At 56.0% G+C, this 57671-nt stretch carries 39 protein-coding genes and 1 pseudogene (1 of these 40 running past the window's edge); 21 read left to right on the top strand and 19 right to left on the bottom strand.

Annotation, left to right across the window (positions count from 1 at the left end; genetic code table 11):
• Positions 1-57: 57 nt before the first annotated feature.
• Complete coding sequence (locus tag D2E25_RS03650) at positions 58-5055, top strand: acyl-CoA dehydratase activase-related protein (RefSeq protein ID WP_125979703.1); 4998 nt, start codon at positions 58-60, stop codon at positions 5053-5055.
• Between the two features lie 434 nt (positions 5056-5489).
• On the opposite strand, the gene D2E25_RS03645 is transcribed toward D2E25_RS03650, so the two are convergent.
• On the bottom strand, positions 5490-7034 hold the full coding sequence (locus tag D2E25_RS03645; RefSeq protein WP_125979701.1) for an RNA-binding domain-containing protein: 1545 nt from the start codon (positions 7032-7034) through the stop codon (positions 5490-5492).
• Between the two features lie 156 nt (positions 7035-7190).
• Between D2E25_RS03645 and D2E25_RS03640 the strand changes: the two genes are divergently transcribed.
• On the top strand, positions 7191-8468 hold the full coding sequence (locus D2E25_RS03640) for a glutamate-cysteine ligase family protein (RefSeq protein ID WP_125979699.1): 1278 nt from the start codon (positions 7191-7193) through the stop codon (positions 8466-8468).
• A gap of 164 nt (positions 8469-8632) precedes the next feature.
• On the opposite strand, the gene D2E25_RS03635 is transcribed toward D2E25_RS03640, so the two are convergent.
• Positions 8633-9649, bottom strand: a complete 1017-nt coding sequence (locus tag D2E25_RS03635; RefSeq protein WP_125979697.1) for an aldo/keto reductase — start codon at positions 9647-9649, stop codon at positions 8633-8635.
• A gap of 318 nt (positions 9650-9967) precedes the next feature.
• Between D2E25_RS03635 and D2E25_RS03630 the strand changes: the two genes are divergently transcribed.
• Together D2E25_RS03630 and D2E25_RS03625 are read left to right on the top strand one after the other, a co-directional pair.
• Entirely contained in the window at positions 9968-10624 is a 657-nt protein-coding gene (locus tag D2E25_RS03630; RefSeq protein ID WP_164514689.1) for a TetR/AcrR family transcriptional regulator, read from the top strand.
• 115 nt (positions 10625-10739) lie between these two features.
• Positions 10740-13088 carry a glycoside hydrolase family 3 N-terminal domain-containing protein gene (locus D2E25_RS03625; RefSeq protein WP_125979692.1) on the top strand — a complete coding sequence of 783 codons (2349 nt, stop codon included), beginning with the start codon at positions 10740-10742 and terminating at the stop codon, positions 13086-13088.
• A gap of 203 nt (positions 13089-13291) precedes the next feature.
• Here D2E25_RS03625 and D2E25_RS03620 read toward each other — a convergent pair whose 3' ends face one another.
• From D2E25_RS03620 to D2E25_RS03590, 7 genes are all read right to left on the bottom strand, one after another.
• Positions 13292-13969: an SGNH/GDSL hydrolase family protein gene (locus tag D2E25_RS03620; protein WP_125979690.1), complete on the bottom strand. Its 678-nt coding sequence runs from the start codon at positions 13967-13969 to the stop codon at positions 13292-13294.
• A gap of 76 nt (positions 13970-14045) precedes the next feature.
• Positions 14046-15368 carry an ABC transporter substrate-binding protein gene (locus D2E25_RS03615; protein ID WP_125979688.1) on the bottom strand — a complete coding sequence of 441 codons (1323 nt, stop codon included), beginning with the start codon at positions 15366-15368 and terminating at the stop codon, positions 14046-14048.
• A 186-nt stretch (positions 15369-15554) separates the two neighbouring features.
• On the bottom strand, positions 15555-16433 hold the full coding sequence (locus D2E25_RS03610; RefSeq protein ID WP_125979686.1) for an AraC family transcriptional regulator: 879 nt from the start codon (positions 16431-16433) through the stop codon (positions 15555-15557).
• Positions 16434-16598: 165 nt separating this feature from the next.
• Positions 16599-18905, bottom strand: coding sequence for a hypothetical protein (locus tag D2E25_RS03605; protein WP_125979684.1), 2307 nt, complete (start codon positions 18903-18905; stop codon positions 16599-16601).
• A 113-nt stretch (positions 18906-19018) separates the two neighbouring features.
• Entirely contained in the window at positions 19019-20542 is a 1524-nt protein-coding gene (locus D2E25_RS03600; RefSeq protein ID WP_125979681.1) for an ATP-binding protein, read from the bottom strand.
• A 2-nt stretch (positions 20543-20544) separates the two neighbouring features.
• The gene (locus tag D2E25_RS03595) at positions 20545-21249 is read right to left on the bottom strand and encodes a response regulator transcription factor (RefSeq protein WP_125979679.1); all 705 of its coding nucleotides are present in this window, start codon (positions 21247-21249) and stop codon (positions 20545-20547) included.
• Between the two features lie 34 nt (positions 21250-21283).
• Complete coding sequence (locus D2E25_RS03590; RefSeq protein ID WP_125979923.1) at positions 21284-21874, bottom strand: TetR/AcrR family transcriptional regulator; 591 nt, start codon at positions 21872-21874, stop codon at positions 21284-21286.
• A 309-nt stretch (positions 21875-22183) separates the two neighbouring features.
• On the opposite strand from D2E25_RS03590, the gene D2E25_RS03585 reads away from it, so the two are divergent.
• Complete coding sequence (locus D2E25_RS03585) at positions 22184-24448, top strand: exo-alpha-(1->6)-L-arabinopyranosidase (protein ID WP_125979676.1); 2265 nt, start codon at positions 22184-22186, stop codon at positions 24446-24448.
• A gap of 70 nt (positions 24449-24518) precedes the next feature.
• On the opposite strand, the gene D2E25_RS03580 is transcribed toward D2E25_RS03585, so the two are convergent.
• On the bottom strand, positions 24519-25349 hold the full coding sequence (locus D2E25_RS03580) for an alpha/beta hydrolase (protein ID WP_125979674.1): 831 nt from the start codon (positions 25347-25349) through the stop codon (positions 24519-24521).
• Positions 25350-25537: 188 nt separating this feature from the next.
• Positions 25538-28048, bottom strand: a complete 2511-nt coding sequence (locus tag D2E25_RS03575; protein ID WP_125979671.1) for a glycoside hydrolase family 94 protein — start codon at positions 28046-28048, stop codon at positions 25538-25540.
• Between the two features lie 254 nt (positions 28049-28302).
• Here D2E25_RS03575 and D2E25_RS03570 point away from each other — a divergent pair, with 254 nt between their 5' ends.
• From D2E25_RS03570 to D2E25_RS03535, 8 genes are all read left to right on the top strand, one after another.
• Complete coding sequence (locus D2E25_RS03570; RefSeq protein ID WP_125979669.1) at positions 28303-29331, top strand: LacI family DNA-binding transcriptional regulator; 1029 nt, start codon at positions 28303-28305, stop codon at positions 29329-29331.
• Between the two features lie 464 nt (positions 29332-29795).
• Complete coding sequence (locus tag D2E25_RS03565) at positions 29796-31103, top strand: ABC transporter substrate-binding protein (RefSeq protein WP_206430719.1); 1308 nt, start codon at positions 29796-29798, stop codon at positions 31101-31103.
• Positions 31104-31258: 155 nt separating this feature from the next.
• A complete protein-coding gene (locus D2E25_RS03560; RefSeq protein WP_125979666.1) occupies positions 31259-32389 on the top strand; it encodes a carbohydrate ABC transporter permease in 1131 nt (376 codons plus the stop codon).
• Positions 32390-32394: 5 nt separating this feature from the next.
• Entirely contained in the window at positions 32395-33342 is a 948-nt protein-coding gene (locus D2E25_RS03555; RefSeq protein WP_125979664.1) for a carbohydrate ABC transporter permease, read from the top strand.
• 161 nt (positions 33343-33503) lie between these two features.
• Positions 33504-34442, top strand: coding sequence for an FxLYD domain-containing protein (locus D2E25_RS03550; RefSeq protein WP_125979661.1), 939 nt, complete (start codon positions 33504-33506; stop codon positions 34440-34442).
• Positions 34443-34582: 140 nt separating this feature from the next.
• Positions 34583-35122, top strand: a complete 540-nt coding sequence (locus D2E25_RS03545; protein ID WP_125979659.1) for a MarR family winged helix-turn-helix transcriptional regulator — start codon at positions 34583-34585, stop codon at positions 35120-35122.
• Positions 35119-37044 (top strand): ABC transporter ATP-binding protein, encoded by a 1926-nt coding sequence (locus D2E25_RS03540; RefSeq protein WP_125979657.1) that lies wholly within the window; start codon positions 35119-35121, stop codon positions 37042-37044. The genes D2E25_RS03545 and D2E25_RS03540 overlap by 4 nt, the downstream gene beginning before the upstream one ends.
• The gene (locus tag D2E25_RS03535) at positions 37041-39059 is read left to right on the top strand and encodes an ABC transporter ATP-binding protein (RefSeq protein ID WP_125979655.1); all 2019 of its coding nucleotides are present in this window, start codon (positions 37041-37043) and stop codon (positions 39057-39059) included. Before D2E25_RS03540 ends, D2E25_RS03535 begins: the two co-directional genes overlap by 4 nt.
• Positions 39060-39126: 67 nt before the next feature.
• Here D2E25_RS03535 and D2E25_RS03530 read toward each other — a convergent pair whose 3' ends face one another.
• The 4 genes from D2E25_RS03530 to D2E25_RS03515 form a co-directional block, all read right to left on the bottom strand.
• On the bottom strand, positions 39127-39399 hold the full coding sequence (locus D2E25_RS03530; RefSeq protein ID WP_164514688.1) for a DUF4160 domain-containing protein: 273 nt from the start codon (positions 39397-39399) through the stop codon (positions 39127-39129).
• On the bottom strand, positions 39392-39625 hold the full coding sequence (locus tag D2E25_RS03525; RefSeq protein ID WP_125979651.1) for a hypothetical protein: 234 nt from the start codon (positions 39623-39625) through the stop codon (positions 39392-39394). The genes D2E25_RS03530 and D2E25_RS03525 overlap by 8 nt, the downstream gene beginning before the upstream one ends.
• Before the next feature lie 72 nt (positions 39626-39697).
• Positions 39698-41134: an aldehyde dehydrogenase family protein gene (locus tag D2E25_RS03520; protein ID WP_125979649.1), complete on the bottom strand. Its 1437-nt coding sequence runs from the start codon at positions 41132-41134 to the stop codon at positions 39698-39700.
• Positions 41135-41171: 37 nt separating this feature from the next.
• The gene (locus D2E25_RS03515) at positions 41172-42035 is read right to left on the bottom strand and encodes an SDR family oxidoreductase (protein ID WP_125979647.1); all 864 of its coding nucleotides are present in this window, start codon (positions 42033-42035) and stop codon (positions 41172-41174) included.
• Between the two features lie 373 nt (positions 42036-42408).
• On the opposite strand from D2E25_RS03515, the gene D2E25_RS03510 reads away from it, so the two are divergent.
• The 6 genes from D2E25_RS03510 to ileS all read left to right on the top strand — a co-directional run bounded on the left by D2E25_RS03510 (position 42409) and on the right by ileS (position 51750).
• Positions 42409-43434 (top strand): LacI family DNA-binding transcriptional regulator, encoded by a 1026-nt coding sequence (locus tag D2E25_RS03510; protein WP_125979645.1) that lies wholly within the window; start codon positions 42409-42411, stop codon positions 43432-43434.
• A 186-nt stretch (positions 43435-43620) separates the two neighbouring features.
• The gene (locus D2E25_RS03505; RefSeq protein WP_125979643.1) at positions 43621-44082 is read left to right on the top strand and encodes a GNAT family N-acetyltransferase; all 462 of its coding nucleotides are present in this window, start codon (positions 43621-43623) and stop codon (positions 44080-44082) included.
• 61 nt (positions 44083-44143) lie between these two features.
• Positions 44144-45064 carry a ribonucleoside hydrolase RihC gene (gene rihC, locus D2E25_RS03500; protein ID WP_125979640.1) on the top strand — a complete coding sequence of 307 codons (921 nt, stop codon included), beginning with the start codon at positions 44144-44146 and terminating at the stop codon, positions 45062-45064.
• Between the two features lie 75 nt (positions 45065-45139).
• A complete protein-coding gene (dcuC, locus tag D2E25_RS03495; RefSeq protein WP_125979637.1) occupies positions 45140-46570 on the top strand; it encodes a C4-dicarboxylate transporter DcuC in 1431 nt (476 codons plus the stop codon).
• A 228-nt stretch (positions 46571-46798) separates the two neighbouring features.
• Positions 46799-47764 carry a ribokinase gene (locus tag D2E25_RS03490; protein WP_125979635.1) on the top strand — a complete coding sequence of 322 codons (966 nt, stop codon included), beginning with the start codon at positions 46799-46801 and terminating at the stop codon, positions 47762-47764.
• 656 nt (positions 47765-48420) lie between these two features.
• Positions 48421-51750, top strand: a complete 3330-nt coding sequence (ileS, locus tag D2E25_RS03485; protein ID WP_277599946.1) for a mupirocin-resistant isoleucine--tRNA ligase — start codon at positions 48421-48423, stop codon at positions 51748-51750.
• 186 nt (positions 51751-51936) lie between these two features.
• On the opposite strand, the gene D2E25_RS03480 is transcribed toward ileS, so the two are convergent.
• Both D2E25_RS03480 and D2E25_RS03475 read right to left on the bottom strand, forming a co-directional pair.
• Positions 51937-52419, bottom strand: a complete 483-nt coding sequence (locus D2E25_RS03480; RefSeq protein ID WP_241216994.1) for a peroxiredoxin — start codon at positions 52417-52419, stop codon at positions 51937-51939.
• 189 nt (positions 52420-52608) lie between these two features.
• Positions 52609-53109 (bottom strand): annotated as a pseudogene (locus D2E25_RS03475) (3'-5' exonuclease); the annotation flags it as partial.
• Positions 53110-53369: 260 nt separating this feature from the next.
• Here D2E25_RS03475 and D2E25_RS03470 point away from each other — a divergent pair.
• The gene (locus tag D2E25_RS03470; RefSeq protein WP_125979630.1) at positions 53370-55547 is read left to right on the top strand and encodes an elongation factor G; all 2178 of its coding nucleotides are present in this window, start codon (positions 53370-53372) and stop codon (positions 55545-55547) included.
• 277 nt (positions 55548-55824) lie between these two features.
• Here the strand turns inward: D2E25_RS03470 and D2E25_RS03465 are convergent, their stop codons facing one another.
• Complete coding sequence (locus D2E25_RS03465; RefSeq protein WP_125979917.1) at positions 55825-56832, bottom strand: aldo/keto reductase; 1008 nt, start codon at positions 56830-56832, stop codon at positions 55825-55827.
• A 183-nt stretch (positions 56833-57015) separates the two neighbouring features.
• Between D2E25_RS03465 and D2E25_RS03460 the strand changes: the two genes are divergently transcribed.
• Positions 57016-57489, top strand: a complete 474-nt coding sequence (locus D2E25_RS03460) for a MerR family transcriptional regulator (RefSeq protein WP_125979627.1) — start codon at positions 57016-57018, stop codon at positions 57487-57489.
• Between the two features lie 37 nt (positions 57490-57526).
• Here D2E25_RS03460 and D2E25_RS03455 read toward each other — a convergent pair whose 3' ends face one another.
• Positions 57527-57671: the 3' portion of a DHA2 family efflux MFS transporter permease subunit gene (locus D2E25_RS03455; RefSeq protein WP_125979625.1), read on the bottom strand. It continues 1274 nt past the right edge of the window; the window shows 145 of its 1419 coding nt (coding positions 1275-1419); the start codon falls outside the window, past its right edge; the stop codon is at positions 57527-57529.

Below are 57671 nucleotides of genomic sequence, written 5' to 3'. Positions count from 1 at the left end.
ACGCGATTTTCTTGCGACTCGCAAGACACGTCCCGGAAATCGGTTAAAGAGGTTTACATGGTGAACGAAGCGAATACCGCAGCGACAAGCCGCGATACGAAGCCGTTGCGCGTGGGGCTCGATATTGGCTCCACCACGGTTAAAGCCGTGGTGCTCGATCAGTCCGACTCCTTAAACGACACCATTTTCTCCGATTACCGACGCCATCATGCGAACGTGCGCGCTACCGTTGCTGGTCTTCTTGTTGACATTCATAAAGAACTCGAAAAGCTTGGCCGCGGCGACGAGCCAATTCGTCTTGCAATCACCGGTTCGGGCGGTCTGGCACTTGCGGACTCCATGCACGTGCCGTTTATTCAGGAAGTTATCGCAGAAACCGAGGCAATCGACAAAGAATATCCAGCCGCAGACGTCATTATTGAACTCGGTGGCGAAGACGCGAAAATCACGTATTTGAAGCCAACGCCCGAACAGCGCATGAACGGTTCCTGCGCGGGCGGTACCGGTGCGTTCATTGATCAGATGGCAACATTGCTTGACACCGACGCTTCCGGTTTGAACGATTTGGCGAAGGATTATCAGACGCTGTACCCGATCGCTTCGCGTTGCGGCGTGTTTGCTAAGACTGATTTGCAGCCGCTGATCAACGATGGTGCTGCTAAGCCTGATCTTGCCGCGTCGATTTTTACTGCCGTTGCTACGCAAACGATTGCAGGCCTCGCTTCCGGCCGTCCAATTCACGGTACGGTTATCTTCCTGGGTGGCCCACTGTTCTTTATGAGTGAGCTGCGTGCCGCGTTCCAGCGTGCTTTGGACGGCAAAGTTGACGAGTTTATTGTGCCGACCAACGCGCACCTGTATGTTGCGTACGGCGCCGCATTGCAAGCCGATATTGATAGTGATGATGAAGGTCACCATTTTGAAGCGCATTCGTGTGCAGAAATTCTCGCACGCTTGGATGAGCTCAAAAACCTGCCGTCTAATACGCCTACGATGCCGCCGCTGTTCCCCACGGAAGCGGATCGTGAAGCGTTTAACAAGCGTCATCATCGCGAACACGTGCATATCGGCACGCTAGAAGGCGCGCGCGGACCTCACTTCCTTGGTATTGACGCGGGGTCAACTACCATTAAGGCCACGCTCGTGAACGATGATCGCGAAATCGTATGGTCTTCGTACGCCAATAATGAAGGTAGCCCGCTTACGGCTGCGATCAACATCGTTAAGAAAATCCAAGCTGAATTGCCTGAAGGCGCGTGGATTGCACGCTCCTGCGCTACTGGTTATGGCGAAGGCTTGATCACTACCGGCCTGCACTTGGATGAAGGCGTGGTAGAAACCATGGCGCACTATCGCGGTGCGGAAATGGTCAGCCCTGGTGTTACCGCCGTTATTGACATCGGTGGCCAGGATATGAAGTATCTAGCCATCACTGACGGTGTGATTGACTCGATCGCAGTCAACGAAGCATGCTCGTCCGGTTGCGGCTCATTCCTGCAAACGTTCGCTATGTCGATGGGTTTGACGATTCAGGAGTTTACGCAAAAAGCGCTTGCCTCCACGCACCCAGTCGACCTTGGTTCGCGTTGCACTGTGTTTATGAACTCGTCGGTGAAACAAGCGCAGAAGGAAGGCGCCTCCATCGAGGATATTGCCGCCGGCTTGTGCTATTCGGTGGTGCGTAACGCGCTGTACAAGGTTATTAAACTGCGCGATTCTGGCGAACTTGGCGACACGGTTGTAGTGCAGGGCGGCACGTTCTTGAACGATGCTGTGCTGCGCGCGTTCGAACTGTTGACTGAACGCGAAGTTACCCGCCCGAATATTGCTGGTTTGATGGGTGCGTATGGTGCTGCGCTCACTGCACGCATGCACTATGAGGATGTTGCTGACGACGATCACGAACATGTGACCGCGGATGGTGGATCGGTTGAAGCAGCTGCCGCGAATGCAAACGAAATCATTATCGACGGCGTGCACCACACCAAGTCGTCGATTCTGACCGGCGAAGCACTCGACAACATGTCGATGACCTCCGAACGAGACGTGTGCAAGCTGTGTCAAAACCACTGCAAGCTCACTATCACCACATTCTCCGACGGTTCACGCTTCGTCACCGGTAACCGTTGCGAACGCGGTGGCGACGCAAAGAAAAAGCGTTCCGACCGTCCGAACCTCTACGACTACAAGTACAAGCGCTGCTTCGCCTACCGCCGCCTGACCGACAAGAAAGCCACCCGTGGCGAAATCGGCATTCCGCGCGCGCTCAACATGTATGAGAACTATCCGTTCTGGTTCACACTGCTTACTTCACTCGGCTTCAAAGTCATGATCTCCGGCCGTAGCTCGCACGAACTGTTCGAAACCGGTATCGAATCGATCGCCTCTGAAAACATTTGCTACCCGGCCAAACTCGTACACGGTCACATTAAGTGGCTGCTCAATAAGGGCATCAAAACCATTTTCTACCCGTGCGTAAGCTACGAAGACAACCTCGTACCCAACACGGACAACCACTACAACTGCCCGGTCGTAGCGAACTATCCGCTCGTCGTCGGCGCAAACATGCCCGAACTGCGCGACCCAGACGTACGCTACATGCACCCATACTTCAACCTTGCGAACCATGAGCTCATGGTCGACCGTATTGTTGAAGAATTCGCATGGGCAAACGTTACGCGCGAAGAAGCTGAAACCGCTGTCAAAGCCGCATACGCGGAAGACAAGGTATTCAAAAACGACGTGCAGCAAGAAGGCCTGAAAGCTCTGGCATACATGAAAGAGCATAATTGCCGTGGCATTGTGCTCGCAGGCCGCCCCTACCATATTGACCCGGAAATCAATCATGGTATTCCGGAAACCATTTGCTCGCTCGGCATGGTCGTACTCTCTGAAGATTCAGTGTGCGAACTGCAGCCTGGTGAAAAACTTGATCTCACTGAGTTCCTTGCCGCTGGTGAAGAAGATCCGCGCAAGAAAAATGCGAACGGTTTCCGTCATGTTGACGATCGCAAAGTAACCGTGGCTCGCATGCCACTGCGCGTTACCAACCAGTGGGCATACCATTCACGCTTGTACGCGGCAGCGCACTTCGTTGCCTCCTACCCGGGCCTTGAACTCGTACAGTTGAACTCGTTCGGCTGCGGTCTTGACGCAATCACCACCGATCAGGTGTCTGAAATCCTCGCGGACAAGGCCGACGTGTACACGCTGCTCAAAATCGACGAAGTATCAAACTTGGGTGCAGCGAAGATTCGCTTGCGTTCGCTCAAAGCCGCTGTTGAAGAACGCGAACGCAATAAGCGCAAGATAACTGCTGCTGCATCCGCTGGCGAAATGCCCACCAAGCAGGATACGGCGAACAGCGCGGCAATTCGCGAAGCTGAAAACCAGCTCGCACAAGCGCGCGCACAGTTGGCAGCAGCGCAAGCTGCGCTCGATGCTGCTGAAGCAAAGGTACGCGAAGAGCGCGCCGAACAAGCTGACAGTGCTTCCACGCCGGCTACAGCCCCCAAGTCCACAGGCTTCCGCAAGACTGGATCGCAAGCGCCAACTCCAGGCCGCCAAGTGCTGCTTGATACTACGATGGCCGCGAATCCGAAACTCACTAAAGCTGTGCGCGAAGCTTCCCGCAGGGCAGCTCAACGCGATATTGCGGCAGCCGCAGTCGGCGCATTGCAGTCAGACGGCACTACTGCATCCGCTCAGCCAGCGAAGTCTGGCAAGTCTGGGCATAATAACGCCACGATGAGCCGTTACGCGCACCGTCAGAAGTTCGTCAAGAACATGAAGAAGGATTACACGATCGTCGCTCCGCAGATGAGCCCGATTCACCTGTCGCTCGTGGAGGCGGTGATTCGCTCCGGCGGCTATAAGTTCGACGTGCTCAAGCATGCAAGCCGTGGGGACGTGGAAACCGGCCTTAAATACGTGAATAACGACGCTTGCTACCCGGCAATTATGGTTATTGGGCAGCTTATCGACGCGATTCTCGAAGGCAAATACGATCCCGATCATGTGGCGCTCGCCATTACGCAGACCGGTGGCATGTGTCGTGCGACAAACTATTTTGGTTTGATTCGCAAGGCGCTTATTGACGCTGGTTACCCGCAAATCCCTGTGATTGCAATCTCTACGCAAGGTCTTGAAGATAATCCAGGCTTCAAAGCAACCGTGCCGATGCTGCACCGCGCGGTGAAAGCGCTGATTTTGGGCGATCTGCTGATGAAGTGCCTGTACCGTGTGCGCCCATACGAGGTGGAGAAGGGTTCCGCGAACCGCCTGTATGAACAGTGGGACACGATTGTGCGCGAGACGATCGAACATCACGGGTATTCAAAGACTGCGGCGAAGACCCCGTGGTTGAAGAAGGGCTATCTGCCGTATGGCACGCTCGCTGCCGAAATCGTCAAGAGCTTCGATGCGTTGCCGTTGCGTGATATTCCGCGCAAGGTGCGCGTTGGCGTGGTTGGTGAGATTCTGGTGAAATACCAGCCGGACGCGAACAATCACGTGGTTGATGTGATCGAATCGCAGGATTGCGAAGCCGTAGTGCCTGGCATTATGGAATTCATGACAACCCGCCCGTACATTACGGATTGGAATGAGCATAATCTTGGCATGGGCGGTAATAAGACCCTGTATGCGCTGATGCGCTGGGGGCTTGACCGTTACAATGCGCCGATCAAGAAGGCGATCGCCATGTCTCATGGCAAGTTCAAGCAGGATGATCCAATGCCTGAACTGGTCAAGAAGGCTGCCGAAGTTACGTCGATTGGTGTGCAGGCTGGTGAAGGCTGGCTGCTGACCGCTGAGATTCTGGAGCTGATTGAACAGGGATGCCCGAACGTGATTTGTGCGCAGCCATTCGCGTGCCTGCCGAACCATGTGACCGGCCGCGGCATGTTCGGCAAGATTCGTCGACTTCACCCGGAAGCCAACATTGTTTCCATCGACTATGACCCGGGCGCGAGCGAAGCGAACCAGCTGAATCGTATCAAGCTTATGATTGCGGCAGCCAAGAAAGCTCATTCTAAGCTGACCGCGGCTGATTGATTTGTTGCGATGATGGGCGGCACTGCGTGCCGCCTAACGCTCCCTCAGTCTTCGCTCCGCTCAGACAGCTCCCTCCGCCGAGGGAGCCGAGGCTCCGCCAGCGTGTTCAGTGTTGCGGTGAGTTAATGCTGTCTTATCAAGGATGCGGTAGCCTGAGTCCCCTCACAGTCAGCTTCGTCGACAGCGTCCTGCAATTATGGACAGCCTTGCGGCTGACTGTTTGCTGGCTCGCTGTCGCTCGCTCCTCGCCTAAAAACAGTCCACTGGACTGTTTTCTTAACGGCTCGGCCTAGCCGAGGGAGCCGAGGCTCCGCCAGCGCGTTAGCATCTTGCTATAAGATGCATGTCTTATCAAAGATGCGATAGTTCGAATCCGCTCAGTCAGCTTCGCTGACGGTGTTCTGTAATTATGGGCAGTCTTGCGGGCTGTGTTGTTAGGCTGCGATGTAGCGGGTGTTGCGGGCGGTGCCGGTGGAGATGATGCTGCCATCGTGTTCCAGTTTGCGTAATACGTAAGCGGCACGGTTTTTGTTAATGCCGAGCTCTTGTTGAAGCTCCATACGCGATATACCGGTTTGTGCTTTGGCAATGAGATCAAGTGTGAGACTCTCCAACGTATGAGCAGATGATTGCTGCGCCACTTCACCATGGTCGGCAACGTTGGCGGGCATACGAATATTTGATGTGCGGGCGGCTGGCACAAGCTCGAGTGTTCCAGTACCCTGACCCGTTGGGTAGCCTGAAAGTACAGCGGTTTGCACATTGCCTTCGACGTGAATAGGAGGCCCTGCCGGGAGTCGATTCCCAATAGTTGGCTGCCCATTATCGTTTGGTGATAAGCCTCCAGCATGATTGCCACCAGTCTCATGATGAGTGTCGAGCCGGGGCAGGCTGAGTGTAAAAGCTCCAGGCGTAATCCGAATAATAGGAGAAACGCTATTGTTAGCGTACTCCTCCATGATCTTCGGAATACCACTGCCATAACTTTCTATAAGTTCCAGACGATAGAACACATTGGCAAGTGTTGTATTCCTCGACTGCGAAATACCACTAGCGAGATCCGGTAAAGTAATCCCTTTAACCAAACTCCCTAAAGACACAAACTCCGTGCGGTCGGAAAAAATACTGATCAATGTCGGACCAGAATAGTCATAGTCACGGTGTGTTACCGCATTGACTAATGCTTCCCTAAGCGCAGTAGGAGGGTAAGCATAAGAATCATTCCGATATAAACCAGTAACGTCGGATCGCACCGGATTATTGAGCTCTACATAACGATTTGCTTCATCAAGCTGTTGTAATAATGAACCTTGAAATTCTTGGCGTGCAAGAAACTGCGTTTTAGAACACCCCTGATATACAGCACATTTCAAAGTATGTCTGCACTGATCAGAGATCAGCATTGCCGCATTGGTATACAAACCATCCGCATTAATCAACCCTAACGAACGTTGCTGTGGCTCACCCCATGGCAGTTGTCGCCGTTGAAACACTGCACTCGCATAATCAAACGTTAGCTCTTGATTAACACTGACTGCAGTGTCGAATACCATTCCATCAGCATCCCTAATCATCTGGCGTATGCGTTCCTCGTCAGCAGGAACAGTAGAGACTCCATGACGAATAAAGACACCCGTAGAACGCATCCCTTTAGCGGCCAAATAATACGGCCGCTTCGTTCCTCGCAGCACGGTGACATGAACAACAGCGTGCGCTGTTCCACTCTCATCGTCCATTGATTCACATGCAATAGTGGTATACGGTGTCAGATCAGGCTTGATGGCATTGCGAATCATGTCGCCGACTGCACCCATTACCCCATCCGGGTCAGTAACGCCTAGAGGCAATCCATCGTCATCGATGCCGATATACAGATCGCCGCCTTCAGTGTTCGCGAACGCAATGATCTCCCGCTTGACAGCATCGTTTAACTGTTGCTTGAACTCAACTGTTGCACTTTCCCTGAGGTGGATCATCATTGGCCCCCGTTCATATCATCGATGAATTCATCGTAATTCATCGATGAGACAATATAGGGTGCATGAGTGTCTGTGCTGCTACTGGTTAGGGTGTTATCGGTTTTTCGTATAGCCGATCGGTCGCGTCGCTACGCGCCGGTCGGTTATGCTGGGCGCATGAGTACACCGCGTATCAGTTATGCCCATTTGCTGGCCAAGCCGAACCCGAAGCATGTTGAAAGCCTCCTGAAGTTTTTTGAAAACGGGCGGGCAAAACGTGGCACTGGTGGTTTCGGCGTAGAAATCGAGCATTTGCCGGTGCATAACGCCGACGATACGGCCGTCAGCTACTACGAGCCGAACGGTATTGAAACCCTGCTCAAGCGCCTCGCTCCTTACTACGACGAATCAAAGGAATACTGGGAAAACGGTCATCTGGTAGGACTAGCCCGCGAAGGCGTGGCAGTATCACTTGAGCCAGGCGGTCAGGTAGAAACGTCGATTGGCGTGCTCCGCCAGCCCAGCGATCTCGTCTCGCTATACTCGAAATTCCGTCGCGAAGCCGATCCGATTCTGGACGAACTCGGATTCCGCTTCGTTAACTACGGTTACCAGCCCAAGTCCAGCTTCGCGGACGTGCCAGTCAACCCCAAGGACCGTTACGACGCGATGACCGATTACCTCGGCCGCGTAGGCCAATTCGGCCCATGCATGATGCGCTGCTCCGCCTCCACGCAGGTGAGTATCGACTTCGTTGACGAGCAAGATGCGATCGAGAAAATGCGTTTGGGCACAGTAATCGGCCCGATTCTGGCCTACTTCTTCCGCAACACCCCATATTTTGAAGGCCAAACGAACCCATACCCGCTGCTGCGCCAGCGCATGTGGGATTACCTCGACTTCCAGCGCACAAACGTGCTGCCGGGCCTGTTCGACCCGCGTTACAGCTGGGAAGATTACGCCATCGACGTGCTTTCCACGCCACTCATGTTCGCAGACCTGACGCACACGCCTGAAGCAGTAGCCTCCGGTGCATCCCCGAAGGAACTGCATCGCCCCGCCTTCCGCGAGAATGCTGGCGAAGTGTACCCCGATCGCGAACTCAACCCGTACGAGATCAACCATATTATTTCCACGCATTTCAACGATGTGCGCTTGAAGAACTTCATCGAATTGCGTCACTGGGATTCACTGCCAATCGAACGCGCAGAACGGCTTACGGAAATCATCGCTTCGCTGTTCTACATTCCTGAGAATCGCGATCGTTTGGAAAGCTACTTCGAAGGCATTACCGAATCCGAAGTGTATGAGGCTAAAGCCAATCTGCAAGCGCACGGTCGTGAAGCTACGCCGTACGGCCAGCCGCTCGACTTCTGGAAGGAATTCCTTGGTCTCGAAGGCTTGCTGTCGGACGTTCCTGGCGACCCGAAACACCCAGACGTGTTCCAAGAGTAACGTGCTCTCAACATAGTGAGATACGCGATACGCATCGCACGCGTTCACGGTTGAGCTAGCGGAACTCACTACCCCAATACGCCAACGGCGAGGCCCCAGTCACATACTGCTGGAGCCTCGCCGTTGGTGTATAACCCCATATCTCACGCGCATAACGCTACGCGCTACTCGACATCCAATTCGGTCTCTAATTCTTCGCTTTCAAGATTCAACCATGCGGCTTCCTCTGGGCTCAATGTCAAGTCCAGTGCGGCCGCATTACTGCGAATAATCGCTTCAGACGTGCAGGAAAGCAGCGCATACAAGTTCAAGTCATGCGCAAACGCCCATGCAATCGCAATCTGCGGCACACTTACATGCTTGCGGATGGCAAGAATCTCCGCGCGGCGCAATCGTTCAAAATTGCTCGCATAGCAATACCCGCGGCGAGCAGGCTCATCAAGCCGCGCTTCAGCTGCCGCGCGATCATCAGACGTAAACATGCCAGTCATAAATCCGCGGCCCAATACTGAGTAAGCAAACACCGCCATTTGGCTGCCGCGATACCAGTCAAGTTCGCGCGCATTCGCGGCTCCATCAGCGCCGTTGAGCGTTACGCTACTGCCAATCCACGGGTCGCCTTCCTGGGCGGCAAGACTGAAATTCGGCGAAGACACCGTGAACGGTGTCAACCCGTGCGCAGCCGCATAATCATTGGCTTCAGCAAGACGATCCGACGTCCAATTTGAGCCGCCAAATGCGCGAATATGGCCGGCTTGTTGCTGCGCGTTCAACCATTCAACAATCTCACCAGCTGGCACTTGCGGATTATCGCGATGCAGTAAATACACGTCGATATAGTCAACATTGAGCTTGTTCAGTGAATCGTCAATATCTTCGTCAAGTGCTTGTTGTGTTACGCGCGGCGTACCGTCATCGAGCGGATGGCACCCCTTCGTTTCAATCACCAGCCGGTCGCGTTCATTTTTGCTTAATCCAGCAATCCAGCCGCCAAGCATCGCTTGCGACTGCCCGTACACTTTTGCTGTATCAATCGTGTTGATACCAGTGCTCACTGCGGTATTCAGCAAATCAGCCAGTTCACCTGGATCTTGTGTGCCGGAAGTGAGCGCAGGGTACGCGGTGCCGAGCACTATACGCGAAACTGGTTTACCTACCCCTTCAATACTGCCGTACAACATAATGCCTCCTCGTTACGCTCCATTGCCTGCGTTCGTTCCTTCATCGGCGTCTTCGTCGATTCCTCCTCGGCTCGTTGCCATGCCGGTCATGCCACAGCAGTGTCACATGATCGAACAACGATACCCTCCACCATCGTATCGTTCTTCACTGGATTCTGCCGCCGCCGCGCCGAAAACAACTGGCTCAGTGCACGCGGGTATCGGCGTGTCGCAAGGTGGTGTGGAGACAGAAGGGGTGCAGCGACAGAGGGCGTGATGCTGCGCGAGCATGGTCGGTTGGTCGCCGTTCGCCTACGCTGTCGCCTACACTTGTCAGGTATGTCCACGACCACCACATCCGCATCTCGCGCGGCCGAACCGCAACGACGCGTACGTAAAAGCCCTGATGAGCGGCGCCACGAGATTATTGACGCCGCAGTGCGTTTGATTTCCGAACGCGGGTATAACGGCATTTCCGTGCAGGATGTTGCTGACATGGTAGGGGTTACCAAACAGGGGGTGCTGCGGTACATCGGCAGCAAAGACAACATGCTGGCCATGGTGTATCGCGACAGCTACAACGTTGACGGCAATGTTGAAGACTTTATGCAGTCGGGCTTAGCAGGCAGCTTTGAAAATGATCTGCATTTTCCGGCATATTTGCGATATTTGGTGCGATATAACGCGAGTCGGCGAATGCTGGTGCAACTGTTTTCCATGATTCAAGTGGAATCGTTTAATCCTGATCACCCCTTACATGACGAGTTTGCGGGGCGACCGGATGGTATTTGGAACTACTATCGCGGCTTCAACTGGCGTATTCCGGCGCGGTATGCCTCGTTTGATGAACTGCGGCCGACTGTGCGCCGCGCAATGGAGATTATGGACGGTATGCAACTGCGATGGTTGCGCGAGCCGGCGATTGACTTGGTAGCCGAGTGGGCAGGCTTTGAGCCGATGCTGTTTCCTTCCCCAGATTGGGATGAGTGCCGGTAGTGTGACGGGGTTGTGTGACGGCGAATATGCCGTGTGTCGCAGTCACAACATTGATAAACTACCAAGTGGTAGTTAATTAACGTCGTTCGATTTCATCGAGGAAAGCGAAAACGCCATGACTGAACAAACCCTGCCGTACAAGAACCCTGATCTGCCAGCCGATGAGCGCATTGCTGACCTGCTCGGCCGCATGACTTTGGAAGAAAAGGTCGGCCAGATGATGCAGCTTGACGCGCGCGGCGGCGACCTTGAAGATCTCATTGTCAACAAGCACGTCGGCTCGATTCTGCACACCAGCCCCGAAGACTTACCGCGCGCGATGAAGATGATCAACGAGCAGACGCGCCTCGGTATTCCGCTCATTATCGGCGACGACTGCATTCACGGCTACTCATTCTGGCCGGGCGCCACCATCTACCCTTCGCAGCTCGGCATGGCTGTCAGCTGGGACCCCGATAAGGTCGAGGCTGTCGGCCGCGCTACCGCCGAAGAAGTCTCCTGTACCGGCGTGCACTGGACGTTCTCTCCAGTGCTCTGCATTGCGCGCGACACCCGCTGGGGTCGCGTCGATGAGACCTTCGGCGAAGACCCGGTACTGATCGGCGAATTCGCCTCCGCCATGGTCAAAGGCTATCAGGGCGGCGCAAAGGCAGGGGAGGAGCTGCCGAAGAACGCGATCCTCGCCTGCGCCAAGCACTTCGCTGGCTACTCCGAAACTCACGGTGGTCGCGACGCTTCCGAAGCAGACATGACCCATCGCAAGCTCGAATCCTGGTTCTTGCCGCCGTTCGAACGAGTCGCCAAAGAAGGCTGCGGCACGTTCATGCTCGGTTACGAATCCATTGACGGCGTGCCAGTCACCTTCAACAAGTGGCTGCTCACCGACAAACTGCGCGGCGCATGGCAATACCGCGGTACGCTCATCACCGACTGGGACAATGTCGGCCGTGCCGTCTGGGAGCAGAAAATTAAGCCCGATTACGTGCACGCCGCCGCCGACGCGGTCAAGGCCGGCAACGATCTGGTGATGACCACCCCGCAGTTCTACGAGGGTGCGATCGAAGCCGTAAAGACCGGCCTGCTCGACGAAGCGCTCATCGACGCGGCCGTCGGTCGTATTCTCGCGCTGAAATTCCGCCTCGGCCTGTTTGAAGATCCGCGCCTGCCGGATGAGACACGTATCAAGACGGTTATCGGCTCCGACGAACACCAGCAGCTAAACCTTGCGCTCGCCCGCGAATCAGTTGCCCTCCTGCGTAACGACGGCGCGTTGCCATTCACCGCTGGTGTGACCGGCGCTGCCAAGCGCATTGCCGTGGTCGGCCCGCTCGCCGACGATGCGCAAAACCAGCTCGGCGACTGGGCTGGCAACTCCGGGCAGGTTTCTTGGATGCCGGACGGTCAGCCACGCGACATGATCACCACCGTGCTCGACGGTTTCAAGCGTCTCGCCGGCGACGGCTGCGAAGTCGTCTACTCGCGCGGCGCCAACGTGGTAGATCTCGTGCCCGATCCGGAAGGTGAATTCTTCCCCGATGGTCAGCCGCGCCCGAAGGTTGCCGTCAACGCGCCCGTTGACCAAGCGCTGATTGACGAAGCAGTTGCGAACGCTCGCCAATCTGATTTGATCGTTGCAGTGGTAGGCGATGTTGTTCAGCTCGTTGGCGAATCCTGCTCCACTGCCACGCTTGATTTGCTCGGTGGCCAGAACGCGCTGCTTGACGCGCTCGCAGCCGTCAGCCGCGAAACTGGCAAGCCGATGGTCACTGTGCTCGTGAGTTCTAAACCGCAAGTGCTGCCGGCAAGCATCGTCGGCGCTAACGACGTGTTTGCTAAGCGTTGCAACGACCCGGCGGCCGGTGCTGGTTCGATTCTGTGGGCGCCGAGCCCGGGCATGAAAGGCGGTCAGGCCATTGCGGAGATCATCCTGGGTCTTACAAACCCGTCCGGTCGTTTGCCGATTACGTTCCCGCGTCACGTTGGCCAGCTGCCGGTGTACTACAACCAGATTCGCGGCCAGCATGGCAACCGTTACGCTGACCTGACGCAGGACCCGGCGTTCGCGTTCGGCGAGGGCGAAAGCTACACGACGTTCGAATATGGGGATGTGCGCATTGTTGGTGGCGCTTCTGGAGCTCACGGTGCGTTCACTGCCGCAGACACCGTGCACGCTGAGATTACGCTGACCAACACCGGCGATCGTACTGGTACTGAAGTCGTGCAAGCGTACATCAACGACATTGTGACCTCGTACAGTTGGACCGACCGTGAGCTCAAAGCTTTCCGCCGCGTGACGTTGAAGCCGGGGGAGAGCACGACCGTGAGCTTTGATATTCCGGTCGCCGAATGCACGATCGTCGATCAGGATGCGAATCGCATTGTTGAGCCCGGTGACTTCGAACTGCTCATCGGCCACTCAAGCCGTCGCGACGACCTTAAGGCCGCTACGTTCACCGTTGCGTGACACCTTTGGTGACGCAATGCGCATAGCAGATAACGCTGTGTGTGTCGGTAAGACAATACTGCGGGTGCGGTAGCCTCGGCTCCCCTTGCCAGGGGAGCTGTCGAACGCAGTGAGACTGAGGGGTAGTTACCAGAATCATGGCAATAACCATCAATTCTGGTAGCTACCCCCACGGTTTTTGCTCCGCCTAGTCGATGATGATCTCAGGCAGCCTTCTCAGCTGTGGGAGTCAAGATCGGCATCAGCTCGCGCGCGATCGCGGCGGCAATGGCATCATATCCGCGCTGATTCGGGTGAATCGTATTGCCGTACAATTCACGCCGCCCATTGAGCACATCAGCATAGTCAAGATACATCCAACCGCGCCGCTCGCACAGCCCAACATAGCAATCATTCAGCATGCTCACCGCGCGGTTCATCTCGCGAATAATCGGGCTACTCAAACGGCTCATAATCGGCTCAGCCGTAGCGAACTGCGGCACTGACAGCACCACAACGCGCATGCGCGCATTAATCGCTAACGCTTCATCAACAATCTGTGCTAACTGTGTTGCTACGCGCTCGAGTGCTGGTATGTCGCGCGCATGCTCCAAATCAATATCGTTCGTTCCCAAGCCAATAGTCATCACCGTTGCTTGTGGTAATGCTGCGCGCGCTGCTTGCCACGGTTGATATGTTCGATAATCCGTCGTGCTGGCACCGCAATACCCACAGTTGCGCACATCAACGCCCAACAGTTTGCCTACCTGCTGAGGCCACGGGTATGGAGCCATAAACCCCATACCAGTATCGCCTTGCGTAATACTGTCGCCTACACAAACCAGCAGCGGTTTGCGCCCGGGAGCCCCGCCAAATGGAGCATCAATCGAAGTGTTCATCATATGCTTCCCATCAACACATGCGGCTCGAACGGGGGTAGCCGGCCGAGCCGCATCGCATCAATCACTGAGTGGCCACTCACTTAGTAGTAACCGTGTACCCTTGCTCCTCACCGTATTTCACTAGTGCACTCTGCCAGTCAGCCAATCCTTGCGCTAGTGTTTTAGAACCAGGATCAGTAAACGCGGTAGAAATATTGTCTGGGTAAATCGAACCGCCATACACCTGATATGGCAGGAACTGGAATTCACTCGTCACATTCTTTGCCGATTGCGCCAGCACTTTGTTAATTTCCTGGCCGCCGAAGTACTCCTTCGGCTGGTTAAGATACTCATCGCTACTCAACGTGCGAGTCAAATCGGGAACAATGCCGTTGTCAGTCAGCGTTTTCTCACCTTCGCCATAACCCACATACTTAGCGAACTCATATGCGGCCGCAGCGTGCGCAGAACCCTTCACTACAGACAGAGCGCCACCACCATTCTCAGCGCTGGCAGTATCGCTATCGCTCCACACTGGCAGGGGAGCGGCGCGGAACTTGCCGGACGCCTCCGCTGAAGACGTTTGCAACGTAATCGGCATCCAACCGCCGATCGCCAGCGAAGCAATATGACCATTGCCAAGGCCGCGATACCAGTCGTCAGTCCAACCCTGCGTTTTAGTGTCGATAAGCTTTTCATCAATTAGCTTTTGCCACAGATCAACGTAGTGCTTCACGCCAGGGTCGCTCGTGAGATTGATCGTAATATCCTTGCCCTTCACGCTAAACGGATGGCCTCCAGCCTGCCAGATTAACGACAATGCCATTCCAGCGTCGGAACCAGACTCATTCGTAATGTAATAGTCAGGGCCAAGCGCATGAATCTTCTTCGCAGCCTCGTAATAGTCATCCCAAGTTTTTGGCGCTTCAGTCACACCAGCCTTGTCAAAAATCTCCTTGTTGTAGAACAAAGCCATTGGGCCGCCGCCAATCGGCACACCATAAATGCCATTGTTTACCGAAATGCCGCTTTGTGCGCCCTTCGTGTAATCCGCCAGCATTTTCTTACTAAAACCATATTGGGAGAGCTCTTCCAAACCGTCAGAAATAGCAAACTGAGGAACAGCATTAAAATCAAGCTGCACCAAATCAGGCGCACCCTTGCCTGCAGTAAGCGCATTGCTGAGCGCCGTGTATTCATCGTTACTAGAACCAGCGTTGACTACGTTCACTGTAATATTAGGATGCTTGCTTTCGAATCCTTGCACGGCTTTCTTCACCGTAGGCTCCCACGCCCACACGGTAACGGTTTGCTTCGCATCAGCACTCTCACCTGTGCTTGCACTCTGCCCGCACGCGCTCACACCCAACAGCAGTGCAGACGTTGCAACCAACGCAGTAGCTTTGGTAAAAACTCGCATAATTCCGCCTCTCCTTAGGTTTTCTCTGCGGCTCGCTCGACGATGACGCGATCCGTGTTTTCAGGTCTATAGGCAATGAATTATTGTTCGTTCAACTGCTTGATAACCCCTTGCCTATGTACGAAGCATAGGAGGATTGCATGGGATTCTCACGCGGTTTCAATGCGTATTCTTGGGGATGAGTTGTTAATTCTTGGCATCTTCACTGACGTCAGATATTGGCATAACCATGCTGCGATACGTTGACGGCGAAGCCCCCGTTTCACGGCGAAACATCGCACAAAACGTACTTGGCGCACTATATCCACACGCACGGCCAACCGCAGCAACAGGCATATCAGTAAGCGAGAGTAAATACTTCGCATGCTCCACTCTGGTACGCGTCACAAAATCGTACGGGCTATCACCAGTGAGCTCTTTAAACGTTTTCGCAAAATGAAAACGACTCATACACGCGATAACCGCCAGCGCATCAATCGAAAGATCACCAGCCAAATGCTCAGTGATATAGCTGACCACGCGGTCAATAGCAGTTTGCGCAAACGTGCGCGGCTCATCAGTACGTTCAGACGCTAACACCGTAAGAATGCCATCAATACTGTGATTGAGCTCCGGCGCACTGGCATGCACTCGGCCAGAAAGCACGTCAATAATTCTGCGCAGCATATCCACCGCTTCCTCGCCGGCGGATGGCGTAATCACATTGCCAGCATTCGCAACAATATAGCGGCAGTATGCGCTCGCCGAGGGGCCATTGAAATGCATGAAATAATCTTGGCAAGGTTCTGTAGTCCAAAAATCATGCGGAATACTGCAATCGAGCACAATAAACTGCCCTTGACTTGCGGTATGGGTAACGCCTGCAGTTTTTACATGAAGCGTGCCTTGCCTGATGTACGCGATCATGAAATTATCGATCGACCGGCGGCGCAGCGAATAGTTTGCATAATAAGTCAGCGCGCCCGCGGTAATCGGGTAGAGGAAAGTCTGTTTGATGATGGCAGCTGGTGAGGCTAACCAATAGTTGGATTGTGATGGGTCGATGCCCGCCGCCAGCATTTTCATGAGTGCTGCCTCCCCGCATTCGCATTTCGCAACTCTCGCTTCTCATCTTAGAAGGGTGATGGGTGATCGTGCTGTGATGCTGAGAGGCTGTGTGTTGCGTTGCTCAGGTCTGAAAAGGTTCCGTCTGCCGAGCCTCTGTTGGCAGACGGAACCGTGAGTGGACTGTCAGCTGGCGTTAAACAGTGGCGATAGTTCGTCTTCGTGTTCTTGTAGCACAGCGAGCACGTACTTGTCCCAATGCCGCGCATCTTGTGTGGCATTGCCGAACTCGTAATCCTCCTGACCGTAGTCAATCACGTCGAATCCGGGCACCGCTTTGCTCGCACCCTTGGCACGATAAGCCGCAGCTGCTGCCAACGTGAACGAAACAGACAGCCCAGATGTCGTCTTCGAAGATTTCTTGGTCTTCACCCAGCTGCTGATATCCGTGCCGGTTGCCTCGGTCGCATCGCCGTTTTCTGTCACAGTTTCGGCCTTCGCCTTGGTGATCTTCTTGGCGGACTTGTCATACTTGCCGACCATTTCGTCAACGGTTAGCGACAGCGATTCGCCCAGCGTTTCGGAGGGCACGTGACCGCCATCCCACTGCCATTCGATCGTCGCGTTCACACCGGCGTTTAGCCATGCAATCTCCATGTTCAGCGAACCGAACATCGACATATCGCCCTCGGATGCGCCCATCACTACGCGCGTCCACGTTGGATCATCCGTGCCGTCTGCACCGATGTAGTTGAGCGGATCGTACAGTTCGACGATGTTGTTGCCGTACTTGTCGCCCTGCTCGACGCTCGCGATATCGGACTTATATGCAGCGAGCATCGCGGAGAACGAATCGTAGTTTGCGGAATCCTGCGAGCCGCTCGACGACTGTGTGGTGCCAGCATCCGGCGTGCCGACGACCTCAGTCTGGGATGAGGAGCTGCTGCTCCCGCCGTTAGGGGCAGCGCCGGACGGTGTTTCTCCGCTGGGTGCTTCGCCACTGGGCGGCTCACCGCTCGGCGCATTGCCATCGCCGGGAGTGCCGCTACCACCCGCGCCGCCCGGCCTGCCCATGCCGTCGCTGCTAGATGAACTCTTCGCATAGCGGCCTTCCAAAAATGCGGTCGCCTTGTCTGCTGTACTCATCGCCGCCACTTCGGCGTCAGACAGCGCATTACCGTCCTTGTCGAACCACGTCCAGCCGCTCGCATAGCCGAGATTGTCAACATACCATTGCAGATTCTGCTCGAATTCGGCCAAATACAGGTCAAGATACGTGCCGTGATAGCCATTCGTGCTCTTGTACTTGCTGCCGGAATCATGCTCAATGGTGAGCTTAACCGTATCCTTCTTGTCGCCGTCACCGTTCAAGTCGAAGCCGACTGCCGATTCTTTAACCTTCAGATTCAGCCCGTTAATGTACTCCATGTATTCGGCCGCAAGATATTTGGCCATCTTCTTCTGAAAATCGGACGAATACTCGTGATCCGGGTCGAGATAATACTCGAATGCGAGCGCCATATCAGCCTGAGCGAGCGGAGTAATCGCACTGTACGCGATCGTGCCCCACGCGCCATCCGAAATCGCCTTCGTTGTGTTGTTGATCGTCACGCTCGACGTCCAGCCGCCGTCTGTGGTCTTGTACACGCCGACTGCGCCCGCCTCGGCTAGATAATCATAGTAGTCCTCGTTGTTGCCGGTCGCGGCAAACATTGCAGCGTGCGCGCCGCCACCCGAGCCGCCCGTGGTAACCAGTCGATCCACGTTGCCGGGCAGATTGCCGAGCATGATGTTGTACTTCACATAGCGCGCGGCCGCCTTCTGATCCACCAGGCACAGTGGCGCGTCGCCCGTGTACGTCGTGTTGCCGTCGGCATCAGTGACGGTGCTCTGTTTGCCGCGATTGCCGGACGCCATCGCGATGTAACCGTCGGCCGCGTACTGCGTGGAGGCGAGCTGATTGTTCTGCGAGCTGTAGCCGGCCGCGCCCGTGGTGAAGATGATCGGCGCGGTTGCAGCGGTGTACGTCTGCCCGTTTTCACTGGTGATCGTGGCCTTATAGTCGATCACGAGCGAGCCCTTGACCGCGGTACCGCTGGTCGCGGTTTGTGCAGTCGTATCCGCCGTACCGTCACCGTCCGTGTCAATGCCGGTCACATATGCGCCCGGAACGGCGACCGAAACGCCCTGTTGGTCGGGCAGTTCCGGATTCGTGACAGCCGAGACAATCGAAAGTACCCACGCATCAGCGTCGCTCTGGTAGGTCCACGCTTGGTCGGTATTGTTCTTGAGGTTCAGCGTACTTTCGATGGTGGTTTTGGTTGCTGTGTCCTTGACTGCAGCGGTGGTCGTCTTAGCGGTTGATGTGGATGATGAGGTTGTGCTGGTTGCTGTGTTACTGCTGGTTCCAGCGCATCCGGCGAGCGCGACGCACAGTGCGCTTGCTGCTGCCAGCGCCGCCGCTATCTTGCGGCGTGATGCATGTCTGGTCATGGTCTTCCTTCACGTTCAGGGACGCCGTTCGCGTCCATTGCCGTCAAGGTAGCCCGCGAACATTGAACGAAGATTGAACCAGCTGCGCTGAGCCGGATTGGGCGCGTGATGGCTCAGGCGGACGGCATCGAAACAGTGAACGTGACATGGTCGGCCTCGCTGCTGCAGGAAATAGTGCCGTGATGAGCAGCAACGATCGCATGCGCGATGGATAGGCCAAGTCCGTAATGAGTGCCAGCACCGGAGTGCGCAGCATCGACGCGGTAGAAGCGGTCGAACAAATGGGTGATCTGTTCCGGCGATAGTGAACCGGGGTTTGTGACGCTGAGGATTACGCGACCATGTTCCGCGTGCAGCGCGACGTGGATGACGTCGAGTACGCCGTCCGTAGCGGCGCTAGTTGTTGTGCTGTTTGCCGTGTTGTTCGTTGCAGTGTTCGTCGCATCTATATGTGCATGATCGACCGCATTGTCGAACAGAATTGATATCAGTTCGCCGAGTTGCGTTTCGTTACCTCGCACTAGCACTCGCTCCTCAACTCGCTCCTCAAAACGTAATCCATGCTCGAACGCGACCGGCTCGCACGCGAGCAAACAGCCGGATACCAGTCGGCTCAGATCGACGGACGGCATGACATCATCATGCGACGATCCGGCTTCGACGCTTGCTTCCGCATGAGCAAGCTCCAAAAGTTGCGCAACCAAACGGCTCATACGCTGATTTTCAAACTCAATATTGTCAAGCCACGGATTATCACCGATATCGCGTCGTAACAACTCCGCATTCACGCCGATCGTGGCGACCGGCGTTTTCAACTCATGACCGGCGTCGGCAACGAACCGTCGCTGCTCGGCGTGTGCACGTTCCAACGGCAACATGATCAGCCACGCAAGCCCCCAGGCCGCAATAGCGAGCAGCACGAACGCAATCGCCCCAAACATCGCCGTATAGCGCATCAGCGTGGCCATGTTCTCATCCATGACCGTGTTATCCATCATCACTATGAGCGTGCGCCCGTCATACTGCTCAATCCGGTACATCCATTGGTCCAGGGATCCGGTAGCGAGTACGTCCGGTTCGCTCAGATTGGCGTTCGCATGCGCCCATGTGATGTGATGTTGTGCTGCCATTGATTTGCCGGCTGTGGCAAGCGCTTGCTCGGTGATACCCGCGGATGAATTGCCCGCGTAGTCGCTGACCGTGCCCGTAGCATCGAACACGACTGCATAGAACGTCTGCGACGTGTACGTATCTGTTGCTGGCAATCCACTCGGAGTCTGCTGTGACGGTTGCGTGTTGGATTGCGTGTTGGATTGCGCAGAATCACCGTTGGCAGCTACGTCGGATTGCGGCTGACCGGCCGGCCACGAATCGTCAGAAGTTGGGGGAGTGTCGGTACCAGGCAAACCATGCTCCCAATACACTGCCGCGTACTGTTCAAGCATGCGCTCGTTACGCGAGGACACTTCGCGATAGCTGGTCGTGTAGATCAACGCGACCAGCCCTGCGACCAGTACGATGAGCACACCAAGAATCGCTGCGACGATACGCCGCCGCGAACGGCGAAAGAGTGGGTCGTGCGATGAGTGTGGCGGCAGTCGCCATGCGTGAGGAGAGTGATGCGAGCTGGTAGACATGATCAGCTGTCCTTTCCATCGCGCAACACATAACCAAGCCCCCGCACAGCCCTGATCTGAACCGTCGAACCAACGAATGCGAGCTTGCGACGTAGGAACGAACAATACACTTCGACGCTGTTGTAATCACTGCCATAGGCTTGTGGCCATGCGGCTGCGCGCAGCTGATCGCGCGAAAGTACCTGATCGGCATTGTCGAGTAGCGTCTCGAACAAGGCGGATTCGCGCTGACTGAGCGTTGTGGATTGACCGCTGGTCGTGCAGCGCAGTGTTAGCGACGATACATCCCACGACAGATCGGCGAATGTGCGGGTACGTGAGCACGCGGCATGATCGTCTAACGCCCCAACTCGGCGCAATTGTGCGCGTACGCGAGCCAGTAGTTCTGGCACGGCGAATGGTTTAGTTAGATAATCATCCGCACCTGAATCTAAGCCGGTTACCTTGTCGTCCACCGAGGTCTTCGCAGTTAGCATGATAATCGGCGTGGTCAATCCCAGATCGCGCGTCATCGTGGCCAGACTCGTGCCTGAACGTCCTGGAAGCATCACATCGAGAATCATCGCATCATATGTGCGCTCGCGGATGGCCTGCGCGCCGGACTCGCCATCGCCACACACGTCAACCGCATAGCCTTCCCGGCGCAACAGCTCAGCGACAGCCTGCGCCATGCGCGACTCGTCTTCAACTAGCAGCAGTCTGGCCATGCGGGTCTCCTTTCGGCGAATCTGGCGGCATGAATCAGCGGTAGCCCTCCCACAGCGGCAGTGGCAATAGCGCATCCTCGCATTCGGCCCACATGGCGTTCAGATCTTGGCCGGGGGAGCGCAGCCATCGCAATTGCAGGCCGTCCATCATCGAAAAGCCTGCTTGCAAAACATGTTGCACATTGACGCCATCTGGCACTTGCCAGTTGATATTCATTGCGTTCGACACAATGCTTTGCTCTCGGCGCGCGAAATACTCATGCGCAGGGTGGCCGGGGTCAAGAGCTTCGGCGCTCAAGGTTGAGAACATATGCACGAGTGCAGGCCGGTGGTTGTTGACAGCGACGGTTCGCCGCCACATGTTGGCGATCAGCGGCCGTTCCTCGGTGACCATGCTTTCGGTAATCGACTCGGTTTCGCGATCGTACCGTTCGGTGAGTACGAGGCTCAGCAGTCCTTCCTTGCTGCCGGCGTAATGCAGTACGCCAGCTTTGGTTAAGCCTACTGCGTCAGCGATGCGCTGCAGTGAGGTGCCGTAGTAGCCGAGGCGGCCGAAGTATTCGATCGTAGCGTCGAGGATTGCATTCAGTCGATCGCTATCGTTGGTGTGCGCTGCATCGCGCATGTCAGCGATTTGTGCGTCAGTGCTGCGTGTATCAGCGCCGCGTACATCAGTGTCGCGACGGTTATCGTTCGTAGTACTCATATCGCTAACCTTACGGTTGGTAGGTAAGCTTTACAAATACTTTCTGCGTGTCGAAGATGATTATTTGATAATCTACCTACCAACCGGTTGGTTTGAAGTGTGAGTTCCGATTCACAAAGGAGTGGGAGCTTACCACCCGTCACCGCATACCAATAAGACCACAACACACATCAACATCGCCGAGCTACAAGTGCAGCTCGCCAACACAACGCACATGAAGGAGACAGTATGAGCGAGAGCAGCTACCCATCCGTCAAGGACCTCACGCTTGAAGAAAAAGCATCACTGACCTCCGGCGGCGACGCCTGGCACCTGCAGGGCGTCGAGGCCAAGGGCATCCCCGGCTACATGATCACCGACGGCCCCCACGGCCTCAGGAAGTCCCTAGCCGCCAGCACCGGCGAAACCGATCTGGACGACTCTGTGCCAGCCACCTGCTTCCCGCCGGCCGCCGGCCTGTCCAGCTCGTGGAACCCTGAGCTCATCCACCAGGTGGGCGAGGCCATGGCAGAAGAATGCATTCAAGAGAAAGTCGCCGTCATTCTCGGCCCTGGCGTCAACATCAAGCGCAATCCGCTCGGCGGCCGCTGCTTCGAATACTGGTCCGAAGATCCGTACCTCGCCGGTCATGAGGCGGTCGGCATCGTCGCCGGCGTCCAGTCCAAGGGCGTAGGCACGTCGCTGAAGCACTTCGCCGCCAACAATCAGGAGACCGACCGCCTGCGCGTTGACGCGCGCATCTCGCAGCGCGCCCTGCGTGAAATCTACCTGCCGGCCTTCGAACACATCGTCAAGACCGCCCAGCCATGGACGATCATGTGCTCCTACAACCGCATCAACGGCGTGCACTCCGCCCAGAATCGTTGGCTGCTCACCGACGTGTTGCGCAACGAGTGGGGCTTTAAGGGCATCGTCATGTCCGACTGGGGTGCCGACCATGACCGCGTCGCCTCTCTCAACGCCGGCCTGAACCTCGAAATGCCGCCAACCTACACCGATGAACAGATCGTCTACGCTGCCCGTGACGGCCGTATCGCCCCCGCTCAGCTCGACGCGATGGCACAAGGCATGATCGACTTGGTGAACAAAACTCGCGCCGCGATGAGCATCGACGGTTACCGCTTCGACGTTGACGCGCACGACGAAGTCGCTCACCAGGCTGCCATCGAATCGATGGTGCTGCTCAAGAACGACGACGCAATCCTGCCGCTTGACGCTGCTGCCAGCAAGAAGGTCGCGATTATCGGCGAATTCGCTCGCACCCCGCGCTACCAGGGCGGCGGCTCCTCGCACATCACTCCCACGAAGATGACCAGCTTCCTCGACACGCTCACCGCTCGCGGTATTGACGCTGACTTCGCGCCCGGCTTCACGCTCGATCTTGAGCCGGCCGACCCGGCGCTCGAAGCGCAGGCTGTTGAAACCGCCAAGGGTGCCGACGTCGTGCTCATGTTCCTTGGTCTGCCGGAAGCTGCCGAATCCGAAGGCTTCGACCGCGACACCCTCGACATGCCCGCCAAGCAGATCGCCCTGCTTGAGCAGGTCGCCGCCGTCAACAAGAACGTTGTCGTTGTACTCTCCAACGGCTCCGTCGTCACCGTGAACCCGTGGGCGAAGTACGCCAAGGGCATCCTCGAATCCTGGCTGCTCGGTCAGGCCGGCGGCCCGGCGCTCGCTGACGTGATTTTCGGCGCGGTCAGCCCCTCCGGCAAGCTCGCGCAGTCCATTCCGTTGGACATCAATGACGACCCGAGCATGCTCAACTGGCCCGGCGAGGAAGGCCACGTTGACTACGGCGAAGGCGTGTTCGTCGGCTACCGCTACTACGACACCTACGGCAAGGCTGTTGATTACCCGTTCGGCTACGGCCTGAGCTATGCAACCTTCGAGATCTCCGAGGTTTCCGCCACCAAGACCGGTGCCAACACCGCCTGTGTGACCGCGACCGTCACCAACACCTCCGACGTGGACGCCGCTGAAACCGTGCAGGTGTACGTGGCTCCGGGCGCCTCCGACGTGGCTCGTCCGAAGCATGAGCTCAAGGGCTTCGAGAAGGTGTTCCTCAAGGCTGGCGAGTCCAAGACCGTGACCATCGATCTGGACGAGCGCGCGTTCGCCTACTGGTCTGAGAAGTTTGGTGACTGGCACGTTGAGGCGGGCGAATACGGCATCGAGGTCGGCACAGCGAGCCGCGATATCGCTGCGAGTGTGAACGTGACGCTCGATGGTGATAACAAGTCGCTGCCCCTCAACGAGTGGTCCACGTACGGTGAGTGGGAGTCCGACCCGGTGGGCGGCAAGGTTGTCGCAGCCGCCATCGCCGCTGCTGGCACCAACGGTCTGCCCACTCTGCCAGACAACGCCATGATGCGCATGTTCCTCCAGTCCATGCCCATCAACTCGCTGCCTACGCTGCTGGGCGAGGGCGGTAAGACCCTTGCCTCCTACCTGCTTGACGAGTACGCCAAGCTTACGAAGAACATTACTGAGTAACGCGCGATAAACATGCGAATGCCGGCGCTCCCATAAGGGCGCCGGCATTTAACATAAGGTACGCGTAAAGTTATGCGGCGAATGTGCGCTTCAACCAATCAACAGCCAGCTTTGGCCAGATCTGCACGCATGGCACAATCGTAGCGGCCGGGTTGTTACGCACGGCGGTCTCCTCGTTACCGAGTGCAGTACCGTGCCCGCCTTCGGGGAACAGGTGAGCTTCGATACTCGCTCCTGCGGCACGGCAGGCGGCGATCAGCATTAGCGTGTTCTCCACCGGCACATCCATGTCGGTCATCGTATGCCATACAAACACTGGTGGAGTCTTCGCATCAATATGCTGCTCAATTGAGAGCTTATCCAGCCACTCAGCATCATCCTTACGCGTCGCACCAAGCAGCGCGTCAAAGCTGCCGCGATGCGCAAACTCGCCAGCAGTGATCACCGGATAGGCGAGCATCAGTGCATTTGGGCGCACAGCATCCGGATCATAGCCAGCGGCCGCAAGATCATCATCGCCAACCGAAGTCGCCAAATTTGCAGCCAAATGGCCGCCTGCAGAAAAACCGATTGCAGCCACACGGTTCACATCCACATGCCATTCGTCGGCATGGTCACGAATCAACGTCATCGCCTGCGCGGCCTCAAGCAATGCCGTCGGGTACACGCTCGGCGCGCACGAATAGCGCAGTGCAAACGCCTGGTATCCGGCTGCAACAAACTTCATCGCCACCGGCTCAGCCTCACGATCCGACGTCATCTGATAGCCGCCGCCAGGAATCACCAGCACGGCTGGACGGTGACGATCTGGATCAATCTCCTCGCTGTTATCAAGCACATAGCCGACAAAACGCGCTTCGCTGCCGTCAACGCCGGTAATGGTCTGGTCAATGTATTGCATGAAATCCTCCTGTGATGTGGCCGTCATGCCAACATGACTGAGGGGCGGCTGCGATCGCAATGTGCATATTCACGCCGATCGTGTAACGCCCCTCAACTAGCCTACTGCGCGCTGCGAGAGCGCACAGTAGTTTCAGTAATCTTCAGTAATTTCAGTAATGGTTCAGTTGATAACCTAGCCGCCGTGTGTCAGAACGTGACCTCAACATCCACCGCGGTCACGCCGCTATCCGCAGCCGGCGCCGGCACCACGGAGCCATCGATCGCCTTGCCATCCACAACCAGTGAACGCGAGCCCGTGCGCTGCAGCTTGATCGTGTAAGTCACGCCACGGTAGACGCGCGTTACCGTCAGGTCAGTGTATTCAGCCGGCAGATGCGGTTCGATAACCAGACCATCCAACGTTGGGCGCACGCCGAGCAGATACTGCGAGACGTCCACGAACGTCCACGCGGCAGTACCAGTCAGCCAAGAGTTCTTGCCTTCGCCAGGCGTTGGCGCCTCTGGGCCGGCCACCATCTGGCAGTAAACATACGGCTCTACCTTGCGAATCTCCGACTTATCTTCCAACCATGCGGGGCAGTTACGGCGGTAGACCGCGAACGCCTCATCATCATTGCCAGCCACCGCGTTCGCAATCGAAATCCACGGATTGTTATGGCAGAAAATACCGCCATTTTCCTTATATCCGCGCGGATACGAGCTGATCTCACCCAACTCGATGCGATACGTCGAATACGCGGGTGCGAGAATCGCCGTACCCCACTCGCAGGTGAGACGATCATGCACAGACTTGAGCGCAGCCTGCGCCTTGCCGTCGTCAAGACCAATGCCAGCCATCACGCACATGCCCTGCGGTTCAATATAAATCTGCCCCTCAGTATCCGTATGCGAGCCAACCGGGCGCGAATACGCGTCATACGCGCGCACAAACCATTCGCCATCCCAGCCGGCAGTCTTCACCGCCTCGTTCATGGCGCCGATTGCTGCGCGAACATCAGCAATTTCAGCCGCCAGCGCATCAGCGCTCACATTGCACTCAGCCCCATAATGCTCGAGAATATCCGCATACTGGCCGCCATAGAGCACGAACATGCCGCCAATAAACACGGACTCTGCCACACCGGTGTCATTATTTTCCACCGTTTGGAAGCTCTCGCCCGGAGTGGAGGAGAAGCAGTTGAGGTTCAAGCAGTCATTCCAATCGGCGCGGCCAATCAGCGGCAGCTTATGCGGGCCCAAATGCGTCATCGTAAAGTGCGCAGAGCGGCGCAAATGCTCAAGCAGCGGAACCTCAGAGCCTTCAACATTGTTGAACGGCACTGGCTCGTTCAAAATGCTCACATCGCCAGTCTCGGCCAAATACGCGTACACGCCGGCGATCAACCACAGCGGATCATCATTGAATCCACCGCCAATATCCGCGTTACCCTTCTTGGTGAGCGGCTGATACTGGTGCCATGCGGAACCATCTTCCATCTGCGTGGAAGCAATGTCGATAATGCGCTCGCGGGCGCGCTCGGGCACCAAGTGCACGAAGCCCAGCAGATCCTGGTTCGAATCGCGGAAGCCCATGCCGCGGCCGGTTCCGGACTCGTAATAGGACGCAGAACGCGACATGTTAAACGTGACCATGCACTGGTACTGATGCCAAATATTGACCATGCGGTCGAGGCGCTCGTCGCCTGATTCGACGCTGTACGTGCTCAGCAGGCCGTTCCAGTATGCCTTCAGCGCTGTGAGTGCTGCGTCAACTTCAGCTACAGAGTTGAAACGCGAGAACAGCTGGTGCGCTGGTTTCTTGTTAATAATGCCGACCTTCGCAGGATTGTTCGGATCCTCCCATTTCTGGTCGTTCGGCACTTCGATGTAGCCGAGCATGAAGATCGCCGTGCGCGTCTCGCCCGGCTGAAGCGTCATGCGTACACGGTTTGCGGCGATCGGGTACCAGCCGTGGGCCACGGAATCGTGGGCGCGCCCTTCGGCGATGACCTGCGGCGTATCCCAACCGTTGAACTGGCCCAAGAATTCGTCGCGGCTAGTGTCGAAGCCAATGGCGGGCGTGTTGACAGCCCAGAACGCGTAATGGTTACGGCGTTCTTTGAATTCGGTTTTGTGGTAGACGATCGTAGCGTCTTCGAGACGTTCGATTTCGACTTCGCCGGTGGAGAGGTTGCGCTGGAAGTTCGTAGAATCGTCGACTGCGTTCCACAAGCACCATTCCACACAGCCGGTTACGTCTACGGTGACGGGGTGGTCGTTCGTATTGGTTACGTCAAGACGGTTGATTTCTGCGGCGGTGTGCAGCGGCACGAACGCGGTGAGCGCGGTGCGGACGCCGGATTTGGCGGCTTCAAATACGCTGTAGCCGATGCCGTGACGGCAGCGATACTCATCGAGGGGTGTTTTTGTAGGCAGGAACGTGGGGGAGAAGGTTTCGACTGGTTTGGCGTCTTCGCTATTGCCGCTCATGATGCTCACATAGTAGTTGCGTGCGCCGTTGTCGGTGGGGACGCCGTTGTAGCGGTAGCGGGTGATGCGGCGCAGTTTGGCATCCTTATAGAAGGAGTAGCCGCCGCCAGTGTTGGAGATGAGGGAGAAGAAATCCTCGTTGCCAAGATAGTTGATCCACGGTAGTGGGGTTGCAGGCGTTTCGATTACGTATTCGCGGGCCTCATCGTCGAAATGGCCGTATCGCATGGTAGTTCCTTCCTTGCTCTTCCTTGGGCTGGGTGTCCGCACGGAGCTGGTGATCTTGAACTGCGTTGTGTGATGTCACAGCGGCTCGTGCTGATGGGAACAGCATATACCATTTTTGGAACCGTTTCCATTTGCGCGTTTCGTCATGTAGAATGGGTGGAACGCACATACCATAATGTGTAGTTCCCGAGGCTCACGCACTACGATGAAGCAGTGCGATAGATACCTTCGGCGAGTGGAAGTAGGTGGTGACAATGGTGCTGCGGGGCGATAAAAGCGGAAAAGATGAGAAAACGATCACGATCCGCGATGTAGCCAAACGTGCTGGAGTTGCGGTATCCACTGCGTCACGCGCACTGGGTGGGGGGTCTGCTTCCGAGGCAACGCGCGAAAAAGTGCGCCGAGCCGCTGAAGAATTGCAATTTGTGCCTAATCTTTCTGCGCGCAGGCTTACCGGTGGCCGCAGCAATGTAGTGGCATTAGTCGCCGAGGAGCCTACGGATTTCCTGTTTCGCGACGATTTTATTGTTGGCATTCTCGGCCAGTTAAGTGCCTCGTTGACGCGCAGGAATTTGCTGCCATTCTTGTCGCTGGTGGCGCCTGGTGATGTGGCTGGATTTGAGGAGCTCATGGGCAAATCCGGCGCTGAAGGCGTGGTGGCAGTGAGCTTCCACGAGGGCGAACAGTTTGCCGGATCTTTGCGAGCAATGGATAAGCCGATTGTGTTTATTGGAGCGCCGCCGAAAGGCTATAAAGCGCCTTTTGTGGATGTTGATAATTATGACGGCGGCTATCAGGCTGGGCGGCATTTGGTTGAACGCGGATGCCGCAATATTGCACTGATTGAGGGGCCTAAAGATATGCCTACTCCGCGCGAGCGTACGGGCGGATTTTTGGCTGCACTGAAAGAGAATAATCTCGAGCCGGTAATGGTGTGCTCTGGCAGTTATGAGATTGAAAATGGGCAGCGGTCGATGGAACGCATTCTGAGCGCTTGCCCACAAGTCGACGGCGTTTTTGCGCATTCCGACAAAATTGCGGCCGGCGTGCTGCAAGTGTTGGATAAAGCAGGCAAACACATTCCTAATGATGTAGCGGTTATTGGTTTTGATGACTTGCAAGCGGCGCGTTTATTGAACCCGCCGTTAACTACAGTTGCGCAACCCTTGAATGTTGTGGCTGAAGCTGCCACTGACATGCTGGTGTATCGACTTGAGCATGGCTCGTGGAAAGTCTCGTCGCAGCGGTTCCCGGTGCGTTTGATTGTGCGCGAATCCGCATGATAATGCGGTTTTGTGGGTGTATTTGCGTGCGTTGGATGGAATAAGCCGAGCGCACGGGGTGTATCGCTGGGTATATCGCGTGCACTTAAGAGTACTGAGCGTGCCAATTCGCATGTAATGCAGGGCACTGTATCGATAAATACAGCTGAAAAGCTGAGAAATGTCCGATAATGTGGAATCGCTTCCCTTGAATCGGTTGAAATTGACAATGACGCTTTCTATTTGGCATGGGAGCGTTAACATGTCTATTTGCCATGTTTTGCAATGCTTTTCAGGTATTTTGTTGTGCTGCTTTGCAACACGCCGTGGGTGTTGCATTCGCCTCAAATGGTGTATCTTATGAATACGCAATGGAAACGGTTCCAAAGCGCGGGGTGATTCCCCGGTTCGAAAAGGGCCTACACAGTGATGTGTGGGGAAGGATAAATCGCACACAGTAGTGCGATGAAGGAAATGAGGATGAGATGAACAAGTTCAAGCCGGCATTGGCTTCCGTTGCCGTATTGGCGATGATTGCCAGCCTCGGTGCGTGTGGCGAATCCAATTCTGGTGGCTCCTCCAGCGCTGATGGAAAGATCACCATCAAGGTCCAGACCTTCAACAACCCTGGTTTTGGCAAGCCTACTGCCGAGCGTGCTGGTGCTGATCTGTGGAACAAGTACATGAAGGAGCACCCGAACGTTAAGATTGAAGAGACTGTTGCTGCTTCCTCTGATGATGCTCGTGCCGCCTTCAACACCGCTATTTCCACCGGTTCCAATGCTTATGACGTTTACCTCGCTGAAGTTGACTGGATGCCGTCCTTGATGGCAATGCCGGACCAGTTCGTTGACCTCTCCTCCTACACCAAGGACAACGATTGGGTTGATTGGAAGAAGGAAAGCGCCACTGTTAACGGCAAGCTGATCGGTGCTGGCACCGATATCGGCCCTGAGGCAATCTGCTACCGTGCAGACCTGCTCGAGAAGGCGGGCTTCCCCTCCGATCGTGAATCTGTAGCCAAGTGGCTCGGCGGCGAGAACGCCACCTGGGACTCCTACTTCGCAGCAGGCAAGGAATACACCGAAAAGACCGGTCTGCCGTGGTACGACTCGATGGCCAGCAACTGGCAGTCGATGATCAACCAGGTTGAAGAATCCTACGTCACTAAGGATGGCAAGATCATCGCCACCTCCAATGACAAGATCAAGGAAATGTACGACGAGCTGACTTCCACCAAGGATCTGTCTGCTCACCTCACCCAGTGGAGCGACGACTGGAACGCAGCATTCAAGGCTGATGATGGCTTCGCTACCATCCAGTGCCCGACCTGGCTGCTCACCAACATTAAGGGCAACACTGGCGAAGACTTCAAGGGCTGGGATATCGCCGACGTCTTCCCTGGCGGTGGCGGCAACTGGGGTGGCTCCTACCTGGTCGTCCCTGAGTCCTCTCCGGTCAAGGATGAAGCTGCTAAGCTCGTCGCTTGGCTGACTGCCAAGGATCAGCAGGTCGCTCTGTTCACCAGCGCTAACAACTACCCGAGCTCTGTTTCCGCTCAGGAAAGCTCCGATGTATCCAGCAAGACTGATCCTTACCTCAACGACGCTCCGGTCGGCCAGATCTTCGCCAACCGCGCCAAGGCTTACGACATCGTTCCGTACAAGGGCAGCCAGTACTTCGACATCCAGACCAAGATGGTCGACGCCCTCAACCGAGTTGATGCTACGCAGGAGCAGACTCCGGATGCTTCCTACAAGCAGTGGGTTAACGACGTCAAGGCTCTGAGCTAACCGACTACATCGGTGGTTATCCATCCATAATCATGCGGCTCCGTCGCCACCATATTCGGCGGCGACGGAGCCTTTTGCTAGGGAGTAATGATCATTGCTGCGCGCTGAAGCGCGGCAGATCTCATCGCTAGCGAAGAAAAAAGGAGTGAGAGGTTATGTCAACGGCAAAGCGCAAGGCCGGCAACGAAGCTGGCGCGTCCCCGTCATTTAAAGCCCGTCTGGGCATTTTCGAATGGAAAGCATCCCCGTATCTCTACGTGGCACCATTCTTTATTCTTTTCGCGATCGTAGGCCTGTTCCCGCTGTTCTACACCGCGTACATTGCTACCAGGCAATACAACACGTTGACTGGCGACGGTGGTGTCGCAGTGTGTGGCGCAACCTGCGGTAGCGATACACCAAGCATCTGGGCCAATTTCGCCTGGGTTATCCACCAGGAATCGTTCTGGGATGCTCTGCGTAACTCGTTCTCGATCTTCCTGCTGAGCTCGGTGCCGCAGATCATCATCGCACTGTTCCTCGCATGGATCCTCAACGCAAACCTCAAGGCCAAGACCTTCTGGCGCATGGGCGTGCTGCTGCCGTACATTGTGGCTCCTTCGGCAGCAGGTATCATCTTCTCCCAGATCTTCTCCGACAAGATGGGCGTGATCAACGTAGTGCTCACCAACCTGGGTATGAGCCCGATCCTGTGGCACGCGAATACGTTCTGGTCGCATGTGGCCATCGCTACGATCGTCAACTTCCGTTGGACTGGTTACAACACGCTGATCTTCCTCGCCGCGCTGCAAGCAATTCCGAACGATGTGCTCGAAGCTGCGGTTGTTGACGGCGCTGGCGCATGGCGCACGTTCCGCTCGGTTGTACTGCCGATGCTGCGCCCGACGTTGATCTTCGTGATTATCACCTCCACCATTGGTGGTCTGCAGATCTTCGATGAGCCGCAGATGTTCCACAACGGTACTTCCGGCTATGGTGGCCCGAACCGCCAGTACCTGACCTTGTCGCTGTACCTGTGGGATATGGGCTTCAACAAGGTGACTATTGGCCAGCCGAACCTCGGCCGTGCAGCTGCAGTGGCTTGGCTGCTGTTCCTTATCATCGTGTTCCTCGCCGTGCTGAACTTCCTGATCACTCAGCGACTGGCTTCCGGTGGTGCTCCAAAGGCAAGCAAGGAGCAGCTGGCTGGTATTAAGGCTCAGCAGGAAGCTGAATATGAGATTGCTCGCCGCTCTGGCGTTGAAGCTCGCCGCGCTGCCGGCATCGTGGACGGAAAGGAGAACTGATCATCATGGTTGACATCACCAACGAAAGCAACAAGACCGATCTGGGCACCCCCGCCCTCGAGCAAATGTACGGCAAGGGTGTGGCCAATGCCGCTGCCAAGCAGCGCCGCAAGAAGCTGGGCATGACCAGTGAGGGCCGCCGCGCCGGATGGGGCACGTACCTGATCCTCACGGTCACCATCCTCATCTTCCTCATCCCGCTGTATGTAGCCGTTTCTATTGCTTCGCAAGCCAGTTCCAGCACGCAGTATGGCGTGCAGGCAATGATTCTTGGCCCTGGTTTGTTTAAGAACATTGCTCGCGCGTTCAACGCGATCAAGTTCTGGCAGGCACTTGGTGGCACGTTGTTTGTGGCAACGATCGTATCCGTCTCCACCGTGTTCTTCAGCACGCTGGCCGGCTACTCATTTGCTAAGCTGCGCTTCCGCGGGCGTGGCATCCTGTTCACCATCGTTATCGGTACGATGACCATTCCGCAGCAGCTGAGCGTTGTCCCGCTGTACATTATGGCGAACAAGGCTGGCCTGTTTGGTTCCCTGTGGGCTGTGATCATTCCGAGCTTGGTGAGCGCATTCGGCGTGTTCTGGATGACGCAATACTTGCAGGATGCGTTGCCTTACGAGCTGATTGAAGCGGCGCGCGTGGATGGTTGCTCGATGTTCCGCACCTTCCTGTCAGTGGCTGTTCCTGCAGCTCGCCCGGCAGCTGCGATGCTGTTCCTGTTCACGTTCATTGCGCAGTGGACCAACTACTTCTGGCCTATGCTGATCCTCGGCCCGAACAAGAACAGCCTCCTCACCGTTGCTGCCGCTACGTTGAAGGGCGCGTACTTCACTGATTACACGATGGTGATGGCTGGTGTTGTGCTCACCACCTTCCCGCTGCTGCTGCTCTTCTTTGTTGCAGGCAGGCAGCTGGTCTCCGGCATTATGGCCGGCGCCGTCAAGGGCTGATCGGTTTTCCTCTCCTTCTTTCCGATCAGGCCTGTGACGGCCGCAGGGCGCTTCGCTTCATGCGGAGCGCCCTTTTTCGCGTTCATATGAAGTTCACTGAAGACTGCCGGCGATGCTGGGCCGCGCAATTAGACTGAAAGTAGATACTGGGGGAGGGCTCTATGGACGACGGTGCAGCGCAGCAAAAGTCGAGCATGAATAACGGGGACGATTCGGGTACTTCGTCTACTGAACCGGCTACAGGAGTACCTGCCGAGCCGATGCCGTCTGATAGACCACAGGTTCCTGTTGCTTCCCCTACGCGCAGCGAGGATTGGTTGCACCGTTCGACGGACAGTGTCGAGCAATCATGGGAGCCAGGCTCCAGCCCAAACGTTTCTGCGCCTTCCGCGGGCGGAGGGCAGGAAGTATCCGTGGTCACGCGGTTCTTCGCTATGCGCGTCCCCGTCGTTGCGCTGATCATCACCATAGCGGTCGCGCTTATATTGTGTGTAGGTGTCGGATCTATCAGCTATTCGTGGTTTGGCGGTAGGGCTGATACACTGTCCCGCCAATTGCAGGACACGAAATCGCAGCTTGCCGCAGCCAAACAGGAAAACGAGAAGGCTGGCGATAAAACCGGTTCTCTCGCCTCTCAAAACGACAAGCTCACGAAGGCAAACAAGGATCTTTCGGCCAAGAACGATGAACTTACCAAGGAGAACGAGCAGTTGAAGTCTGCTAGCTCGGCGGCGTCTGCGTCTGGGCAGTCATCGGACATGATCCAGATCGTCTCGTTCTCAGAGCAGCGTCAGAGCGCAGATTCGCACGAGTTGCATATCACTGTGCGTAACAATACGCAGGTCACGTTCGATCAGGCGTCAGTCACTTATGTGCTTCGCGACGCTTCGGGTAATCAGGTGGGCGGTAATCATTATTCGGTGGAGACGGGCATACTTGCTCCAGGTGGCACAATGGACACTTACGAGATGTATGTCTCCGACGTTCCTGCGGGACTGACGGCGGTACCGACACAGTGGTCGGCGTCGAACACGCAGAATAAGACTTACATCAACGGGCAGTATGGATCTGGTGTCATGACCTACACGTTGCAAAAGTAGCTGATCGTTGCGGCGCGCTATGGCGTGCGCGATTTCCATGATTTCTTCGACACGCTGAATGTTGCATATGCAACTGTTGTATGTGGGTTATATTACGATGTCATGTTGCATATACAACAAATGTGTGATGGGGAACAATCATGGACAAACATGTCCTCAGTATTGAAATGAGGGCGCTGAGCAAAGCCGTTGACCGGTATCTGGGCGAAAGCATGCCAGAATCAGCCCGTGTGGCAACCGGTGGCAATGCGCATATCATCCTGTTTCTCGCTCGTAATCGCGATCGGCCGATCTACCAGCATGATATCGAGCGCAAATTCTGCATCACCCGTTCTACCGCTTCGCGAGTACTCGCGTTGATGGAGAAAAAAGGGCTGATTGTGCGCGAATCAGTCGCTCACGATGCGCGCTGCAAACGCATTGTGCTCACCGAAAAGGCTGACGCGATTGTCGCTGATTTGAAGGCCAATGGCGAGCGAATGGAAGAACTGCTGGTCGAAGGATTGACGCCATTAGAACGCGAGACGCTGCTCGCGTGCATCCACCGGATGAGGGAGAACATCGGTGCGGCGCAACGCGAATTCGAACAGCGCGCGGGTACGCAACCGCGCACACCAGCTACTTCGGTGCAGGAGCAGGAGATGACACACAACGATCAGACGAAGGAGGAGAGTAAATGAGCGATAATCCAACCGCCACAGAGGCGGCTATCGAACAGTCGCGTAAAGCCGTTGAACCAGACAAGCCAAAGCACATCATTCGTACGCTTGCCGGGTCGATGCGCGAATACAAGAAGGAAAGTCTGCTGACGCCACTGTTCGTCATCATCGAAAGCATCCTAGAAATCGTAATTCCTACGGTTATGGCTTCGCTGATCGATCAGGGCATTACCGGCGGCAGTATGCCCGCTATCGTCAAGTTCGGCTTGATCTTGTTGCTGTGCTCGTTCGTGTCATTGTCGTGCGGCTTCCTTGCTGGTAAGTATGCGGCTATTGCGGCCGCGGGCTTCGCGAAGAACTTGCGCCGTGACCAGTTCGAGAAGGTGCAGGCGTTCAGCTTTACCAATATTGACCGGTTCTCCACTGGTTCGATTATCACGCGTCTGACTACGGATGTGACGAACCTGCAGATGGCCTACGGCATGATGATTCGCATGGGCGTACGCGCACCAATTATGGTTGTGGTGGCGTGGATTTTCTCATTCCGCATTTCGCCGTCGATTTCAATGGTGTTCCTCGCGTGCATCCCGATTCTTGCTATCGGCCTATGCGGCCTCGCAGTACTCGTACACCCAGTGTTCGAGCGCGTGTTCCACACGTACGATGCGCTCAACAATGTGGTCGATGAGAACCTGCAAGGCATTCGTGTAGTGAAGTCGTACAACCGCGAATCCTACGAGATTTCCAAGTTTGATCGTATCTCGCAGCGCATTTTCAAGGACTTCACTAAGGCTGAACGCATTATGAGCTTCAACAGCCCGATCATGATGTTCTGCATTTACGCTTCGATGATTCTCATCTCGTGGATGGGTGCCCAGCAGATTGTTGCTTCCGGCAACAATGCTGCAATGGGCTTGACGACTGGCGATTTGACGGCGTTGGTGACCTATGCGATGCAGATTCTCATGGCCATGATGATGCTGTCGATGATTTTCGTGATGATCATCATTTCGCAGGCTTCCGCTGAACGAATCTGCCAGGTGTTGCAGGAACAGAGCACTGTTACTGACCCGGATAAGCCGGTCATGGAAGTGCCGGACGGTTCGATTTCGTTCGATCACGTCACATTCCGTTACTCTGACAGTTCTGAAAAGCCAGTGTTGGATGATATCAATCTTGGTATCTGGTCTGGTATGACCGTCGGCATTGTCGGCGGCACCGGTTCCGCCAAGTCGTCGCTGGTACAGCTCATTCCGCGTCTGTATGACGTCAGCTCCGGTTCCCTCAAGGTCGGTGGCATCGACGTGCGTGATTACGATCTCGAAGTTCTGCGCGACCAGGTCGCAATGGTATTGCAAAAGAACGTGCTGTTCTCCGGCACGATCGCCGAGAACCTGCGTTGGGGTAATCCGAACGCCACCGACGAGGAGATTCGCCACGCTTGCCAGCTCGCACAAGCCGACGGCTTTATTCAGGAATTCCCTGACAAGTACGATACGTACATCGAGCAGGGCGGTACCAACGTTTCTGGTGGTCAACGTCAGCGCTTGTGCATTGCACGCGCACTGTTGAAGAAACCGAAGATCCTGATTTTGGACGATTCAACCTCGGCAGTTGACACCAAGACTGATAAGCTGATTCGCGCCGCATTCCACAATGAGATTCCGGATACCACCAAGATCATCATTGCTCAGCGCGTCGCCTCCGTGCAGGAATCTGACATGATTCTCGTCATGGATAACGGTCGCATTATGGCCAAGGGTACGCATGATGAGCTGCTCAAAACCTGCGATGAGTATCGGTCGATTTACGAATCCCAAACGAAGAACACTGCTGAAGGCCAAGCGGCACTCGATACTGCAGTAGCACAAGAAGCCGCCGCAGTGCGCGCTGCTGTGCAGGAGCCAGCACAAGAGACTATGCAGGAAGGAGAAGCACGATGAGCGATACGAAGCAGAACTTCAAGAACCGCAAGCCGGGCATGGGCAAACCTGCTCCTGGTACTACTAAGCGCATCTTCGGCTACATCATGCAATACCGGTGGCGCGTTATCGCCATCGTTGTATGTATTCTCATCGGTGCGGCCGCCCAAGCCGGCTCGGCACTGTTCCTCCAGTCGCTGATCGACACATACATTCTGCCGATGGTTGGCGCCACGAACCCTGACTGGGGGCCGCTGCTGCGCGCCATCACGCTCATGGGATGCCTGTACGTCGCCGGTATTGCAGCCAGCTGGCTGTGGCAGTGGCTCATCGTCACTGTCGAACAGGGCACGCTCAAAAAGATCCGCGACGACATGTTTGCGCACCAGCAGTACCTGCCGATTCGCTACTTCGACACCAATGAGCACGGCGACATCATGAGTCGCTACACGAACGACACTGATACGCTGCGTCAGGCTATTAGCCAGTCGTTCCCGCAGATGTTCGCTTCGATGATCTCTGCGATCGCCGCCATTATCTCCATGCTGTGGCTGTCGATTCCGATCACCGTGTTCGTGCTGTTGTTCACCGTGATGCTGTTCTATATCGTGCGCGCAATCGTCGGACGAGCCGGTCGCTACTTCGTTAAGCAACAGCAGTGGCTTGGTGACGTCAACGCGTTCGTTGAAGAATCCGTCAACGGCCAGAAGGTCATCAAGGTGTTCAACCATGAGGACGCTACGCAAAAGACCTTCGATGAGAAGAACCAGGAACTGTTCGAGGCGGCCGCAGAGGCGAACACGTGGGGTAACGTCACCATGCCGGTTGTTGGCAATATGGGTTACGTGCTTTACATCCTGCTCGCTATCGTCGGCGGTGCGATGGCACTCGCTGGCGTTGGCAACGTAGGCCTCAACGGCTTTGGTACGTTGACGCTTGGCACACTAATCTCGCTGCTTACCTTGTCTCGCTCGTTCATTAATCCGCTCGGCCAGGTCTCCATGCAGCTCAACATGGTGATGATGGCGCTCGCCGGTGCTTCGCGTATCTTCGCGCTGATGGATGAGCCGGTCGAAACGGACAACGGTACCGTGACGCTCGTCAACGTGGAACTCGCTTCCGACGGCCGCACAATGACGGAAGTTGACCATGAGACAGGCCACTGGGCGTGGAAGCGCGAAGCTGGCGACGACGGTACGCGTTCGCTCAAAGCCGCGGAGAAACTGCACGGCAAGGCGCGCGAAGTGGCACTCAAGGCCAAGGAGCAGGCTATTACCTCGCCAGATGGCCGCTTGACGCTCCTGCAGGGTGATGTGCGCTTCACCAACGTGACCTTCGGCTACAACCCCGACAAGCCGGTGCTGCACGACATCACTTGGTTTGCTAAGCCCGGCCAGAAGATGGCACTCGTGGGTGCTACCGGTGCTGGTAAGACTACGGTTACCAACCTGATCAACCGGTTCTATGACATTCAGGAAGGCCAGATCCTCTACGACGGCATTGACGTGAAGAACATTCGCAAGCCTGATCTGCGCCGCTCGCTCGGCATCGTGCTGCAGGATGTCAACCTGTTCACCGGTACTGTGATGGACAACATCCGCTACGGTCGACTCGATGCCACCGACGAGGAGTGCATCGAAGCGGCGAAGCTCGTGAACGCTGATGGCTTCATTCGCATGCTGCCCAAGGGTTACCAGACTGTGCTCGAAGGCGACGGCTCCGGCTTGTCGCAGGGCCAGCGCCAGTTGATCTCCATCGCGCGTGCTGCAGTGGCTGACTCGCCGGCATTGATTTTGGACGAGGCTACCTCGTCGATCGACACCCGTACCGAGGAGGTTGTGCAAGCTGGTATGGACGCGTTGATGAAGGGTCGTACCGTGTTCGTGATCGCACACCGCCTGTCCACTGTGCGCAACTCCGACGTGATCATGGTGCTCGACCACGGCAACATCATCGAACGCGGTTCGCACGACGAGCTGATCGCACAGAAGGGCGAGTATTACCAGTTGTATACCGGAGCTGTGGAACTCGAGTAGTCGACAGAGGGGGGAGTGCTCCGCAAAATATTGCGGAGCACTCCCCCCTCATATCATCTGGCTGATATCAGCGATCGAAGTGGTAGCCGTCACCAAAGAACATGCGCCAAGCGACAATGATGTCGTCGTAATTCTCGGTCAGGAAGAACTGCAAACGTCTGATTGTTTTTGCCGGAAGCTTTCCGTTATTATGCGCCAGAACCACCGTGCCGTCCGAATGTAATACGAATCGGGCGAGATCATGGCGGGAACCGTAGGCGACGTGAACGTGAACGCCGTGATCGCGATCCAGCGCTGTGAAATAGATGGAGTATCCGGCGAAGTTGAAGACTTCAGGCATCGGCGTATTCCCGGTCAATGGCGCGTAGACCATCGACTGTGGGCTTTACGCGGTCGAACCAGTGATGAAGGAATGATTCGCCTTCTTTGCCGAAGGAAGAGGAGAGAATCCTGCCGTTATTGTCAAACGTGGCCTGATGCGGGAAACCGAGTTCCGTAACCGTGATGGTGTTGTCATCCCACTGGGTTTTGATGCCCATCATCGTGAATGTGTTCTCTTCGCTCATAATCCCTCCCTTCCTTTATTTCTCTTTAACGATACTTGAATCAGCGAACGGGCGCGCCGAGCCATGACGGTGCTAGAGCAGATGACTGACCGTGCGGATCAGGGCCTGCTTTGCCTTGCCATACGGCGGGTAGACGAGCTCGAGCGTGTCCGGGAAAGTCGGCTTGCTCACCATGGTTTTGATATGACTGAATTCCAAGAATCCTGCCTTGCCATGGTATGAGCCAAGCCCTGAGGCGCCGGCGCCGCCGAATGGCAGCCGGCTGGAAATCAGATGACCAAGCGGCAGGTTGAACCCGAGCGCACCACAACTGACTTCCCGTTCGAACAGGCGCCGCGTTGACGAGCGCCGCGTGAACACATATGCGGCCAATGGGCGTGGCCGACGATTAATGAACTCAACGGCCGCATCCGCATCAGCGATCGTAAGAATCGGCAGTACGGGCCCGAAAATCTCCTCCTGCATAACCGGAGCCTTCGCGGATACATCGACTAGAACCGTGGGCGCAATATAGCGCTCGCTGCGATCAGTTTCGCCGCCGCACACCGCGCGTCCGCTGCCGGGAACATCCGGGGAGGGCAGAAGCGCTGCAATCCGGTCGAAATGCCGTTCGCTCACGATACGGCCGAAACTGGCCGATTGCCGCGGATCCGCGCCGAAGAAGCGCGTAACCGCCTCACTGATTTTCTCCGCTAGTTTCTGTGCAACATCCGCGGTGGCCAGCACATAATCGGGAGCCACGCAAGTCTGACCCGCGTTAATGAATCGTCCCCACGCAATACGACGAGCTGCCACATTAAGATCTGCCGTACCATCCACGAACACCGGCGACTTGCCGCCAAGCTCCAACGTAACCGGCGTCAAGTGTTTCGCCGCGGCCTGCATCACAATTGAACCGACGCGCCCGCCACCCGTATAAAAGACGTGATTGAACGGCTGCTCCAATAGTTCCGTAGTCTCTTTGGGGCCGCCCTGAACCACCGCAAAGGCTCGTTCATCAAGATATTCGGGGATAAGCTTGGCCAAAACCGCGCTGGTATGTGGTGACAGTTCCGACGGTTTAAGGCACACGCAGTTGCCGGCGGCGATCGCATCGACCATTGGCTCGAGGCTGAGCAATACTGGGTAGTTCCACGGCGAGATAACCAGCACCACACCTTTCGGTTCCGCAACCGTCCAGCCGAGCGCCGGCTGCAGTAGATAATGTAACGGTTTTGGTTGGCGCGCCGCCCACATGCCAATGCGTGCGCGAACAAATCGGATCTCGTCAAGCACCAACCCAATTTCCATCAGCATCGTTTCAGCTGCCGGTTTGCCTAAATCAGCGCGTACTGCTCGAGCAATATCGCCTGAATGTTCGCGCAGCATGCGTTCCATTGCGGTCAGTTGTTCGCGCCGCCAGCGAATCGGTCGTGAAACATCCGCGTGAAACATGTGATGAAGACGGTCAAACGTTGCTTTCCCATTCGTCTGCGTTGTTTTCGACGTGTCCTCGCTTATCGAAGTCATTTGATGATGCTCCTTCGTGCTCCTGCGTGGTTTCGTATTATGCGCGCTTGGAGCCTGCGCGCCCCACAAAATGATCCATGCAATCGTTGATACCGAAGAAGCTGTAAATCGGATCGGCAATCTTCGGCGGCAATGCGGCCACAATCGTGGAAACAGCAGCGAACGGCGGCATAATCAAACGCTCGCGGCCCGTGGCAATCGACCGAACGATCGAATCCGCCACCCTCTCCTGGCTCAAAATCGGCAGCAGGAGCGGGAACTTGGTCGTCACCCCCTCGAACATACCGGTATTGATGTAGTACGGGCACACCAGCAGCGTGTGAATATGCGAGCCGGCTTTCTTCAATTCACTGCGCAACGCGTTCGTAAAACCAACCGCAGCGAACTTGCTGGCCGCGTAATCGGTCTGCCGTGCGGTGGCCACCAGTCCAGCCGCAGAAGCAACAGTGACGGTCGCGGCGCGCGCCTGCCGTCTGAGATACGGCAGAAACGCCTTGTTTGTCCAATACAAGCTCAGTGCGTTCACCTCAAACGTGCGGCGGATCTGCTTCTCGGTGAGATTCTCGAAATCGTTACCAGAAACCACGCCCGCGTTGTTAATGAGCACGTTAACCTTGCCGAGGGCTGCGGCGGTACGTTCGGCAGCCTGTGCCACGGCATTCGCATCGGTAACGTCCACGGCAAACGCGAACGCCCGCCCGGTGGCGGTGGGGGAGTGGTTGATCGCGTCGGCGGTGGCCTGCGCGGCCTTGTCGTTGATATCCCAGATTGCCACGTCGCCGCCCTCTTCGGCGATACGCTCAGCCATCAGTCGGCCAATACCTGATCCTGCTCCGGTAATCACCACCGACGCGCCCGCGTAATACTGTGCTATACGTTCACTGCGTTCCCAACGTCCCATATCAGCCTCCTACTTGTGTGTTGCGGCTCGAATGTAGCGCGCTGCAGCCGGTGCGCATCCACGCCGGCGTGGAAACCGCATTCGCGCTGGCCGATTCAGATGCTTGCCGTTTGCTTGCTGTTGATGCTGAGCTCAAGCCAATTTGGCTTCCGAGTGTAGTCCCAAATCCGCTCAATATTGACAACAATGTCATAAACGTCAATATGTGATTGTCTGACAATTGCATCGCGTACTCTTGATATGACGTTATATCAATCGCTCGGCATGACGTTGCGTGGTGCTGCGGCGTTGATAGAACGCGTACCGATCCGTGCCGCCGCATGTTGTTACGGAGTATTTCCGTAGCTGAGAGGTGTAGTGCAAAGGAGACGACATGGCTTACGTGACGATACGAGACATAGCTCACAAGGCTGGCGTGTCTATTGCTGCTGTTTCGCAGATTTTGCACGGCAAAGGGCGTTTTTCTGACGAGACGCGTGAACTGGTGCTCAACACAGTGCGCGAAATGGGATACGTGCCAGATCAGCGCGCTCGTGCGATGCGTTCGGCACAAACAAAAACCATTGGTCTACTCGTGCCTGATTTGCGCAATCCATACTTTGCTGACCTCGTCTCTTCAATGGAAGACGAGCTGTATGCTCGCGGCTACTCCACGCTGATTGGAACGTCGGCGGAGACAGTGGAGCGTCAGGATGCGTTTATTGGCAATCTGCTGGGGCAGCGCATCGACGGTGCGATTGTGGTGCCGCAAGGTGTGAATTCGCCGGGCGTGCAATCGTTGATCGCGCGCGAGCTGCCATTGGTGTTTGTAGATCGTCTTGTCTCGGGAGTGGATTCGGTGCCATTTGTGGTGTCTGACCCATACCCGGGTATTCGTGAGGCGGTTAGTGAACTGGTGCGTTTGGGGCATCGTCATATTGGATTTGTGTCGCATTCGTCGCTGGGCTCGTTCAATGTGAATGAACGTGAGGCGGCGTTCCGTTCCGCTGTGGCGCAGGAGGCGCAGCTGGGGCAGGGGGCTGCGGTAGTGGTTGATTGTGACTCTACGTATGTGTCGCGTAAAGCAGGGCTTGATCATTTGTTGAAAGCGGGTGTTACGGCGATTATGTGCGCATACTCGCCTGATATGATCACGATGATCGGTTTGCTGCATGATCGCGGTATTGATATTGGCGGCGAAATGTCAGTGATTTCGTTTGATGACATTGCTGTGTTCCGCTTGTTGACGCCGCAAATTGCGATTATTTCGCAGCAGGCGGAGGATATGGGCCGTCAAGGCGTGGATATGCTGCTTGACATGATTGCGGATGAAGATCGCAGTCGTGGTGAATCACGCTATGTTCCGACATCGTTTGTACAGCGTGGCTCGGTCGGAGCTCCACTGCGGCGTGTTCCCTGATATTGCTGCGTTTAACGGGTATGTGAATACCAGATTTACGCGCTGAAGTGCGCCGGTAAACCGTTATCTTTGACAACGTTGGTAAAAGGTTATATCATGTTTTCTGTTGGTTGATTAAACGTTTTATCGATGGCGATGATCAACGAAATCGGATTGAGAGAAACTCGCAGAGGAGGTGAGCGAACAATGTGCATATCGATTCAGCACGATGCGCTGACTGCCGAGCTGTACGTAAGTGTTCGCGACGCCGTGGGTTTCTATCACTACGACATCGAAGACGCGCGCATGGCACTGGCTGGCGGACTCTACTCCGTGGTCGCCTACGTTGACGGCCAAGCAGCTGGAATCGGGCGCGTTGTTGGCGACGGACGTATCGCATTCTTCATCAAGGACCTCGTGGTATTGCCGCAGTACCAAGGTGCTGGTGTAGGAACAGCGGTGCTGAACGCGCTCATCGCACGTATTCGAGAGCACTGCTGTGCTCACGCGTATGTCGGCCTCATGGCAACACCTGGCAAGGAAACGTTCTACGAAGAACATGGATTCCTACGCCGGCCGGCACCAGGCTATGGCAGTGGTTTAGTGCAATTCGTTGATCCCATCTCACTGAGCACAGTCGAACCAGCTGCCACAAGCGAAGCTAAGTAACCGACTTGCTGAGCGCAATACACACGTATATCAACGCACCACGAAAGGAACCGAACAAGCAATGAAGCAGATCCCTCTGATCATCGACACTGATCCTGGCATCGACGACGCCGTCGCCATCGCTCTGGCAGTGTTCAACCCACGCTTTGACGTTCGCCTCATCACCACCGTTGCTGGCAACGTTGGCATTGAAGCAACAACAACGAACGCACTCAAGCTGATGGCCTACTACGGCAAGGACGTACCGATCGCACGCGGTGCCGCTGAGCCGCTCATTCGCCAGCTTGATGACGCAAGCGACATCCACGGCAAGACCGGCATGGAAGGCTTCGATTTTCCCGAGCCGAAAACCGAGCTGCTGCTGGACAAGCACGCGGTAGAAGCAATGCGCGACGAGATCATGGCTTCGGCGGAACCCGTCACCATCATGCCGATCGGCCCGCTGACCAACATCGCACTGCTGCTCAAGACTTTCCCAGAAGTCAAGTCCCGCATTGAGCGCATCGTGCTCATGGGTGGCTCGGTCACCCGTGGCAACAAGGGCGTTATGGCAGAATTCAACATTTTCGTCGACCCTGAAGCTGCCAAGATCGTGCTCGCCTCCGGTCTTGACATCACCATGGCCACGCTGGACGCCGGCTTGGGTACCGCGATCCCGCCGGAGAAAACCGCTCAGCTCAAAGACATGGGCAAGGTTGGCCTGATGGCCCACGACCTGTTCCAGCGCTACCGCAAGCGCAGCTTCGGCACTGGCCTGAAGATGTACGACGCGTGCGCGGTCGCCTGCCTGCTGGAACCTGACCTGTTCGACATGACCAAGGCGTTCGTGGATGTGGAAACCGCTGGCGAACTCACCGCAGGTTGCACCGTCGTGGACCTCAAGGGTTACCTCAAGCGTGAGCCGAACGCCACTGTTACCACCGGCGTTCACGCAGACCGCTTCTGCGATTGGTTCATGGACGGCATCGCACACTGCGCGTAAGTTTCAACAGCGCGTACGTGACAACAATCGTGCATTCATAACAGAGAAAAAGAGAATAAAGAAAGGACCAGACCGATGGAACTGGCGATTATGTACATCGTGGCAATTGCCGCGGTTGGCATTGTGGGCTTCATGCTCGTAAAGAAAATGGATATTAAGATCTCCCTGTTCCTCATCGGTATTGTGCTGATGTACATCGCACTGCTGATGGGCAAGGACATCTCCTTCACTGACTTCGTTTCCAGCGGCGTTACCTGGCTTGACCCGTTCAAGGTTGTTGGCGATCAGTTCGTTAGCACCCTCACCTCCGCTGGCTTCATCATCCTGATCCTCGGCGGCTACACCGGCTACATGTCGCACATCGGCGCCAACGAGGTCACCGTGAGCGTGCTCGCTAAGCCGATCGCACACATCAAGTCCCCGTACATCCTCGTGCCGATCACCTTCCTGCTGGGCAACCTGCTGTCCCTGGTTATTCCGAGCGCTTCCAACCTGGCCATCATCCTTATGGCAACCCTGTACCCGGTGCTCCGCCAGGCTGGTATGAGCCTGCTGAGCGCGGCTGCCGTCATCGCCACCACCGCAACGATCATGCCGACCCCGCTCGGTTCCGACAACGTTGCCATCGCTGCCGAACTCGCCAAGACCGACATGTTCTCCGGCCTGACCGCTAGCGACTACGTCTTCCGTTACCACGTGCTCGTCTCCATCCCGACCCTGATCGTCATGGCTCTGGTGCACTACTTCTGGCAGAAGTTCATGGACAAGCGCGCTGGCGGCGAACTGACCGCTGATGACGTCGAACTCGCTGAAGTCAAGGCTATCGAAGGCGGCGCACTCTACCGCACCGTGTACGCGATCCTGCCGCTGCTGCCGATCATCATGCTGCTCGTCGTGTTCGCCATCACCTCCACCACTGGCGCAAAGATCAACCTGAGCGTTGAGCTCGCTTCCATCCTCTCCTTCGTGATCGCCATCGTTTGCGAACTCATCCGCACCCGCAAGGGCAAGGAAACCCTCGCTGGCACCGAGTCCTTCTTCAAGGGCATGGGTGGCGCAATGCCGATCGTGGCACTGCTGGTTGCTGCTTCCGTGTTCGTCGTCGGCCTCAAGTCCATCGGTCTGATCACCGAGCTGCAGAACGCAATGACCGGCCTGTCCGGCTCCGGCATGGGCTTCGTACTGCCGCTCATCCTCGTCGGCCTCACCGCACTCATCGTGCTGCTGTCCGGCTCCGGTACCGCACTGTTCTTCGCCATGGTCCCGCTCATGGTCCCGCTGGCCGCCGCCGCTGGCATCAACGTGCTCGCCGTGTCCATCCCGATGGGCCTCGCCGGCAACCTGCTGCGCGCAGTCTCCCCGGTCTCCGCTGTGGTGATGATCGTCGCCGGCTCCATCAAGAAGAGCCCGATCGACATCGTGCGCCGCACCAGCGTGCCGATGATCGCTGGCGTGATCGTCATGTTCATCCTCTCCATGGCAATCTTCCTGCCGATGGGTGCGTGACACTGACGCGATAACCATGTGAACCCGCTAGGCGTCAGTCGTCAGCACAACCTATCAGCTACGCCGACGATCTGACCCCGAATCCAATGCAGTGCCCGGGGTTTGTCTTCTCAGACTCCGGGCATTTGCATACCTACACGATTACCCCCATCGCGATTTTGCTGAAACGTAGAACAAGCGTAGAACAGAGAAAACAGGCCGAAACGAGAAGGCCGAAAGGAATGCATCATGTCTGCATCATGTCTTGACTTGCTCGACCACCTGCACGGCGGCGTGTCCGTGGTCGGATCAATGAATGCTGATTACACGGTCGTCACTGAGCGACTGCCAAAGCCGGGGGAGACCGTTAACGCCGGGCCTTTGCGTATTCTGCCGGGCGGCAAATCCGGTAACCAGGCTGCGGCCGCTGCGCTTATCGGCGCAAACGTGCACATGTTTGGCGCTGTTGGCTCGGATGATAACGCAGATTTTCTGCTTGGTAAGCTCACTGAAGCGGGCGTGGATGTCAGCGGCGTGCGTCGCGTGGAAGGCCCCAGCGGTACGACGGTTATTACCGTGGATGCAAACGGTGAAAACACGATCGTGTACTCGCCTGGTTCGAACGCGCAGGTAAGCGTTGATTATGTTGAATCAATGCGCGATGAGCTCACCTCTTCTAGTGTGCTCGGCTTGTGCTTGGAAAGCCCGATTGAGACGGTTACCGCCGCAGCGCGCATGTGCCATGAGGCTGGCGTAAAAGTACTGGTGAACGATTCGCCGTTTACGCCAGTGTTGCCTGCTGAACTGATTGAATCGGCTGATATTCTGCTGGTGAACGAACACGAGATGGTTCAGCTGTTGAATATTGACGAGCCGGCTGACGATAACTGGGATGAGTTCGATTGGAAGGCTGCGCGCGATCGTATGCGCGCGCTCGGTTTTGAACAAGCGATTATTACGTTGGGCGGCGACGGTTCCGTAGTGATTGACGGCGACGATGTGCATCGCATCGAGCCGGTGCATGTCAACGCTGTAGACACCACCGGTTGCGGCGACTCGTTTATGGGCACGGTGCTTGCCGGCCTTGCCTCCGGATTCGCATTGCGTGAATCAGCCGAGCTTGCCTCCTATGTGTCCGCATACGCGGCCACTGGTTCCGGCGCTCAAGCCTCCTACGGTTCCGCATCCCAAATCCGCAAGTATTTCGCCGACTGAGCTGAGGCCGGCAACTTTCTTTTCTTTCCTGTGATTCCTTCCTTACAGGCCGCGATCATTTATCTGGTCGCGGCCTTTTGGCGTTAGCTCTCATGGTGTTTTTTCGGGTGTGTGCATATTCGGTCTATTTTGATACCCCCTAACTGGTGTAGGTGAACCGGATATGCACACAACGCAGGTAAATGGTCCGTGTATGCACGCGACCGTCCGTACCAATCGCGCAGGCGTGTTAGAATATGCCTCGTTGTCAAGCGATGATCCGTTATCAGCGGGGAGCTTTCGGAAGAACGGCCGCGATCCAGCGGTGGGATGTCCACAAGCGGACGCCCGCGCACGTCATGGCCCAGTAGAACCGACGGGATCGGCCCGACATAGCCGAAACTCAAGCGGTCGCATCTGCGCGGGTGTGGTAATCCGAACAGAAGGCGACAAGCGAGGTGGTACCGCGGTGACCGGCATTCTAGCGTAGGTTAGAAAGTTAGTCATCGTCCTCGTAGGCAGGAACAGCATTGAACGCCGTCCTGGGGGAGCAATGAGCTCTGCTGCGAGGTTGTCTATTGTCACCATCGCGCACTGCAGATCTCCAGTTAATCCACGGAACGGTCGGGAAAGCTGCGCCTGTTGGCCAGAGCAACACATTGACGAGGAGAATCATGGTGAGCGAAACCACCAATCATGTGTATCCCAAGGCGAACGCGGGCGGTGAAACCGCAACCGTGGCGCCAAACCCCAGCTTCCCCAACATGGAAGAAACCGTTCTCGACTACTGGGACAAGGATGATACGTTCCAAAAGTCGGTTGAACGTCGTCCCTCCGGCGATCACAGCCAGAACGAATTCGTATTCTTCGATGGCCCGCCGTTCGCAAACGGTCTGCCGCACTACGGCCACCTGCTGACCGGCTACGCGAAGGACGTCATCCCGCGCTACCAGACCATGAAGGGCCACAAGGTCAACCGCGTATTCGGCTGGGATACGCACGGCCTGCCCGCTGAGCTCGAAGCGCAGAAGGAACTCGGCATCGACTCGGTCGCGCAGATCGAAGAAATGGGCATCGACAAGTTCAACGATGCCTGCCGCGCTTCCGTTTTGAAGTACACGCACGAATGGCAGGATTACGTGCACCGTCAGGCCCGCTGGGTCGACTTCGAGCACGGCTACAAGACACTGAACATCCCGTACATGGAATCCGTGATGTGGGCGTTCAAGCAGCTGTACGAGAAGGGCCTCGCATACCAGGGCTACCGCGTGCTGCCGTACTGCCCGAAGGACCAGACGCCGCTGAGCGCGCACGAGCTGCGCATGGATGCCGACGTGTACCAGGATCGTCAGGACACCACCGTCTCCGTCGCCGTCAAGATGCGCGACGAGGACGCTTACGCAGTGTTCTGGACCACCACGCCGTGGACTGTTCCGACCAACTTTGCAATCGTTGTCGGTGCAGACATCGACTACGTTGAGGTTGAGCCGACTGAAGGCAAGTTCGCCGGCAAGAAGTTCTACCTTGGCAAGGATCTGCTGCCGCACTACACCAAGGAACTCGGCGAAGACTACAAGGTCGTGCGCGAGCTCAAGGGTTCCGAGCTGGCCGGCCGCCGCTACTGGCCGGTCTTCCCGTACTTTGCGGGTGAGAAGGCTGAAACGGAAGGCAACGTGCCTGGCCCGAACGGCTACACGATCTTCACTGCTGATTATGTTGACACCGTTGAAGGTACTGGTCTCGTGCACCAGGCTCCTTACGGTGAAGACGATATGAACACGCTCAACGCCAAGGGCATCAAGAGCACCGACGTGCTCGACAACGGCTGCAACTTCACCGCGCAGTGCCCCGACTATGAGGGCCTGTTCGTGTTCGACGCGAACCTGCCGATCCTGCGCAACCTGCGTGCCGGCGACGGCCCGCTCGCTGGAATCCCCGAAGAGCGCCGCGCGATCCTCTTCCAGGAGAAGAGCTACGTGCACTCCTACCCGCACTGCTGGCGTTGCGCCACGCCGCTGATCTACAAGCCGGTGAGCTCCTGGTTCGTCTCCGTTACCAAGATCAAGCCGCGTCTGCTGGAATTGAACCAGCAGATCAACTGGATTCCGGAGAACGTCAAGGACGGCCAGTTCGGCAAGTGGCTCGCCAACGCGCGCGACTGGTCGATCTCCCGCAACCGCTTCTGGGGCTCCCCGATCCCGGTGTGGGTGAGCGACGACCCGAAGTACCCGCGCGTGGACGTGTACGGCTCCCTCGAAGAACTGAAGGCCGACTTCGGCGATTACCCGCGCGACAAGGACGGCAACATCAACATGCACCGTCCGTGGATCGACAACCTGACCCGCGTCAACCCGGACGACCCGACCGGCAAGAGCCACATGCACCGCATCAGCGACGTGCTCGACTGCTGGTTCGAATCCGGTTCGATGTCGTTCGCGCAGTTCCACTATCCGTTCGAGAACAAGGAAAAGTTCGAACAGCACTTCCCGGCCGACTACATCGTGGAGTATATTGGCCAGACCCGCGGTTGGTTCTACCTGCTGCACGTCATGGCGACCGCACTGTTCGACCGCCCGGCGTTCAAGAACGTGATCTGCCACGGCATCGTGCTCGGCTCCGACGGCCAGAAGATGTCCAAGCACCTGCGCAACTACCCGGACGTCAACGGCGTGTTCGACAAGTACGGTTCCGACGCCATGCGCTGGTTCCTCATGTCCTCGCCGATCCTGCGCGGCGGCAACCTGATCGTCACCGCCGAAGGCATCCGCGACACGGTCCGCCAGGTCATGCTGCCGGTGTGGAGCTCCTACTACTTCTTCACCCTGTACGCTAACGCGGCCAACAAGGGCGCCGGCTTCGACGCTCGCGCGCTGCGTGCTGACGAGGTCGCCGGCCTGCCGGAAATGGACCGCTACCTGCTGGCCCGCACCCGCCGACTGGTCGCCAAGGTTCAGAAGTCGCTCGACGAGTTCGCGATCTCCGACGCTTGCGACGCCGCGTCTGATTTCATTGACGTGCTCACCAACTGGTACATCCGCAACACTCGTGACCGCTTCTGGAATGAGGATGCGAACGCGTTCAACACGCTGTACACCGTGCTTGAGGTGTTCATGCGCGTGCTTGCCCCGCTTGCCCCGATGGAAGCTGAAGCCGTGTGGCGTGGTCTGACCGGTGGTGAATCCGTGCACCTGGCTGACTGGCCATTCCTCGCGGACGAGAAGACCGGCGAGGCGACCGAACTTGGCCGCGTACTGGTTGATGATCCGAAGCTGGTCAACGCAATGGAGAAGGTGCGCGAGGTTGTCTCTGGCACCCTCTCGCTGCGCAAGGCGGAGAAGATCCGCGTGCGCCAGCCGCTCGCCAAGCTCACTGTGGTCGTCGAAGACGTGGACGCTGTGCGCGCTTACGCTGACCTGCTGAAGGGCGAACTCAACGTTAAGGACATCGAGTTCTGCACGCTGGAAGACGCTCCGTCCCACGGCTTGAAGATCGTGCACCAGCTCAAGGTGAACGCTCGCGCTGCTGGCCCGCGCCTGGGCAAGCAGGTGCAGTTCGCAATCAAGGCCTCCAAGACCGGCGACTGGCATGTGGATGCTGCAACCGGCGCACCTGTGGTTGCAACGCCGTCCGGCGATCTCGCGCTGGTTGAAGGTGAGTATGAGCTGATCAACTGCGTGGAAGAGGAGAACGCTGCTGAAGCAGCTGCATCCGTTTCCGCCGCACTGCCGACCGGCGGCTTCGTGATCCTCGACACCGCGCTGACCGACGATCTGCTGGCCGAAGGCTACGCTCGCGACGCGATCCGCGCCGTGCAGGACGCTCGTAAGGCTGCGGATCTCGATATCGCTGACCGTATCAGCTTGAAGCTCACCGCTCCGGCGGCTGACGCGCCGAAGCTCGAACAGTTCCGCGATCTCATCGCACACGAGACGCTCGCTGAGGCTGGCGTTGAAATCGTGGCCGATGACGCTGCTCAGGAGCTGAGTGTTGAGGTTGCGAAAGCGTGAGCTGCTGACTTCTGCACACCATAACTGAATATCGTGGCGCATCCGGTTGCATAATGATTCATTGTTATGCAACCGGATGCGGCGTTTCAGCTACCTGTGTTATATACATATGCGGCCGGGTGGGTGAACCATTACTGAAGTAGTGATTCACCCATCCGGCCGCATTGGTTTTGTAGATAGAAGAGATTAGCCCAGCTGCTTCATCAGGGAATCAACGTGGCCTTTAGCGCGCACATTGTAACGGGCGAGCGTGATCGTTCCATTCGGCTCAATCGCAAACGTTGAACGAATCGAACCAACATGCACTTTGCCATACAGTTTGCGCTCACCGTAGGCCGCATACTGCTGGTGCACAGTAAAGTCCGGATCACTCAACAACGGGAACGTCAGATGATCGCGTTCAATAAACCGATGCAACTTCGGCAGCGGATCTTTAGAAACACCAAGCACTGTGTACCCCAGTGCGGTCAGGCGCGCGAGATTATCACGGAAATCGCAAGCTTCTGTAGTGCAACCAGGAGTCATTGCGGCAGGGTAGAAGTACAGGATGACGCGTTTGCCTTCTGCAAGCACGCTCGAGAGTGTAATCGTTGATTCGCTACCATCCGGTTGCGCGGCTGGCAACGTGAAATCTGGCGCGGGTGCGCCAGCGTTGAGGCGTACAGGCAGTGCAGCTGGAGTTGAAGACTCGCCAGTAGTGGCAGCGTTGTCAACGCTGGTGACGTTGTCATGAGCAGTATCATTGCGAACGTTTACGGCATCATCAGATACGATATCCATAGCTCCCATCGTAGTCACGCTCAAAGCATCGTGAGCAGGCATAGTAGTGCGGCGATCCTGCCAATCGCGCATCCACTCAAAACACATCCGAGTCTGTTGCGCATCAGACAATGCGCGGTGTTCCTCAATGTCAGCAATATCAAACCGTTGAATAAGATCAGCAAGACGATGATGACGCTCAGCGGGGAAGAGCTCACGACTCATCTGCAGCGTATCAATAATCCGATTCGGTACTACTCGGTGCAACATACGCTGTGATGCAATATCAATGAACTTGATATCAAAACGAACAATATTGTGCCCAATGAGTACGTTGTCGCCACACCAATCAAGAAACTGAGGCAACACCTCGTCAAGGGTCGGCGCCGGTTCAAGCATTTGCGGAGTAATACCAGTCAGACTAGTAATAAACGGGTTCAGACGCCGCATGGGATTCACAAGCTGCTGAAACGTTGCCACCGGTTGCCGGTTCACAACTTTCACTGCACCAATTTCAATAATGGTGTCACGCGCCCAGCTGATACCAGTCGTTTCCAAATCCAATACGACATAGTCGTTGGGTAGCGCGTTCGTGATCATGCATCCTCCGTGTTATCGTGCGTGGCGCTCAACCACATCGCAGTATCTCGTAGCACAAGGTGCGTCTTCGATGCGGTTGACGTGAATCGTGCAGGCTGCGCACAAGACGGTGAGCGCCGTTTGCACGCCATAAAACTCGCATTATTATAACGATTCGTTCAACCATTGCATGTTGGCACATTGCGGCGGCGCGGCGGGTAAGATGGCGACGAGCACGCGCAATATTGCGCACACGACGTAACGATGTGGAAGGAACGGTTATGAAGCGAATCGTCGCAGGTATTTTGGCGCACGTGGATGCCGGCAAAACCACATTGTCTGAAGCGCTACTGTATCGCACTGGTGAAATACGTAAGCTTGGCCGTGTTGATCATGGTGACGCATTCCTAGACACGAATGCAATGGAACGCGCTCGCGGTATCACTATTTTTGCTGAACCGGCCATTATTGAAACCGGTGATTTGACTCTGACGCTTGTTGATACGCCTGGTCACGTGGACTTTTCGGCTGAAACTGAGCGTACGTTGCGAGCGTTAGATTACGCCATTCTTGTAATCTCCGCCTCCGATGGCGTGCAAGGGCATACGGAAACGTTGTGGCGATTGTTGAAGCGCTATGAGGTGCCTACATTTTTGTTCATCAATAAAATGGATGCGCCTGGAGCTGACCGTGCAATGCTGCTTGCGCAATTGCGGCGGCGCTTTGGCGACGCATGCACTGATTTTGAATCAGATACGGCACCGGAAATGCAAGAGAATGTTGCCATGCAGGATGAGACTGCAATGGATGCATTTCTTGAGCATGGCAAGATACCGCTTGATGATATGCGCCGCATGATTGCTGAGCGCAAACTTTTTCCCTGCTTCTGGGGTTCGGCGCTGAAAATGGATGGCATTGACGCATTGCTTGCCGGCATTGAGCAGTATGTGCGCGAACCTGAATATGGGTCGGATTTTGGCGCACGCATTTTTAAAGTGTCGCATGATGCTCAAGGCAACCGGTTGACTTGGCTCAAGGTTACTGGTGGTGAGCTGAAGGCCAAAATGATGCTCACTAATGATAAGAGTGGCAATGATCTTGACCGTGCAAACGCTGCCATGAGTGCAAACGCCGCCATGAGTGCAAACGATGCCGATACTGTGGAAATCTGGCATGAAAAAGCTGACCAGGTACGCCTATATTCCGGTGCGAAATTCACGATTGCAGATCGCGTACCCGCAGGCACAGTGTGCGCGGTCACTGGGCCGACAAGCACATTCCCCGGTGAGGGACTTGGATGTGAACCGGATGCAGAAAGCCCCGTACTGCAACCGGTACTTACCTACACATTGCTGCCCGGCGATAATGACGTACACAAGTGTTTGACTGCACTGCGTACGTTGGATGATGAAGACCCACTGCTGCATGTGGTATGGCAGGAACGGTTGCAAGAAGTGCACGTACAGCTTATGGGTGAAGTGCAACTGGAAATCATCCAACAGATGATGCGCGACCGGTTTGGTCTCGACGTGGAATTTGGGCCGGGTGGCATTCTATATAAAGAAACAATCACTCATCCAGTTGAAGGCGTAGGCCATTTTGAGCCGCTTCGCCACTATGCCGAGGTGCATGTGCTCCTTGAACCAACTGGACCGGGTAGTGGACTGACATATGCCACCGTATGCAGTGAAAACGTATTAGCACGTAACTGGCAGCGGCTGATTATGACTCACTTCCGAGAAAAAGAACATCTTGGTGTGCTCACCGGCTCGCCGATTACGGACATGCGTATCACCTTGCTTATTGGCAAAGCGCATGAAAAGCACACTGAGGGTGGTGACTTCCGCCAATCTACCTATCGCGCAATTCGTCAAGGATTAATGATGGCGAAAGCAGAAGGCGACCCAGAAGGCTATATTGCGCGCATTCGTGAAACCGATCCTGCCGAAGAGCATGATGCAAACGCTGCCACGTCTGCAAACGATACGCGTGCCGGCGATACTCAACCGGATAGTGACGCAGATGCCAACATGCACGCGGTGAACACTGATCCTGGCTGGTGTCGCGTACTCGAACCGTGGTACCGATTCAGGCTAGAAGTTCCACAGGATTTGATCGGCCGTGCAATGTCTGATATTCAACGCATGTCTGGCAGTTTTGACCCAGTAAGCACTGACGGTGAGTATGCGATTTTGACCGGTGAAGTGCCTGTTGCTGAAATGCGCGACTACGCGATGGACGTCAACGCTTACACGCATGGGCAAGGCCACTTAAGTTGCACATTTGGCGGCTACAAGCCCTGCCATGATGAGGCACAAGTAATTGCCGATGCAGCCTACAACCCCGAATCTGATCTTGACAACACTCCTGATTCAGTATTCTGTGCTCACGGCGCCGGATACCCCGTCAAATGGTATAAAGTCCCCGACTTCATGCACTTGCCTTATGCGGCGAAATAAAAGCATAAATAGGTAAAAGAAAAGCCCGGTGATCAGGCCGGGCTTTGCAAAGGAGAGGGAAGAAGAAGGGATTCAGTTATGGGGTTCTTGCGAACCTCGCCAGCTCTTGCTGACATGACCTATATAACCGCGCTTACATTGGCGCAACGATGCGATCGCCTGTGAAAACGCTGGCATTCCTGTATTCGTTTGCATAAAACGCGAAATCGGTCACCAAATAGTTGGCAGGTACGCATCCGCCAACTATCTGATAACCGATTCTGCGATTGAGTGTGCGTCAGTTCTGTGCGATCTGATCAATGGCTTGAAGTTCCTCATCACTAAAGTCAAGGTTCTTCAATGCGCCAATATTATCGATGATCTGCTGAGGCTTTGAAGCACCAGCAAGCACGCTAGTTACCGCATCATCATGCAACAGCCAAGCAAGGCTCATTTCTGCAAGCGACTGGCCACGCTGCTTGGCAATCTCATTGAGTGCCACAATCTTGCCGTGAACGCGCTTAACATCCGATTCATGCAGGAAGCGCGGATCGTGTGCGACGCGCGAATCGGCAGGAATACCGTTAAGGTAACGGTCGGTGAGCAAACCTTGCTCAAGCGGGCAGAACGTAATCAGGCCCTTACCCAGGCGCTTCGCAGTCTCCTTGAGACCGTTATGCTCCACCGTGCGATCAAGAATGTTGTACTTATTTTGGTTAATTACAAACGGCACATGCAACTCGTCAAGAATTGCAGCAGCCTGCTCAAGGCGCGGTCCATCATAATTCGACAAGCCCACATACAGCGCCTTACCGCTGGTTACAGCCTGCGCGAGCGCACCCATCGTCTCCTCAAGCGGAGTTTCCGGGTCGGGGCGGTGATGGTAGAAAATGTCAACGTAGTCAAGACCGAGGCGTTCCAAGCTCTGATCCAGCGAGGCCAGCAAATACTTGCGGCTACCCCAATCACCGTAAGGCCCAGCCCACATTTCATAACCGGCCTTCGTGCTGACGATCAGCTCATCGCGGTGCTTAGCGAAGTACTGGTGAATCAGTCGGCCAGCGCTCTTCTCAGCAGCACCCGGCTCCGGTCCATAGTTGTTGGCCAAGTCAAAATGGGTAATACCATGGTCAAACGCAGTGAACACCAGCGATTTCATCTGCTCATACGGCGTGATGTCGCCGAAATTATGCCAAAAACCAAGCGAAATTGCTGGCAGCTTCAAACCGCTGTTACCGCAACGCTTGTAGAGCATGGAATCGTAGCGAGTCGGTGCCGGCTCATACGTGGCAGTAGGTTCAAACATCATTCCTCCAAAACATCATTGATTGGATCGTCGGTACTATAATCACTCTTCAAGTGAGCTTGAACGCAAATCGATGGTGAAAACGGGATTGTTCGGGCGTGTCGCGGGGAATAGCAGCGACTGCATCGCTGTCAATACCAATGCCGCCGGTGACAGTATTGCGCGTGCGCAAGAAAGGATGCTATGACATCAGCAAAGGAAGATACCACTACAGCTGACAATGATGACGAATCCCGTGAATATACGATCCGTCAAGTCGCCAACATGTTCCACATGGAGCCATCAACACTGCGCTACTACGAGGAAATTGGCCTCTTAACCAATATCGATCGCACACCCTCAGGGCAGCGCGTGTATCGGCAATGCCACGTTAACCGGCTTAAATCTATTTGCTGTTTCAAGCACGCTGGCATGTCAATCGAAGATCTCAAACAGTTCTTCACGTTCGAAGCTGACGAGCAGCATCATATCGACGACATGATGAACTTACTCGTCGATCGACGTGAAGCCATCGAACAGCAGCGCCGCGAGCTGGACGAGGCCTATGCGCATGTGCTGCGCAAACTGCATTTCTACGGCGATATTCGCGCAAGCCTCGAAAACGGTACGCCAATGCCTGACTGGGCTGACTATCGTCACGCCGTATTCAAGTCCTAACGGAGCTAACGATAGAGCCGACGATATACGCCGCCAGTTAACGCTGCCTGCTCGTATCACGCACACATAGCGACAATACCAACGCGATGCATGACACCACTACGGAAACAGTAAAAGCCGCGTCTACGCCATGCGCAAGCCCTGCTCCCGCAGATCCGGCAACCGACGCTGTCTGCGTGTGC

It is taken from the genome of Bifidobacterium goeldii (genome assembly GCF_003951095.1).
Classification (GTDB): Bacteria; Actinomycetota; Actinomycetes; order Actinomycetales; family Bifidobacteriaceae; genus Bifidobacterium; species Bifidobacterium goeldii.
The sequence above is the reverse complement of the archived record's forward strand: the minus strand, read 5'-3'. Positions and strand labels throughout refer to the sequence as shown.

Coding starts and splice junctions, on each gene's coding strand:
- D2E25_RS03650 (WP_125979703.1), top strand. CDS start 58: ATGGTGAACGAAGCGAATACCGCAGCGACAAGCCGCGATACGAAGCCG.
- D2E25_RS03645 (WP_125979701.1), bottom strand. CDS start 7,034: ATGATGATCCACCTCAGGGAAAGTGCAACAGTTGAGTTCAAGCAACAG.
- D2E25_RS03640 (WP_125979699.1), top strand. CDS start 7,191: ATGAGTACACCGCGTATCAGTTATGCCCATTTGCTGGCCAAGCCGAAC.
- D2E25_RS03635 (WP_125979697.1), bottom strand. CDS start 9,649: ATGTTGTACGGCAGTATTGAAGGGGTAGGTAAACCAGTTTCGCGTATA.
- D2E25_RS03630 (WP_164514689.1), top strand. CDS start 9,968: ATGTCCACGACCACCACATCCGCATCTCGCGCGGCCGAACCGCAACGA.
- D2E25_RS03625 (WP_125979692.1), top strand. CDS start 10,740: ATGACTGAACAAACCCTGCCGTACAAGAACCCTGATCTGCCAGCCGAT.
- D2E25_RS03620 (WP_125979690.1), bottom strand. CDS start 13,969: ATGATGAACACTTCGATTGATGCTCCATTTGGCGGGGCTCCCGGGCGC.
- D2E25_RS03615 (WP_125979688.1), bottom strand. CDS start 15,368: ATGCGAGTTTTTACCAAAGCTACTGCGTTGGTTGCAACGTCTGCACTG.
- D2E25_RS03610 (WP_125979686.1), bottom strand. CDS start 16,433: ATGAAAATGCTGGCGGCGGGCATCGACCCATCACAATCCAACTATTGG.
- D2E25_RS03605 (WP_125979684.1), bottom strand. CDS start 18,905: ATGACCAGACATGCATCACGCCGCAAGATAGCGGCGGCGCTGGCAGCA.
- D2E25_RS03600 (WP_125979681.1), bottom strand. CDS start 20,542: ATGTCTACCAGCTCGCATCACTCTCCTCACGCATGGCGACTGCCGCCA.
- D2E25_RS03595 (WP_125979679.1), bottom strand. CDS start 21,249: ATGGCCAGACTGCTGCTAGTTGAAGACGAGTCGCGCATGGCGCAGGCT.
- D2E25_RS03590 (WP_125979923.1), bottom strand. CDS start 21,874: ATGCGCGATGCAGCGCACACCAACGATAGCGATCGACTGAATGCAATC.
- D2E25_RS03585 (WP_125979676.1), top strand. CDS start 22,184: ATGAGCGAGAGCAGCTACCCATCCGTCAAGGACCTCACGCTTGAAGAA.
- D2E25_RS03580 (WP_125979674.1), bottom strand. CDS start 25,349: ATGCAATACATTGACCAGACCATTACCGGCGTTGACGGCAGCGAAGCG.
- D2E25_RS03575 (WP_125979671.1), bottom strand. CDS start 28,048: ATGCGATACGGCCATTTCGACGATGAGGCCCGCGAATACGTAATCGAA.
- D2E25_RS03570 (WP_125979669.1), top strand. CDS start 28,303: ATGGTGCTGCGGGGCGATAAAAGCGGAAAAGATGAGAAAACGATCACG.
- D2E25_RS03565 (WP_206430719.1), top strand. CDS start 29,796: ATGAACAAGTTCAAGCCGGCATTGGCTTCCGTTGCCGTATTGGCGATG.
- D2E25_RS03560 (WP_125979666.1), top strand. CDS start 31,259: ATGTCAACGGCAAAGCGCAAGGCCGGCAACGAAGCTGGCGCGTCCCCG.
- D2E25_RS03555 (WP_125979664.1), top strand. CDS start 32,395: ATGGTTGACATCACCAACGAAAGCAACAAGACCGATCTGGGCACCCCC.
- D2E25_RS03550 (WP_125979661.1), top strand. CDS start 33,504: ATGGACGACGGTGCAGCGCAGCAAAAGTCGAGCATGAATAACGGGGAC.
- D2E25_RS03545 (WP_125979659.1), top strand. CDS start 34,583: ATGGACAAACATGTCCTCAGTATTGAAATGAGGGCGCTGAGCAAAGCC.
- D2E25_RS03540 (WP_125979657.1), top strand. CDS start 35,119: ATGAGCGATAATCCAACCGCCACAGAGGCGGCTATCGAACAGTCGCGT.
- D2E25_RS03535 (WP_125979655.1), top strand. CDS start 37,041: ATGAGCGATACGAAGCAGAACTTCAAGAACCGCAAGCCGGGCATGGGC.
- D2E25_RS03530 (WP_164514688.1), bottom strand. CDS start 39,399: ATGCCTGAAGTCTTCAACTTCGCCGGATACTCCATCTATTTCACAGCG.
- D2E25_RS03525 (WP_125979651.1), bottom strand. CDS start 39,625: ATGAGCGAAGAGAACACATTCACGATGATGGGCATCAAAACCCAGTGG.
- D2E25_RS03520 (WP_125979649.1), bottom strand. CDS start 41,134: ATGACTTCGATAAGCGAGGACACGTCGAAAACAACGCAGACGAATGGG.
- D2E25_RS03515 (WP_125979647.1), bottom strand. CDS start 42,035: ATGGGACGTTGGGAACGCAGTGAACGTATAGCACAGTATTACGCGGGC.
- D2E25_RS03510 (WP_125979645.1), top strand. CDS start 42,409: ATGGCTTACGTGACGATACGAGACATAGCTCACAAGGCTGGCGTGTCT.
- D2E25_RS03505 (WP_125979643.1), top strand. CDS start 43,621: ATGTGCATATCGATTCAGCACGATGCGCTGACTGCCGAGCTGTACGTA.
- rihC (WP_125979640.1), top strand. CDS start 44,144: ATGAAGCAGATCCCTCTGATCATCGACACTGATCCTGGCATCGACGAC.
- dcuC (WP_125979637.1), top strand. CDS start 45,140: ATGGAACTGGCGATTATGTACATCGTGGCAATTGCCGCGGTTGGCATT.
- D2E25_RS03490 (WP_125979635.1), top strand. CDS start 46,799: ATGTCTGCATCATGTCTTGACTTGCTCGACCACCTGCACGGCGGCGTG.
- D2E25_RS03470 (WP_125979630.1), top strand. CDS start 53,370: ATGAAGCGAATCGTCGCAGGTATTTTGGCGCACGTGGATGCCGGCAAA.
- D2E25_RS03465 (WP_125979917.1), bottom strand. CDS start 56,832: ATGTTTGAACCTACTGCCACGTATGAGCCGGCACCGACTCGCTACGAT.
- D2E25_RS03460 (WP_125979627.1), top strand. CDS start 57,016: ATGACATCAGCAAAGGAAGATACCACTACAGCTGACAATGATGACGAA.